Raw genomic sequence first — 56,910 nt, forward strand, 5'->3', positions numbered from 1 at the left:
CGGCGTCTACCTGCTTCCCCAAGGCTCCCGGGTGACGGACGTGGTGACAGCGGCAGGCGGGCTCAAGCACGGCGCCGCCACAGGCTCCCTCAATCTGGCCAGACGCCTGATCGACGGAGAGCAGATCGTCGTGGGCGCCCCCGCAGCCGCGGCGGCTGCCGGATCTCCCGCCGTAGACCCCGCCACAACCATCCTCGACCTCAACTCCGCCACCTCCGACCAACTGGAAGACCTTCCCGGAGTAGGAGAAGTGCTGGCCGCCCGGATCGCCGAGTTCCGCGCCACCCACGGCGGCTTCACCAGCGTCGACCAACTCCGCGAGGTGAGCGGCATCGGCCCGCGGAAGTACGAGGAGATCAAGCCGAAGGTCCGCGTCTGACATGCCCGGCCTCGACCACCCCACGACCCCGGACGACGGCGACCACAGGCGCTCCTGGCCCCTCGTCCTCCCGGCGCTGTCCGCGTGGACCAGCGCCCTGCTCCTGCTCGGCCAACCGGCCGCTGTGGGCCTGACGGCAGCCGCGACCACCGCACTCGCCACCTGCGCCCTGGCCTGGCACACCCGCACCCCCTCCAGCCGTGCTCCCGGTCGCCTCTCCCGCTCGTGGGGTGCGTGGCGCAACGCCGTGCTCGCGACGCTCATCTGCGCCACGGCGGCCTCCGCGTCGGTCGCCTTCCGCGTGCAGGCGTTGACCGGCGGGCCGGTGGCCGAACTCGCCGCCAGGAACGCGACCGTGACCGCCCAGATCGTCCTGTCCGACGACCCGAAGCGCAGACCACACAAAAGCGGTCATTTCCACCGCGACAGCTACGTCATCCCCGCCACCCTGAAGACCATCGAGTCCACCGCAAGCCAAGGTCGCACCGGGGACGACCTCTCCTCCGGCGCTCACGGGACGATGAGCCAGGCGTCCTACCCGGCGAGCCGCCAAGCGGTCGACGTACCCATCACCGTCTTCGCCAGTGGGACCGCCTGGAGCGCCCTGCTGCCCAGCCAACGCCTGGAAGTCACCGGCCGCCTGGCCAGTCCCACTCCTGGAGATCTGGTGGCGGCCATCCTCCTCGTACGCGGTGAGCCCCGGATCCTGACCCCGCCCTCGTCCATGCAGACAATGGCCGGAGCCCTGCGAACCGGTCTTCGAACAGCCGCCGACCCTCTCCCGCCCGACCAGCGCGGTCTCCTGCCGGGCCTGGTGGTCGGAGACGTCTCCCGTATCGACCCGCAGGTGGCCGCCGACCTCAAGGAAGCGGGCCTGAGCCACCTGAACGCCGTGAGCGGTGCGAACCTCGCCATCGTGGCGGGTGCGGCCCTCGCGATCTCCCGCCTGGTCGGCCTCTCCCTGCCCCTGAGGGCGGTCTTCGCGGCCGTCGCGATGCTCGCGTTCACCGTGGTGGCCCGGCCGTCCCCGAGCGTTCTCCGTGCCCTCCTGATGGGGCTGGCCGCCGCCCTCGCCCTGGGTACGGGCCGGGCGAAGGACGGCCTCGCGGCCCTCTCCGGGACGGTCCTCCTGCTGGTCCTGTTCGCTCCGGACCTGGCCCGTTCGTACGGCTTCGCCCTCTCGGTGGCGGCTACCGCCGGCATCCTCCTCCTCGCTCCGCGCTGGCGCGACAAGCTCTCGACGGCGCCAACCCCTCAGAGGCCGACGAAAGCCGACGAGCCTGACGCCCAAGCGGTGGCGGCGGTGACCGGCCGGAGACCGCCGACGGCCGACCGGCACTTCGGGGCTGTCATCGATGGGAGGGAACGTATGGCGGACGCCGATGGCCGTCTCTCATCATCGCCTCCGGGAGACGGGGACACGGACCCTACCCACGCCGCGTCCAGGTTGTGCCGGTTGCCGAGATGGCTGGCCGAGGCGCTGGCCGTCTCAGCCGCCGCGCAAGCGGCCGTGACGCCCGTCCTGGTGCTGATGTCGGGCCAGTTGACGCTGGTGGCGGTGCCCGCCAACCTGCTGGTGGCCCCCGCCGTGGCTCCGGCGACGCTGCTCGGGTTCGCCGCCGCCCTGGTGGCCCCGATCTGGCCGGACGCCGCCGGCCTGCTGGTCGTCCCGGCCGGTTACGCGGTGGGCTGGATCGTCACCGTGGCTCGTTGGGCGGTGAACGTCCCTCTCACCACCCTGCCGTGGCCGGGTGGTCTCCCCGGTCTCGGCCTCCTCGCGATCGCCGTGGCCGTCGCGATTCCGGTGCTCAGGCACCGTCCGTGGAGGGCGATGGCGTTGGTGACGGCCGGGGCCGTGCTGGTGGCCGTACTGGTGATCCGGCCGCTGACCGGGCCTTGGCCGCCCAAGGGCTGGTTGATGGTGATGTGCGACGTGGGGCAGGGGGACGGGCTGGTGGTGGCGGCCGGGCCAGGTCGCGGCGTGGTCGTCGACACCGGCCCGGACCCGGTCGTGATGGACCGGTGTCTGCGCAGGATCGGCATCGAGGAGGTTCCGCTGCTCGTCCTGACGCATCCGCACGCCGACCACGTGGACGGCCTGCCGGGTGTGCTCAGGAACAGACGTGTCGGAGCCGTGGTCGTCAGCCCGCGACCGACGGCTGAGCAGGCGAGCGCCCGGATCTCGGCCGTACTGGCCCGCCATCGTGTCCCCGAGGGGAGCGCCGTACCGGGCACGCGATGGCGGTTCGGCCCGTCCGAGCTGACCGTCGTCGCCCCCGACCTGGCCTCAGGCACTGCGAACGGCCAAGGCGAGGGCAGCGTGATCAACAACTCCAGCGTGGTCATCCACGTACGATGGCGGGCCGGTTCGGCGCTGCTCGCCGGAGACCTGGAGACCGAGGCCCAGGACGACCTGGCCCGCCACCTCACCCTGCGCGCCGACATCCTCAAGACCCCGCACCACGGCTCGAACCGCCAGTCCCCGGCCTTCCTCGCCTCGCTGGGCGCACGGGCCGCCCTGATCAGCGTCGGCGCCGGCAACGACTACGGTCACCCCGCCACCTCGACCCTCGCCCTTCTCCATCGTCTCGGCGCCGCCGTCCACCGCACCGATCGATCAGGTGACCTGGCCGTCGTCGAGCACGAGGGGAGCCTGGCCGTGGTCCCCCGTGGTCCGTGAGCACCGGTTCCCGGAAGAGCGGGACCGGAGATCAGCGAGGCACAGCGCTCGATCCCTCCCACCACCCGTCCATCCAGCCCTTGGAGACCTCGTGGAACGCCTGATCACAGCCATGACGACGCCCGGCGTCGTCATGGATCAGCGGGGTGCCGCGTCGAGTACCAGGTTGTCGGCGACGCATGGCATGCTGCCTGACATGGCAGGAACCGATCCAGCACCTGTGACCCTGGTCCTCGGCGACGAGGAGCTGCTTGCCGAGCGGGCGGTGGGCGCCGTCGTCGCGGCGGCGCGGTCCGGTGATCCATCGGCAGAGGTGCACGATCTCCTCGGCGGGAAGGTCGCCACCGGCGAGCTGACCCAGCTGACCTCGCCGTCGCTCTTCGGTGACCGTTCGGTGGTCGTGATCCGTTCGGCCCAGGATCTGGCGAAGGACGTCATCACCGAGGTGGTCTCGTACGCGAAGCAGCCGTCCGACGACACCGTGCTGGTGCTGGCGCACCCGGGTGGGGTGAAGGGGAAGGCGCTGGTCGACGGGGTGAAGAAGGCCGGCGCCAAGGTCGTGACGATCAACAAGGTCACCAAGGCGGGCGAACGGCTGGAGTTCATCAAGGGGGAGGTCAAGCGGGCCGGGCGGAACATCGCCGGGGACGCGGCCCAGGCCCTGCTCGACGCGGTGGGGAACGACCTGCGAGAGCTGGCAGCGGCGGCCAGCCAGCTCGTGTTCGACACCGAGGACAAGACGATCAGCGCGGCGGCCGTGGCGCGCTACCACAAGGGGCGCGCCGAGGTCACGGGGTTCAACGTGGCGGACTCGGCGATCGAGGGGCGGCTGGCCGAGGCTCTGGAGCAGTTGCGGTGGGCTCTGGGCACCGGGGTCGCGCCCGTGCTGCTGGTGAGCGCGATGGCGGGTGGGTTGAGGTCGCTGGCCAAGGTGGGGAGCGCGCCGCGCAACCTGCGCGGGGGGCAGCTCGCCAGCCACCTGGGGATGCCGCCGTGGAAGGTCGACCGGGTCAAGCGCCAGCTGAACGGCTGGGGGCCGGAGGGGCTGTCCCGCGCGATCCAGGCGGTGGCCAACGCGGACGAGCAGGTCAAGGGGGGCGGCGCGGACACGGGGTATGCGTTGGAACACGCCGTACAAGTGATCGTCACCAGCCGTACCGGCCGGTAGGGAACGTCTTTCGCAGGCCGTATTGGGCTGTGGCGGAAGTTCCCGCCTCGGCCCGGTCGGCGACGGGTTCCTTCGAGCCATACGTGATCGGTGAGCCCATATGGCCAGCGACGGTTCGGGACCGTGCGTGGTCAGTAACAGGTTCACATGGGTCCTCAGACGGTTGGCGACGGCTCCAAACGAGCGCAGGGCGGGTGGCGAGGGCCCGCGAGCGCCGGACGGTTGCTGGGGGCATGCGAGAGCGGCCAGTGGTCTGAGTGAGGCCGGGGAACGCACGTCCTGGGGTGCCGAGCAGGTGATGGCCTCCACCGGCGCCTTCCAGAGGCGGCGCCTTCCAGAGGCCGCTCAAGCCGCTCGGCCGTTCAGTGGGGTGCCCCTTCCTGCCCAGTGGCCCACATGAGTGGGGCTGTTTCCCTGTCTGGCAAGCGAAGGCCGGGTGGGTAAGTCGTTTTGGGCTGCTTGGAGGGTGGGGTTAGTGGGGGCGGAGAGGGTGGAAGAAGGTGGTGAGGTCGGTTGCCAGTTGGGTGGGTTCTTCCAGGGGCATGAAGTGGCCGCCTCGGGCGGGGGTGTTCCAGTGGCGGAGGTCGGTGAGGGCGCGTTCGGCGAGGCTGCGGGGGAGGCCGGCCACGGACGGCTCGTGGCTGAGGGTGACGGCGGCCGGTACGGTGATGGGCGGCCGCGGCGGGTTCAGGTGCCAGTCGTAGTACGACTTGAACGAGGTGCCGATCGAGCCGGTGGCCCAGTACAGGGTCACGATGGTGAGCAGGGTGTCGCGGTCGAAGCGTGATTCCAGGTCGCCCTGGCAGTCGCTCCAGGCGCGGAGCTTGTCCACGATCCATGCGGCCAGGCCGGCCGGTGAGTCGATCAGGGCGGCGGCGATGGTGTCGGGACGGGTGAGCATGATCTCGCTGTAGCCGCCGTCGCGCGCGTCGTAGGCCGCTTCGGCGTCCAGGAACGCCTGTTCCTCGGGGGTCGGCGGCGGGTTCTCCAGGGAAGCGGGGGCGGGCGGGTGGATCAGGTGGATTCCGAGCACCTGGTCCGGATAGAGGGCGCCCAGCCAGCCGACGGCCGCGCCGCCGATGTCGCCGCCGAAGGCTCCGTAGCGTTCGTGGCCGAGGACCTCGGTCATGAGCGGATGCAGCATGCGGGCCAGCGCGCCTCGGGTGGCGGGTTCCGGGGGCAGGTCGGAGTAGAGGAAACCGGGCATGGACGGGATCACGACGTCGAACGACTCGTCGGGGTCTCCGCCGAAGCGGGCGGGGTCGGCCAGGCGTTCCGCCAGGGGCAGCATCTCCATGAAGCTGCTCGGCCAGCCGTGGCAGAGCAGGAGAGGCATGGGGGCGCGGCCGGTGCCGGGGATGCGGATGAAGTGGAGGTTTCGTCCCTGGATGGGGGCTTGGTAGTGGTCCAGCTCGTTGAGGCGGGCTTCCTGGGCGCGGAAGTCGAACCCGTCGGCCCAGTACGTCACCAGATCCCGTAGAAAGGCCGGGTCTGTTCCGCTCTCCCAGGGACGGGGGTCGAGCGGGCCGGTGAACCTGGTGTTGCGGAGACGGCTGCGCAGGTCGTCCAGTACGTCGTCGGGAACCTCGATACGGAACCGCGTCGCGGTCATGTGGTGTCCGGTGTCTGGAGGGTCATTCCAGCATGGGTATCACCGGACGCCTGTCGGTCTCAATGTGATTGATGCGGGTTCGTCTCCGCGTGGAGCAGGAGCTGCTTGAGCAGGTTGTCCAGGATGCCCTGGTCGCCGGGGGTGAGGGCGTTCACCATGTCCGTCTCCAGTACGGCCAGGACGGCCATGGCGTCCGTCCAGAGGTCGTGGCCTTTGGGGGTGAGTTCGACGTCCACGCGCCGGCGGTCTTCGGTGCTGCGGATGCGGCGTACGAGACCTGCTTTTTCCAGCGTGTCGAGGCGGCCGGTCATGCCGGCGGGGGAGAGCAGCAGCTCGGCGGCCAGTTCGGTGGGGGTGGCGGTGCCGTCGTGGGCCACGAGCCGGTGGAGCGTCTGGAACTCGAAGTCCTGCAGCCCCGTCTGGGTCAGCGCGGCGGCCTTCGCGTGGGCCAGGTGTTTCACCAGCGACTGCATGCGGGTCACGATCGCCTCCACCCGCTCGTCGAAGGGGGCCTTGCCGCGCCAGCGGGCCAGATGACGATCGACGGAGTCCTCCACGAGACCAGATCATACGTCGGCTAGTAATTTGTTGACGAATTATTCGCTGACGAAATACCTTGGCGGTCATGTCGTATTCGTCGCTTGCCGGGGCCAAGAACCGGTTACTGGCCGGGCGCTGTGTGTCCGCGCTCGCCACCGCCATGATCCCCACCACGTTGACGCTCGCGGTGTTGCGGGCCACGGGGTCGGGGGAGGCGCTGGGGGTTGTGCTGGCCTGTGAGATGGTTCCGCTGCTGTTGTTGCTGCCGGTCGGGGGCGTGCTGGCCGACCGGGTCCGGCCCGAACGGGTCGCGCTGCTCGCCGACCTGACGCGGTGCCTGGCTCAGGGGGTAATGGCGGTCGAGTTGCTGCTCGGGGTGGATCGGGTGCTCGATCTCGCCGTGTTGTCGGCCGTCGCGGGGGCGGCGATCGCGTTCGGCAGTCCTGCCGTGCCACGGCTGGTGGTGGCGGTGGTGCCGGGGGCGGACAGGTTGCGGGTGAACGCCCGGATCGGGGTGGCGACCAGCGTGTCGGCGGTGCTCGGGCCGGCCCTCGCCGGGACGCTCACGCTGGCCGCCGGGCCCGGGTGGGCGGCCGGGCTCACGGCGATGTTGTTCGCCTGCTCGGCGCTGACCCTCGGTGGGGTCCGCACAGCCGGCGCAAGGGTGACGGTTGGTGTGAGGGCTGGGTTCTGGAGGGAGTTGGGGGAAGGGGTCGGGGAGGTCAGGGGGCGGCCGTGGTTCCTGGTCTGTGTGCTGGGGCACGGTGTGTGGCACTTCATGGCCGGGTTGTTCCTCACGCTGGGGCCGGTGGCGGCGGTTCAGCGGCTCGGAGGTGAGGCCGGCTGGATGATCATCGTGCAGAGCGGCACGGTCGGGCTGGTCATCGGGGTGCTGGCCGCGCCGAGGTTGCCGATCCGGCGGCCGCTGGTCGCCGTTCAGGTGGGGGCGGCCTGTTATCTGCTGCCCATGGTGGCGTTGCCGGCGGCGGTGGGGTTCGGGTTGCCGGTCGTGGTGGTGGCCGCCGCGTACTTCGTGGCCATGGTGGGGCTCGGGGTGCTCAGTCCGCTGTGGGAGACGGTGGTGGCGGAGGAGATCCCGGAGGGGGCGTTGGGGCGGGTGCGGTCGTTCGACCAGCTCATCTCGTTCGCGGCGCGGCCGTTCGGGCTGGCGGTCGCGGCGCCGCTGGCAGGCGCGGTCGGGATGGCGGCGCTGATGGTGACGGGTGGGGTGCTGGTCGCCGTCGCCAACCTCGCGGCGGTGGTCCGCTCGCCCAGGACCGCGCCCCCTCGGGCCGCCGGGGACCTGGACCGGGTGACGGTCCGGCGGCACGACTGAGGAAGGGGGCGGGCGGCCAAGGCGGGTGGGGGCCAGGGGTAGGGCCAAGGTGGGTGAGAGCTGAGGCGGGTGGGCGGGGGTAAGGCGGGGGGTCAGGTGAGGGCGGGTTCGCGGACGACGCCGTCGCTGATCTCCAGGACTCGGTCCGCCAGTGTGATCAGGCTCGGGTCGTGGGTGGCGACCAGCGCCGTCACCCCTTCACTCCGTACGAGCGCCCGCAGCAACTCCATGATCTGCCGCCCGGTCTGCGAGTCGAGCTGCCCCGTCGGCTCGTCGGCCACCAGCAGCCTGGGCCGGTTGGCCAGGGAACGGGCGATCGCCACCCGCTGCCGCTGCCCGCCCGACAACTCGTACGGCCGCTGGTTCACGTGCTGCTCCAGCCCAACGAGCGCGAGCAGCAGCCGTACGCGCTCCTCCCGCTCGGCGGACGGCACGCGGGCCAGCCGCATCGGCACCCCCACGTTCTCGGCCGCCGACAACACGGGGATCAGCCCGAAGGACTGGAACACGAACCCCACCACGTCCCGGCGCAGCGCCAGCAGGGCGTCCTCGGACATGGACGTGACCTCGTGCCCGTCCACGACCACCCGCCCGGCGTCGGGCCGGTCCAGCCCGCCGATCTGGTTGAGCAGCGTGGTCTTGCCCGACCCCGAACGCCCCCGTACCGCCACCAACTCCCCGGGGAACACCTCGAAGGACACCTCGTGCAGCGCGACGACCTCCTTGGGCCCGCTGCGGTAGACCTTGCGGACCCCCTCCACCACGACCAGGGGCTCATTGCTCATGGGAGGGCTCCTCTCGGGCGGGCCAAACGCCGATGTGGTCGGATTCGAGTTCGAGGCGCACCCGGCGTTCCATGTCCAGGGCGTTCATGAAGTCGCGGGGGAGCTGCAGGCGGCCCACGCGGTCCAGCACGGCGTACTCCTCGGCGACGATCTGCCCCTCGGCGCCCTCGCGCCGCAGCGTCTCGCTGCTGGTACGGCCGTCGCGGATGCCTACGGTGCGGTCCACCTGCTCCGAGACCAGCGGGTCGTGGGTCACGATGACCACGGTCACGCCGAGCTCCCGGTTCGCCTTGCGCAGGGAGTCGAACACCTGCTCCGACGTCTCGCTGTCCAGCTCGCCGGTCGGTTCGTCGGCCAGGATGAGCTGGGGCTCGTTGGCCAGGGCGACGGCGATGGCGACCCGCTGCTGCTCGCCGCCCGACATCTCGGGGGTGCGGCGGTCGGCGCAGTATCCGACGCCCAGCAGCTCCAGCAGCTCGCCGGCGCGGGCGCGGCCCGCCCGGCCGCCGCCGGCCAGTTTCATGGGCAGCTCGACGTTCTCCCTGGCGGTCAGGTACGGCAGCAGGTTGCGCGCGGTCTGCTGCCAGATGAAGCCCACGACGGAACGCCGGTAGCGCAGCCGGTCCTTGGCCGTCATCGCCAGCAGGTCCGTACCCGCGACCCTGGCCACCCCCGCGGTCGGCACGTCGAGCCCCGACAGCACGTTGAGCAGCGTGGACTTGCCCGATCCGGACGCGCCGACGATGGCGACCAGCTCGCCCTTGTCGATCACCAGGTCGAGGCCCTGAAGGGCGACGACCTCGACGCCCTCGGTCTTGTAGATCCGGACGAGGTTGTCGCAGACGATGTGCGCGTCGCCGCCGAACGCGCTCTTCTTCTCCGCGGCCTTGGCTTCCAGCTCTGACAGGGTCGGGTTCATGTGAGGTCCCCCACTCGAAGGACGGCGCCGAGGCTGCGACGACGGCTGATGGCGGTGTGCGCGTACGCGCCGAGCACGGCCACGACGGCCAGCCCGGTCGCCAGCGCGGTCGGCGTGACGAGGTCTAGGGAGTAGTCGCCGACGGGCAGGTCGCCGGCGTAGGAGGACAGGTCCACGCCCGGTCCGAGCGCCTCTGGCAGCCCGAGGCCGAGCAGGAGACCGGCCAGCGCGGTCAGCAGGATCATCGGCATGATCTCCAGGACGGTGAGCCGCTGCGCCTGCCGGTCCGACAACCCGAGCGTACGCAGGAACGACAGCGCCCTGGCCCGGTCGGCGGCTCCGACCACCAGCGAGAGGATGACGGCGACCAGCGCGTACGCGGCCAGCGCGACCGTGACCACCATCAGCGTGGTGCGGACCGTGCTGGTGAGCGGGTCGTCCTGGATGGCGGCCAGCGCCAGCGTCTGCGACTCCACCGTGCCCAGCGGGACCATCCGGCGCAGCTCGTCGACGGCGGGGTTGCCGCGGATGAGCAGCGTGTTCACGGCGGGGCGCACGAGCTGGTCCAGCGGCATGACGATGAACTTGCCCTGGCTGTAGAAGCCGGGCACGGACGTGATCACGCCGCTCTCGGGCAGCTTGAGCCGCGACTGCCAGCCGATCTCGTACGTGCCGCGCCCCTTCAGGTCGGGCGAGACGAACGCGCCGCTCCCGGTGGGCACGTCGATGGGCGCGCCTCCCAGCAGCCGCCGCCACTCCGCCAGGTTCACCGCGATGGCCTCGGCGCGCTCGGCGCCGTAGCCGACCTGGACCCGGCCGGTCTGGGCGAGTACGACCTGCTCGACGCCCGCGACCTTGCGCACCCGGTCGATCACGTCGGCCGGGATCTCGATCCGCGACGTGATCTTGACCGGCGCGCCCACCTGCTGCCAGGACGCCAGCCGCTGCGTGCTCACCAGCCCGTCGGAGATCACCGCGGCGAACACCGACACGCCCAGCGCGGGCAGCAGGATCAGCACCGGCAGCACCGAGGCCGAGCGCGCCCTGGCCGCCCTGGTCAGCCCCAGGAACGGCACGGCGCCCGGCCGCCGCGCGGCCAGCCGTACGAGCAGCCGCAGCGGGTACGGGTAGCAGCGCAGGATGACCACCGCCGCGGCCAGCGTCAACGCGATCGGCACCACCAGCAGGAACGGGTCGAACCCGGCGGAGGCGGCCAGCCCGCGGGTGCGCAGCAGGTAGGCCCCGGCCAGCGCGAGCACCACGACCAGCACCTCCAGCGTGAGCCGGCGGGCGGAGGGACGGGCGGTGGCGACGTCCTCGCGGCGCTCGTCCAGCGGGACGCGGTGCGCGAACGCCAGCCCGGCGGCGGCGAACCCGACGGCGGCCGCCATGACCAGCAGCGGCCCGATGTGCACGACCGGCAACACGGGTCCGGGTACGAACCAGGACAAGGCGTACCCGACGAGCCCGGCGGGCACGACGGCGAGCGCGGTCAGCGCCGCCCCGGTGCCCGCGACCTGCCGCAGCGACCCGCCACGCGCCCGCGTCAGCGCCAGCGTGTGGTCGAGCCGGCCGGCCAGGAGCTGCACCGCCAGCACGATCACGCCGGCCGCCACCAGCAGCAGGCCGCCGAGCACCAGATACATGACGGTCTGCGCGGTGGACTGGGCCGCCAGGAAGTCGGTCAGCAACTTGGGCAGCGCCGTCATCACCCGGTACGGGCTGAACGAGCCCGACGCCTGCAACCCGATCACGCGCTCGAACTCGCTGACCGCCGTGTTGAGGTCGCTGGTGGCCAGCGCGTCCGCCTTGTCGGGGGCGATGGGCAGCACCCAGTTGTAGGACAGGTTGCGCCCGTCGCCGCTGAGCACGGCCAGCCCGTCGTCGGACATGACCGTCGTGATGTGCTTCTCGAACTCCAGCTTGCCCGGCGGCAAGATCCGGGTGACGGAAAGGATGTCGGAGTTGTGGCTCCAGTAACGCTCGTTCGGGTTCTTGGCCCTGAACGCGCCGACCAGCCGCACCGCCACGTAATGGCTCTCGCCGAGCACCTTGACCTGGCCGAGCCGCAGATCCATCGCGGGCAGCGCGGACTCGACCAGGCCCACCTCGATCAGCGGGATCGTCTCGCCCTCGAAGCGCGTGGTGGAGGGCTTGCCCGGCGGCCGCCCCTGGACCCAGTCCACCCGCCTGTCGGCGTCGGACAGCCAGCCGAGATTCATGAACATGGTCCCGCCCGAGCCCTGCAGCGGGGTGACCACGGTCTTGGCGCTCATGTGGCTGTCGCCCGTACCGGTGGGGACCACCAGGGGCCGCAGCGCCGGGGGCAGGAGCCTTCGCCAGCGCTGGTCCCTGGACTCGAACTGGCCGCGTTCGTTGAGGTCCTCCTCCTTCGACATCGACGCGACGGTCACGGTCAGGTCGGCCTGCTCCGCGGGAGCGGTCCGCAGCGCCTCGTGCAGCGCCTGGTCGAACGACGACTGCATCGCCCTGGGCAGCCCCGCGACGAGCAGGCAGGCGCTCAGCGTCAGCACGAAGAGCACGGCCACCGCGCCCAGGTGCGTCCGGGCCAGCAGCGGGATCCTCACTGTTCCTCCCGAAGGCCGAGACCCTGCCTGCGCAGGTTGCGGGCCAGCCCGGCGACGATGGCGAGCAGCACCGCGGCCACCCCGGCGAGCATGGCGGCCGTGGCGCCCCACGGGATGTCCAGCACCACGCCCGGGGTGACCGCCGAGGCCTGCCCGGTCAGTACGATGTGCGGCACCACGAGCATGCCCACGACTACGGCGAGCCCGGTCCCGGCCGCCAGCGACAACCCGATCACGAACGTCTGCTCCATCGCCAGCATGCCGAACACCTGCCGCGAGCTCACGCCGAGCGCCCGCAGGATCGCGAACTCGTTCATCCGCTCGCGGGCCGCGACCGCCGCGTTGACCAGGAACCCGAGCGCCGCGAACACCAGCGCCGCGAAGAAGCCCAGCATCAGCGCCCCCTGCAGCCCGCTGGCCAGTGGGTCGTCCTGCAACTTGGTGGCCAGGGCGCGCTGGTCGAGCGCGGTGACGTCCCACGCGGGGCGGCCGGTGAGCGCCTGCGCCGCCCGGCCGTCGCCGGTGGCGAGCCACCATTCGGTGGCGGGCCTGGGCAGTTGCGCCGCGGCCAGATCCTGCGCCTGCATCGTCCCCCAGTCGGCCAGTACGGCATGTTGCCCCGCGGTGGTCGTCGGCATCGTCTCCACGACGGCCACGACCTTGACGTCCATGACCCTGCGGTCGATGCTGGCCCGTCCGACCTGGCCGACGCCCAGCTTGAGCGCGGTCGCCAGGTCGGCGGTGAGCACGACGGGCAGCGGCCCCTGGACGGGCGGCGACCCGAAGGCGGCCATCGCCGGCTGCCGGCCCGTCGCCTTCAGCGACATGGCCGGCACGGTCACCGGCTGCCCGTCCGCGCTGATCCCGGTCACCGTCAGGCTCGCGCTGCCCTCGGACGGCGCGCTCCCGACCAGCCCGCGCAGCGACAGCGGGTACGTGATCTTCCCGCTCCGCCCCGCCATCGCGGCCAGGTCCACGTCGATCGTGTTCTCGCCCGCCTTCAGCACGCCCAGCGACACGTCCCGCCAGACGCCCAGCGCGTCGGACAACACCAGCCGCAGCGGCAGGTCGGCGTCCGCCGTGGCCCGCAGGGTGAGCGCGGCGGGCCGTCCAGGCAGGTCCAGCTTGCCCGCCTGCGGCCCGGCCAGCGCGCGGGACATCTCGGCGACGGGCCGGTCCGACAGGTCGGGACGGAGCTGGAACAGCGTGCCGAGCTTGGCCGCGTCGATCCCGATCAGGACGGCGTTCTCGCTGCTGACCTCGGTCTGGCCGCGGAAGACCGGCGAGGCGGCGGTCACGCCGGGCAGCGCCGCGAACGCCGTGCCGCGCCCGAACGGGCCCAGCTCCGGCGCGTCCGGCGGCCCGGACAGCCGCAGGTCGGCCCCGGCCTGGTGACGGGCCTGGTCGAGCTGGGAGCCGCGCCAGGTGGAGGAGGTGGCCATGGACACGATGCCGATGGCGATGGCCATGGTGAGCAGCAGCGCGGGGCCGGCGTACTTGAGCGGGCGCCTGCTGACCTGCCACGCGCCGAGCGCGGGGGCGAGGGTGGGCCGCCTGGAGGTCACCCGTTCGGCGACCGCGGAGATGCGCGGCACCAGGCGCAGGCCGAGCATGCCGCCGGTGAGCAGGGCCAGCGCGGGCCCGGAGATGATCAGCGGGTCGATGCCGAGCCCGCCGCCCGCGGTCGCGGTGACCGGCGCGCCGTAGTGCTGGAGCTGCCAGATCGCCAGCCCGGCCACGGCCAGCAGCGCCACGTCGGCGCCCGCCCGCTCGATCAGCCCGCGCCCGCCGCCGCGCCCGCGCGCCGACTGCTCCTCCACGTACGTGCGCCGGGCGCCCGCCAGCGCGGGCAGCACCAGCAGCACCGCCGAGGCCAGCGCCACCGCGCCCGACACCAGGAACGTGCCCAGGCCGACCGTGGGGTCGAGCCGCACGCCCGACGCCCTGATCCACGGGATCCGGTTCACCAGCCCGAGCAGCGGCGGCCCGAGGAACGGCGCGACGACCGCGCACGGGATCGCCACCAGCAGCGCCTCGCCGCCGGCCAGCGCGGCCAGCCGCATCGTGCCCGCGCCGCGCGAGCGCAGCAGCGCCACCTCCATGCGCCGGTGGTCGGCCAGCAGCCGCGCGGTGAGCATCAGCGCGTACGCCGCCAGCAGCAGCAGTTGCAGCACCGGGATCAGCATGGTCGAACGGGCCACCAGGGAGGCGGTGTCGAGCTGGGTGAGCATCTCGGGCAGGCGGCTGGTGGTCACGCAACTCGCGCAGCCGGCCGCCTTCAGGTGCGGGCCCACCTCGCCGACCGCCGCGGCCAGCGGGCGAAGCTGGGCCGGCGTCAGCGCGCGCAGGTCGGGCTCGGCGGTCCAGGTGGCGTTCACGTTGGTGGCGAAGCGGCCGATGAACGTCTCGCGCGCGACCATCAGCGGTCCGTACGTGGTGAAGTCGCCGCGTTCGACGCCCCTGCTGAGCAGCTGCTCGCCGGTCCAGCGTTCGCCGAAGGGGTCGTCGAGCTGGAAGACGCCGGTGATGCGGACCTTGACGGGCTCCGGCGACAGGCGGCCCACGGTGGTCAGCTCCTGGCCGACCTTGAACCCGGCCGCCGAGGCCGCCGACAGCGAGACCGCCGCCTCCACCTGGCCGTCGGCCGCCTTGGGCCAGGCGCCGGAGACGAGCTTGGCGTGCTGGTCGAGGCCGTCGTAGCTGCCGAACCGCAGCAGCTCCGGCCGGTCCCTGTCCTCCTGGCCGGGCATGGCGTAGGAGTCGGAGTGGAAGCTCGTGGTGAGCGTGGGCGCCTTGGTGTACGCCTTGGTCAGCTCGGCGCGTACCGCCTGGTCGTAGACAGGGAACGTCTTGGCGGTGACCGGGGCGCTGATCGTCGCCGAGGTCTGGCGCAGGGAGGCGGTCTCCATCGTCCTGCGCACGCCGGCGTCGGCGATCGAGGAGGCGTACATGGTCAGCGCGACCAGCGTGGTGGTGGCGAGCAGGATCGAGCCGAACGCGGCGAGAAGCAGCAAAGGCTCGCTGAACGCCCGTTTGACGACCAACGGCCCCCGCATGTGTCCCCCTTCGTCCGTTTAGTGAACCCTCACGGAGAGGCGGACGAGGTGGCAAGGTGATCTTGTCAAGGGATGCGCAGCCGATACGCGGCAGCTATGCCCATGTGATATCGAAACTGTGACAAAACGCGCACAAAAACAAGAACGCCGCACCCCTATGAAGGAGTGCGGCGTCGGTGCTCGCCGGTGGTGTTACTTGGCGGCCAGGGCGGCGGCCTGCTTGGCGATCGCAGACTTGCGGTTGGCGGCCTGGTTCCTGTGGATGACGCCCTTGCTGACGGCCTTGTCGAGCTGGCGGGCGGCAACCCGCTGCAGCGCCGCCGCCTGCTCGACGTCGCCCTGCTCGGCGGCCTCGCGGAACTTGCGGACAGCCGTCTTCAGAGAGGACTTGACCGCCTTGTTGCGCAGGCGCGCCTTCTCGTTCTGCTTGTTGCGCTTGATCTGGGACTTGATGTTCGCCACGAAGAAGCCTCGGTGAAAGTCTAAGGATGGATGGGGCGCGCGGGCTCGAGAGAGGGCGCGCCACACGCAAGTGAACAGGGTACCAATAACCCGGGCGGCTGCTCAAATCAACGCACCGGGCCTTCCCAGTTTAGGCCAGCCAGCGGGTCATGTACTCCTTCCAGTCCTCTTCGGTGGCGGCGAAGTCGACGTACAGGGCCAGGCCGAAGCGGTCGCGGCGGCCGTGGTCCGACAGGGCCAGCTTGGCGCCCTCGGCGGCCATCGCCACGCTCTCGGCGGCGTCCAGCCAGGCCAGGCCGTGGTCGTGGTAGGCGGGGGCGCCGATGAACAGCGACTTGCCGGGCGGCACCAGCTCCAGGGCGAGCCCGGCCTGCCGGGCCACGTAGCCGCCGTAGAGGGACTGCGTGGGGGCGCCGGAGTCGTACGTCATGATCGCGACCTGGTCCACCCGGTTCACGACCTGCTGGAAGTAGCCCTGCGACCAGTACTTGTCGTGGCCGAGCGCGAGCCGGGCCGCCGGGCGCATGAGGGGATAGGGCTCGATCTGCGGGGTCGAGGTGGACAGCAGCCTCGTGTACCTGCGTGTCCCGTCCAGCAGGGCGAGGAACTCGGTGTCGCCGTCGCCGATCGGCTCGAAGTTGTAGTGGATGCCGTCGTAGCCCGCCTTCATGATGTCGGCCACGCCGGCCAGGACGTTCGCGCGGGCGCGGGGGGCGTCGAGGTCGAGACCGTTCTTGACGGACTGGCCGAGCCAGGCGGAGACGCGGACGGCTGGTAGGCGCTCATGCATCCATTTCACGAAATTTCCGGCGTTGGGGTGCTTTGCCGGGTCGAGTCGGCCGTCCCACTCGAACGGACCGGAATGTACGTACACATCCTTGATGCCGGTGGCTCGCAGGCGTACGGCCAGTCGCTCCACGTCCTGCTCCGTACGGCGGCCGTCCACCCAGGCGTGGCCGAGCCAGAGAGCGTCGTTGCCGGTGCTCTTCGCCCAGGCCGCCGGGGCACCGGTAAACTGGAGGCGGAGCGCGACGGCGAGGAGGCCGGCCAGCGCCACCACGACGGCCACGGCCAGCGCGACCAGGCGCAGGCCGCGGCGGATGACGGTCCGGAGAATCATCCGGGCATGTCACCATGAAAGACGCTTGACCTCAACCCTGTCGAAACGGACTTCGGTGCGCACTCAGCCTGGCCAGACCGACCCCGCGTTGATCCGCAACTTCTGCATCATCGCGCACATCGACCATGGCAAGTCGACCCTTGCCGACCGGATGCTGCAGATCACCGGTGTGGTCGACGAGCGCTCCATGCGCGCCCAATACCTCGACAGGATGGACATCGAGCGCGAACGCGGCATCACCATCAAGTCGCAGGCCGTGCGGCTGCCGTGGGACGGCCACGTCCTCAACATGATCGACACTCCCGGGCACGTCGACTTCACCTACGAGGTCTCCCGGTCCCTCCAGGCGTGCGAGGGCGCGATCCTGCTGGTCGACGCCGCGCAGGGCATCGAGGCGCAGACCCTGGCCAACCTCTACCTGGCCATGAACGCCGACCTGCACATCATCCCGGTCCTCAACAAGATCGACCTGCCCGCGGCGCAGCCGGAGAAGTTCGCCGAGGAGCTGGCCGGGCTGATCGGCTGCGACCCGTCCGACGTGCTCAAGGTGTCGGGAAAGACCGGCGTGGGCGTACGCGAGCTGCTCGACCACGTGGTGCAGACCGTTCCCGCGCCCGTGGGCCAGGCCGACGCCGCCGCGCGGGCGCTCATCTTCGACTCCGTCTACGACACCTACCGCGGCGTCGTGACGTACGTCCGGGTCATCGACGGCCATCTGAGCAAGCGCGAGCGCATCCTCATGATGTCCACCAACGCCACCCACGAGACGCTGGAGATCGGCGTCATCTCGCCCGAGCCCAAGCCCTCCGAGCGTGGCCTGGGCGTCGGCGAGGTGGGCTACCTGATCACCGGCGTGAAGGACGTGCGCCAGTCGCGTGTGGGTGACACCGTCACCTCCTCGGTCAAGTCGGCCAAGGACATGCTGGCCGGCTACGAGCACCCCAAGCCGATGGTGTTCTCCGGGCTCTACCCGATCGACGGCGACGAATATCCCGAGCTGCGCGAGGCGCTGGACAAGCTCCAGCTCAACGACGCCGCGCTGGTCTACGAGCCGGAGACCTCGGCCGCGCTGGGCTTCGGCTTCCGCGTCGGCTTCCTCGGCCTGCTGCACATGGAGATCGTGCGGGAGCGGCTGGAGCGCGAGTTCGGCCTGTCGCTGATCTCCACCGCGCCCAACGTGGTCTACCGCGTGGTCATGGAGGACGGCAAGGAGCTCACGGTCACCAACCCGTCGGAGTTCCCCACGGGCGGCAAGATCGCACAGGTCTTCGAGCCGGTCACCAAGTCCACCATCCTCGCGCCCGCCGAGTTCATCGGCGCGATCATGGAGATCTGCCAGGGCCGGCGCGGCCAGCTCCTCGGCATGGACTACCTGTCGGAGGACCGCGTCGAGATCCGCTACACGCTGCCGCTCGGCGAGATCATTTTCGACTTCTTCGACCAGCTCAAGTCGCGCACCCGCGGCTACGCCTCGCTCGACTACGAGCCCGCCGGCGAGCAGGAGGCCGAGCTGGTCAAGGTGGACATCCTGCTCCAGGGCGAGGCCGTCGACGCCTTCAGCGCGATCGTCCACAAGGACAAGGCCTACTCCTACGGCGTCGACATGGCCAAGAAGCTGCGCGAGCTGATCCCGCGCCAGCAGTTCGAGGTGCCGATCCAGGCCGCCATCGGCGCCCGGGTCATCGCCCGCGAGAACATCCGGGCCATCCGCAAGGACGTCCTGGCCAAGTGCTACGGCGGTGACATCTCCCGTAAGCGGAAGCTGCTGGAGAAGCAGAAGGAAGGCAAGAAGCGGATGAAGATGGTCGGCCGCGTCGAGGTGCCCCAGGAGGCATTCGTCGCCGCGCTGTCCACCGACTCCAGCGCCGCCGCCGACAAGACCAAGAAGTAACCCCGGAACGCCCGCGGACGCCTGAGCTGTCCGCGGGCGCTTCATGCTCGGCACGGCACCGGCGCGGCCGGTCCGCGGGTCCGTCAGGCCGGGTGGCGGGTTCGCGGGTCCGTCGGGCCGCCGCCACGCGCCGGGGAGGTCATGGTCGTTCCTCCAGCCAGGCGTGCGGTTTGGCGGTGAGGTGACGCAGGCCGTCCTCGCCGAGCTCCACCCAGTCACTGCGGGCCCAGCCGCCGGTGGTCTGGGGGGCGAACCCGTGCCGCCGGAACAGCGCCGACGCCTCCTGCTGGGTGAGGCCGCGACGGCCCCATTCGGCGATGACCCGAGCCGTACGCTCGGCCTCGCCCGCCTCCTCGTCCCCCAGCGCGGCGGCCAGCTCCTCCAGACCGCGCGCCATGAGCCGCAACGACGCCTGTACGCGGGCGATGTCCATCGACGCTCCTCATCGCTCATCGATCGCTGCCGATAGCCTAGCGATCGAAGAAGCTACCCTGAAGGTATGGAAGTGGTGCACACGGAACGGATGGTCCTCTCCCGGGTACGCCCGGAGGACCTCCAAGCCGTGCACGAGATCCACGCCGATCCGCGGACGAACCTCTACAACTCCGCCGGCCCCACCGTCGACCTGGAGGCCAGCCGGGCCATGCTGGACCTGTGGCTGGCCGACTGGGACGAGACCGGGATCGGCTACTGGGCCGCCCGCCTGGCGGGGCAGTCGCGGGTGCTCGGCATCGGCGGGATCCGGCACGCCGCCATCGAGGGTACGGACGCCCTCCACCTCTACTACCGATTCCGCCCCGACGCCTGGGGCCACGGGTACGCGGTCGAACTCGCCAGGGCGGCCCTGCGCGTCGGGCGCGGCCTCGGCACCGTCGTGGCGGTGATCGGCGACGCGAACGCGCCCTCCCGCCGGGTGGCCGAGAGGGCGGGGCTGCACAGGACGCGCACGATCCCGTACGGGGGCGTCCCGAGCGACCTCTACGTCGCCTGACCGCCCGAAGGCCGCGACCGCGCGTCCGGGCGTGCCCTCGCCTTGAGGCTCACCTCGCGTCCGGACGTGATCTCGCGTCCGGGCGTGACCTCAGCAGGACGCTCGCCAGCGCCGTCAGGCCCGTCAGCGCCTGCGCCGCCAGGAACGCGCCCGGCTCGGCCGGTCCGGTGGCCAGCGCGACCACCGCGGGCAGGGAGCCGATCAGCGCCAGGTCGGCGCCCGTCGCGGCCCACATCACCGGGCCGGTCGGGATCGCGCCGCCGGGGGTGTCGATGACCGGCATCGAATGGTCGACCGGGCCCCTCCTGGCCATCCGCAGCGCCCCGGCCGCGAGCGCGGGGGCGGAAAGCAGGCCGAACCACCACGTTCCCGGCGGCAGGCCGCCCGCCGCCGCCACGCCGGCCAGGGCCAGGGCCGCCCACGTACCGCCCAGCAGCGCGGGCAGCAGCGCGCGCGCCGCGAGCGCCGGACGCCGGCCCACGCCGGCGAGGCGGGCCAGGGCGGGGTTGTCGGCATCCCGGCGCGCGCCGGACGTGCCGGAGGCCGCCACGGCCAGCCCGCCGCCGAGCACGGCCAGCGCGAGCGCCACGGGAGCGCCGCCCGCCTGGGCGAACACCGCGGGCAACGCCGCACTGGCGACCGTCGCCGCCAGCCGCCAGGGCCTGCGGCCGAGCCGCACCCAGTCGGACCAGGCCAGCGCGAGCGGCGCGGCCAGGCGAGGCCGGGCCGGTGCGAGCGGCGCGGGCAGGGCCGGCCAGCGCCGTGAGCTGAGCTTCCTGGCCCGCCAGTGGTTGTCCTCGGCGATCCAGGTGAGCGCCCCCGGATCGAGGGTGACGGCCGCGTCGGCGACGTGCCCGGCGCGGGTGGAGGCGGTCAGCAGCAGGCGGGTGGGGATGGTGGCCAGCGCCTTCCAGGCGCGACGGGCCAGGACCGCGGCGAGCGCGGCCATGGCCGACGCCGTGGCGGCGAGCGCGGGCAGGGGGGCGTTCGCGGCGGCGGCGAGCACCGTACGGGCCTGGCCGCTGACGGCGACCACGGCCAGTACGAGAAGCGCGGCCAGTACGCCGGTCAGCCAGACGTGCCAGGTCTGGGACGCCTGGGAGAGCATCGCCAGCGCCATGCCCGCCACGCTCGCCGCCACGCCCAGCGCCAGCGCGCCGAGCAGCCGCCACACGAGGTCGCCGGGCGCGCCGAGCGCCGCGAGCAACCCCAGCCCGAGCAGCAGCCCCGCGACCAGGGCGACGACCATGAGCACCCGTCCCGTACGGCCCAGCAGGTGCCGCCGGTTCAGCGGCGACATCAGCAACCAGGACGCTTCCGCCGCCGGCATCATCACCGGCCCCGCCATCCGCGCGACGGCCAGGCAGCCCGCGAAGGCCAGCAGCACCAGGGCGATCCCCGCGCCCGTACGGCCCGGCGCCACCGCCCCCTCCAGCCCCGCCAGCACCGTGGACAGCGGCTGCCCCAGGACGGCGGCCAGCATGCACAGGCCGAACACCGAGACGTAGCGATCGATCAGCCCGGCGGGAGCCCGGCCCCGCGCCCGTACGAACGCCCGCACCGCCCGCACGCTCGGCACGCTCGGCACGTCCCCACCCGCTCCGGCCGCGTCGGGGTGCGTCATGCGGTCACCCCGGTGGGGGAGACCTGGCGGGCGGCCCCGGCGAGGGTCTCGTCGTGGGTGGCCATCACGACGGTGCCGCCCTCGTCGGCGTACTCCTCCAGGAGCCGCGCGAGGCGGACGCGGAAGCCGGCGTCGAGGCCGCGTTCGGGCTCGTCCAGCAGGAGCAGCGTGCTGGGCCTGAGCAGCGTGGCGGCCAGGCAGAGGCGCTGTCGCTGGCCCGTGGACAGGTTGAGTGGCGGCGCGTCGGCCCGTTCGGCCAGCGCGAACACCTCCAGCGCCGACTCGACCGTCATGCGCGCCTCGGCGTGCACCGCTCCCATGAGCTCCAGATGCTCACGCGCCGTCAGCCCCGGATACCAGGCGGGCTCGTCGCCGAGCAGCGCGACGCTGCGCCAGAAGGCCGCGTCGTCGGCGGGCTCGGCGCCGAACACCCGCACCGTCCCGGACGTGGGGGGCTGGAGCCCGGCCAGGCAGCGGAGCAGCGTGGACTTGCCCGAGCCGTTCGGCCCCACCACCGCCACGATCTCACCCTGCTCGACGGCCAGTTCCAGGTCGCGCAACACCGGATTGGCCCCGAGTTCGACCGTGAGGCCCGCGACATCGACGATCAAGCTGCTCATCGTTCGAGCGTAGCCACTCACCCGCCCACCCGCGCCGCGACGGCCACCCACCCGCGCTCGCCGCGAGGGGCCCACCCGCCGCACGCCCGCGCCGCCCGCAACGGCCGCCCCCCAACGCCCGCCCGCAACTGCCGCCCCCCACCGCCCACCCGCCGCACGCTCGCTGTTCGCCGATTCTGTCGGTGGCGATCGCTAGTTTTGCTGTTCCCGAACACCAGTGCTACTGGAGGGTGACGTGATTGCTTCTGAGCGATTCGAGCGTGCCGCTGTGCTGGGGGTGGCCGTGGCGGAGGAGACCAGGCGGTTGCTGCGGCTTCACCTGAGGCCCGCCGAGGTGGGCGGAGACGGCAAGGTGGTGGTCGACGTGCCCTATCCCGACGCGGCCGTGGTGACGGCGCTGCTCGACGTCGCGGCCGAGTGTTTCGGCGAACGCGGCGACTCGGTCGAGGAGACCAGGCAGGCGGCGCTGGAGACCCTGTTACAGCTGGCCGAGCTCGACGCCGACTCCCAGCTCAACCGGAGGTGACGGGGAACGTCGCAGACTTCTCCAGAAAGGCGGAAATATCGGTGCACTCCGCCCTTCTTTGTCGGTTACCGTCACGACATGCACATACTCTCCGTCAACGTCGGGAAGTCGGTCGACGCCGAATGGGCCGGCAAACTCGGCCGTACGGCCATCGACAAGCAGCCGGTGGCCCATCGGGTGCAGGTGCTGCGCAACGGGCTCACCGGCGACGAACGGGCCGACACCCCCAACCACGGCGCCCCCGGCCATGCCGTCTACGCCTATGCCCGCGAGGACTACGACTGGTGGCAGGGCGAGCTGGGCCGCGACCTGCGCCACGGCCGCTTCGGGGAGAACCTGACCACCGCCGGCCTCGACGTCAACGGCGCCCTCGTGGGCGAGCGGTGGCGTGTCGGCGGGGCTCTGCTGGAGGTGACCGGGCCGCGCACGCCGTGCGTGGTGTTCCGCAACTGGATGGACGAGCCGGGCTGGCTCAAGCGCTTCACCCGCGCGGCCAGGCCGGGGGCGTACCTGGCGGTGGTGGAGCTGGGTGAGCTGGGCGTGGGCGACGAGGTGGAGATCGTCTCGCGGCCGGAGACCGGGATGACCGTGGCGGACGTCTTCCGCGCCCGCCACGGCGACGACGAGGCGCTCGCCCGGATCCTCGCGGTCCCCGGGCACGACCCCGAATGGGACCGGATGGCCGAACGCACCGGCCGGGCAACCACCTAGCCCGCTCCACCCGCCTCCCGAGCAGAGCTCAGGGGCGGGCCGGAGGGTTTTCGAGCGGAGGGAGCCGACACCGCCCGCCTCCCCCCTCCCGAGGCGAGGCGAGGCGCAGGGGCGGGCCGGAGGGGGCCGGTCAGCGCAGGACGGAGTACAGCGCCGAGGTGAGGGAGGCGCGGGCGTCGTCCTGGTCGATGGACCACATCATCGACCCGCCGAGCCCCTTGAGCCGGATGTAGGCCGCCTTCTCCAGCAGCGACGCCGGGTCGTCGTAGGACCAGAACTCGTTGCCGTCGTACAGCCACATCGCCCCGGTGCGCAGGTCGCGGTAGCGTTTGCCCGGCTTGGCCGCCAGGTCCTTGTAGTCCTCGGTGCCCGGTCCCCACTTGCCCGCCGCCGGCCCGGTCGCCGGCTGGTAAAGGCCGTTGCCGCCGCCGGTCACGCCGGTCCACCCCTGACCGTACGCGGGCACGCCCACGACGATCTTGCGACCGGGCGCCCCGCGCGACAGGAAGTCGCGGACGGTCTGGTCCACGCTGTACTTCACCGGGTTCGGGTCGCGCCGGTCGGTGAACAGGTTCCCGTTGTGCCCGGTCCGCGGCTCCCACGTACCGTGCAGGTCGTATCCCTGGACGGTGGCGAAGTCGAGCGACCGGAACACGCGCCGCACCTCGAACCCGGCGTCGATCTTCGCGGCGGCGGCCGGCAGGAACGCCGTGAGCTGGGAGCCCGCGGAGAAGGCCCGGAGCTGGGCACGCAGTTCCTCGACGAACAGCGTGAAGTTGCGCCGGTCCTCGGGCCTGACCACGTTCCCGTCGTTGCCCGCCGAGCCGGGCCACTCCCAGTCCAGGTCGATGCCGTCGAACACGCCGGCGCCCGTGCCCGGCTCCAGGCCGGGCAGGTTGCCGCGCAGCCACAGGTCCACGCACGACCGCGCCAGCGTGGCGCGGGACTCGGGGGTGAGCACGGCGTCGGAGAAGTACTTGGACCCGGTCCAGCCGCCCAGCGAGATGAGCACCTTGAGCCCGGGGTGCTTGGCCTTCAGCTTGCGCAGCTGGTTGAGGTTGCCGTTGAGCGCCTGGCCCGGCTGGTCGGCGACGCCGTCCACGCTCTGCTCGGCCGGTACGGGACGCTGCCAGTCGGCCCACGGGTCGGCCGAGTAGCACGAGCCCTCGGCGTTGACGAAGCCGAAGGCGTAGTTGAGGTGGGTGAGCTTGGCGGCGGCGCCGCTGGCGTCCAGGTCCTTGACGTGGTAATTGCGGCCGTACACGCCCCACTGGATGAAATAGGCGACCCGTTTGAAGGGGGAGTGGGCCTCGGCGGGCACGGATACCGCCGTGAGCCCGAGTAAGAGCGAGAGTGCGAGGGCGATCTTCTTCACGGGCGCTCCTGGGGGGTGAACTTATAAGAAACTTTCCTATAAGTTGACGCGATCGTAGAACCGTCACCCCACCCCGTCAACGACCCGCGCGACCTCCTCGGCGCTCGACAGCAGCTCCCACGCGCGTACCGGATCGCCGAACAGCGACAGCACCAGCTCGGCCACGTCCGGCCTGGTCGAGGCGGCCACGAGCAGGGCGGTGACGTGCTCCGCCGGCGGCCGCAGGAAGGCGTTCGTCCAGGAGGTGACCGGCTCGGCCATCGCCCACATACGCCGGACCGTGGCCCGCGCGAACGCCGCGTCGTACGGCCCGCCCGCCGCGATGGCGTCGGCCGCGATCCAGGCGCAGGCCGAGCCCAGGTTCGCGCCCTGCCCGGTGATCGGGTCGTTGGCGATCCAGGCGTCGCCGATCGCCAGCGCGACGCCGCCGCCGGGCAGCTCGGCCACCGCCTCGCGCACGACCGGCGTGATGGCGCCCTGGAGCAGGTCGTCCGGCCCGAGCAGCTCGAACGCGGCGGGATCGATCAGCTCGGCCAGGCGCGGCGCGTGCTCGGGGAGCAGGGCGAGCAGCGCCTGGCAGAACCCGGCGGCGGGCACCCGCGCCATCGCTTCGAGCGGCCCGCCCGGGATCGCCTCGACCAGGATGCCGGGCACCAGGCCCGCCCGCGTCATCATCGACATGCTCAGGATCTCGCCGCAGCCGGGTGAGATGTTGAAGCCGAACGCCGGGCCCGGGTCGAACCCGTGGAACAGCCCGGCGGCCAGGATCCGCTGCGGCGCCTCGTACGGCGACCAGGCCGGATCGCGCGGGAACAACTCGCTCACCGAGCGCCGCCCGGTGGCCACCACCATCAGCTCGTGCCCGCGCGACCAGCGCTCGACCCGTTCCGCGTCCGGCGGGACGGGATCGACGACCAGCCGGCCGCCCCTGGCCGTGTAGTCGTCCATGAGCGCCGGCAGCAGCAGCCGGAAGTCGACCGCGTGGAACGGCTCCGCCACGCGGGCGGTGAACTCCAGCGGCGGATCCCCCTTGACCGAGAGCCTGCCGCTGGTCAGCAGGCAGCCGGGGTCGAGGAAGTGCAGGCTGCCCAGCTCCCGTTCATGGGCCTGCGCGCGGGCCATTCTGCCGACGGTGTTCGGCAGCCGTCCCCGGCCCAGGCCGGCCGCGTCGCCCTCGCTGTAGAGCGTGGTCGCGACGCCGAGCTGCTGCAGCCGCAGGGCCAGGGTCAGCCCCGAGATCCCCGTGCCCACGATTCCGATGCCCGTCATGTGCCGCCTCCTTCGATGGCTCGGAGCACCCCCGTGAGCAGGCACACTGGATGACGTGCCATCCACCCTGCCCGACGGAGACCCGGCGCCCGCATCCGGCGAGCTGCCCGGCAGCGCGCTGCGCGGCCTCGGCGAGCGTCCGTTCGGCTTCTACGTGCACGTGCCCTTCTGCGTGACCCGCTGCGGCTACTGCGATTTCAACACCTACACGGCCTCCGAGCTAGGCCCCGGAGCCTCCCACCGCGACTACGCCGACACGGTCGTCGAGGAGGTGCGCCTCGCGCGGCGTGTGCTCGGCGACGCCGAGCTGCCTGTGGAGACGGTGTTCTTCGGCGGGGGCACCCCCACGTTGCTGCCGCCTGAGGACCTGTCGCGCATCCTGGCCGCGATCGACGCCGAGTTCGGGCTGCGGCCGGGCGCCGAGGTCACCACCGAGGCCAACCCCGAGTCCGTCGACCCCGCCTACCTCGACAAGCTCCGCCAGGGCGGCTTCAACCGGGTGAGCTTCGGCATGCAGAGCGCGCGCGAGCACGTGCTCCGGGTGCTCGACCGGACACACACGCCGGGCCGGCCGGCGCGGGCCGTGCAGGAGGCGCGGGCGGCCGGGTTCGAGCACGTCAACCTCGACCTGATCTACAGCACGCCCGGCGAGAGCGACGACGACTGGCGGGCCTCGCTGGCCGCCGCGATCGAGGCCGGGCCCGACCACGTGTCGGCGTACTCGCTGATCGTGGAGGACGGCACCCGGCTGGCGGCCAGGATCCGGCGTGGCGAGCTGCCGATGCCCGACGACGACGTGGCCGCCGACCGTTACCTGATCGCCGAGGAGATGCTGACCGAGGCCGGTTTCTCCTGGTACGAGGTGTCCAACTGGGCGACGTCCGAGCAGGCCCGCTGCCGGCACAACCTGCTCTACTGGACCGGCGGCGACTGGTGGGCGGCCGGTCCCGGCGCCCACAGCCACGTCGGCGGCACCCGCTGGTGGAACGTCAAGCATCCCGCCGCCTACGCCCAGCGCCTGGCGGCGGGCACCTCGCCCGCCCACGCGCGCGAGGTGCTCTCCGACACCGACCGGGCCGCCGAGCGGCTGATGCTGGAGCTGCGGCTGGTCTCGGGCTACCCGCTGGCCGAGGTGGCCCCCGGGGCGCGCACGTCCGTGGCGAGCGCGCTGGCCCGCGGGCTGCTGGAGCCCGAGCCGTTCAGGGCGGGACGGATGGTGCTCACCCTCAAGGGGCGGCTGCTGGCCGACGCCCTGATCACCGAGCTCATGTGATGAGGCGGATGGCGAACGGGTAGCGGTAGTTCTCGCCCCGGTTGGTGGCGAGGGCCGCCTGGATGTGGAAGATCAGCGACACGATCCACACGAGCGGGAGCAGCAGCAGGCCGATCAGCACGACCGTCAGCACGCCCGCGATCATGTAGCCGATGAACATGGTGATCTGGAAGTTCAGGGCCTCGGCGGCCTGGTCCCTGACGTAGGGGGACTCGTCCTTCTTCATCAGGTAGATGATCAGCGGGCCGACCCACGAGACCAGCAGGCCCAGCAGGTGGGAGAGCATCGCCATCGTGGTGTCGTCGCTGCCGGGGCGCGGGCCGAACCTGCCGGGCACGTACGGCCCCGCGGCGGGGTAGCCGTAACCCGGGGGCTGGCCGTAGCCGGGCGGCGGGGGGACGTACCGGGGCGGGGGCGGCATGGAACCGGGCGGCGGGCCGTAGTCGGGCCGGGAACCCGGCTGCTGGCCGTAGCCGAGCTGGGGGCCGGAGCCCTGGCCGCCGGGTACGTCCGAGGGCGGGGGCTGGCGGGGGGAGTCGTCGTCGGCGGGCGGCGGTTGCGGATCCTGGCTCATGTTGCCTCCGTAACGAAGTCGATCAGTTCCTCGACCCGGCCGAGCAGCTCCGGCTCCAGGTCGGCGTAGGACGAGACGGAGCCCAAGATGCGCCGCCAGGCGTCCGCGGGCTCCATGCGCCAGCCCAGCGCGGCCAGCACGCCCTCCTTCCACGGCACCCCGCGCGGCACGTCGGGCCAGGCCGGGATGCGCAGCACAGACGGTTTGACCGCCTGCCAGACGTCGATGTACGGGTGGCCCACGACGAGCACGTGCGGCGAGGTGATCCGCGCCGCGATCCGGCTCTCCTTGGACCCCGGCACCAGATGGTCGACCAGCACGCCCAGCCTGCGGCCCGGCTCGGGGGCGAACTCGGCCACGATGGCGGGCAGGTCGTCGACACCCTCCAGATATTCGACCACGACCCCCTCGACGCGCAGGTCATGGCCCCAGATCTTCTCCACGAGCGCGGCGTCGTGCACACCCTCGACGTAGATCCGGCTCTCCTTGGCGACCCGGGCCCGCAGCCCCTCCACGGCGATGGACCCGGACGCGCTGCGCCGGGGCCCCGCCTGGGCCGCCGCGGGCGCCGGGCGCACCAGCGTCACGGGCCTGCCCTCCAGGAGGAACGCGGCCGGCGCCAGCGGGAACAGGCGGCGTTTGCCGAACCGGTCCTCAAGGGTGACGGCCTCCTTGTCGCAGGCCACCACGGCGCCGCAGAAGCCGCTGTCGGCGTCCTCCACGACCAGGTCGAGTTCGGCGGGCACCTTCGGGATCTTGCCCTTGCCCGGCCGCCGCCAATTGCCTGCCAGCACATCACCCTCGTACACACGGGGACCGTAGCAAATCACCCGCTGACCGCAAGGCGCTTACGCGCGCCGCTGCGCCGGACGAGGACGACGACGGTCCCCACGATGCCGATGAGCAGGCCGGCGCCGGGGATCAGGAACAGCGCGGCCACGCCGCCGAACATGCCGCCCGCGGCCGAGAGCACGTCACGGCCGACGCCGAAGCGGGCGGACGCCTGCTCCTGCGTGGCGCAGGTCAGCTGGTACTCGCCCTTCGCGGGCGCGTTGACCGCGAGGATCTCCTGCCAGGTGCTCCCGCCGGCGGTGACCGTCTGGGTGCCGTTGACCTTGACGAGCTTGGCCTGGGACGGACCGCCGGAGATCTCGCACTGGTAGTTGACGCGCGTCCCGGTGGCGATGAAGACGGCCGGGCGCTCGGCGGGGTCGAGGGACACCTTCACGCTTTCGCCGGACGCGAACGTGGCCGTCGGGGCCATGTCGGAGACGCTGCTCAGCACGCCGCCCGCGAACACGACCACGCCCACGACGCCCAGCACCACGGCGACGGCCCACACGACCGCGATCCACCACAGGCGCGGCTTGATCGCCTTGCCGTCGATCCTGGGCGGGAACTGGGGCTGTTGCCCGTACTGGCCGTACTGGTTGTACTGGGGTGGGGGGCCGTACTGGGGAGGAGGCTGCTGGTACTGGGGAGGCGGGCCGTACTGCTGGGGCTGGGCGTACTGGGGGTTCTGACCGTAGTAGGGACCCTGCCCCTGGGGCGGTCCGTACTGCGGGGGCTGGGAATTGTCGGTCATGCGGCAAGTGTGAGGCCTGTCGCTTGTAAGACGCTAGCAACAGGATGGGACCCGGTGTTATCGCACCTTGTGGGCGAGAGCCGTACACTTGGCACTCGGGAACACGGAGTGCTAGACCTGTCGTTTCCCTGTTAGGCAGAGGCAGGAGGTGAGCACGTGCTCGACGATCGGAAGCTTGCGGTGCTCCGCGCCATTGTCGAAGACTACGTGTCCACCAACGAACCGGTGGGCTCCAAGGCGCTGGCCGAGCGCCACAATCTGAAGGTCTCCCCGGCAACGGTCAGGAACGACATGGCCGCTCTGGAGGAGGACGGGTACATCACCCAGCCGCACACCAGCGCGGGCCGCGTGCCGACGGACAAGGGCTATCGCCTGTTCGTCGACCGGCTCTCGCAGGTCAAGCCCCTGTCGGGGGCCGAGCGGCGGGCGATCGAGACCTTCCTCGCCGGCGCGGTCGACCTCGACGACGTGGTCTTCCGCACCGTGCGGCTGCTCGCGCAGCTCACCAGGCAGGTCGCGGTCGTGCAGTACCCGACGCTGACCCGCTCCACGGTCAGGCACGTCGAGCTGGTCCCGCTCAACGACCGGCGCGTCATGCTCGTGCTGATCACCAACACCGGGCGCGTCGAGCAGCGCGTGATCGAGCTGCCCGAGGTGGTGGAGGACGACCGCATCGCCCACCTGCGCGCGGTCCTCAACGCCTGCCTCGACGGCTGCGGGCTGAGCAACGTGCCCGAGCTGGTCGCCGACCTTCCCGAGCGGCTTCCCGTCGAGGATCGCCCCGCCGTGGCCACGATCCTGTCGGTGTTGCTCGAAACCCTCGTCGAACGCCACGATGAGAAGATCGTGTTCGCCGGCGCGGCCAATCTCGCGGGCGCCGACTTCGCCACCGGCCTGCGCGACGTGCTGGAGGCGCTGGAGGAGCAGGTCGTGCTCATGCGGCTGCTCGGCGAGACTTCCACAGACACCCCGTCCGCGCTCACCGTGCGCATCGGTTCGGAAAACCCCTACCTTCGGGGCACGTCCATCGTCGCAACCGGATACGGTTCTGGCGACAACCAACTGGCCCGGCTCGGCGTGCTGGGTCCCACGAGGATGGACTACCCCGTGACGATGGGCGCCGTACGCGCGGTGGCACGCTACGTCAGCCAGATCCTGGCTGCATCTTAAGAGGTCGATAAGTGGCAAACAGCGACTACTACGCCACCCTCGGGGTGCGCCGTGACGCCAGTCAGGACGAGATCAAGAAGGCTTACCGCCGCCTCGCCCGCGAGCTGCACCCCGACGTGAACCCCGATCCTGAGACCCAGGAGCGGTTCAAGGAGATCACGCAGGCCTACGAGGTGCTGTCCGACCCCAACAAGCGCCAGATGTACGACCTGGGCGGCGACCCCTTCGGCGGCGGCGCCGGTGCGGGCGCGGGCGCCGGAGGCTTCGGGGCCGGTTTCCCCTTCAGCGACATCATGGACGCCTTCTTCGGCACCGCGGGCGGCACGCGCGGGCCGCGTTCGCGCGCCAGGAGGGGCCGCAACGCCACCATCCGGGTCGAGCTCGACCTGCGCGAGACGGCGTTCGGCACCACCCGCGAGCTGGTCGTGGACACCGCCGTGTTGTGCGAGGTGTGCCACGGCGCCGGCGCGGCCCCCGGCACCCACCCCGACACCTGCGACATGTGCAACGGGCGTGGCGAGATCTCCCAGGTCACCCGCTCGTTCCTGGGCCAGGTCATGACCTCGCGGCCGTGCCCCCAGTGCGGCGGTTTCGGCAGCATCATCCGCCACCCCTGCCAGGAGTGCTCGGGCGACGGCCGGGTGCGCACCCGCCGTACGATCAAGGTCCGCATCCCCGCGGGCGTCGAGGACGGCACCCACATCCAGCTCGCCGGCGAGGGCGAGGTCGGCCCCGGCGGCGGCCCCCCCGGAGACCTCTTCCTGGAGATCGTCGAGCGCGCCCACGAGATCTTCGAGCGGCGCGGCGACGACCTCCACTGCACGGTCCAGATCCCGATGACGGCCGCCGCGCTCGGCACGATCCTCGCCGTGGAGACCCTCGACGGCTCCGAGGAGATCGACGTGCGCCCCGGCACCCAGTCCGGCCAGGTCATCACCATGTACGGGCGCGGCGTGCAGCGCCTCAACGAGTCCGGCAGGGGCGACCTGCTCATCCACGTCAACGTCGAGACGCCGCTGCGGCTCGACCAGCCGCAGGAAGACCTGCTGCGCGAGCTGTCCAGGCTGCGCGGCGAGGAGCGCCCGCCGGGCAAGTTCGCGCCCGGCCAGCAGGGTTTCTTCTCCCGCCTGCGTGACGCCTTCAACGGCAGGTGACGGCCGGCCGTGACCGTCCCCGTGTTCCTCGCCGAGGACCTGAACGGCTCCGAGCTGACGCTCGACGGCCCTGAGGGCCGGCACGCCGCGTCCGTACGGCGGTTGCGCGCCGGCGAGCGGGTCGATCTGACCGACGGCGCGGGCGACGTCGCCGAGTGCGTGGTGCGCGAGGTGTTCAAGGACGCGCTCACGCTCGACGTGCTCGCCCGCTACACCGTCGAGCCGCCCGCGCGGCGGCTGGTCGTCGTGCAGGGGCTGCCCAAGGGCGACCGGGGCGAGCTGGCCGTCGAGATGATGACCGAGGCCGGGGTCGACGTGATCGTGCCCTGGGCGGCCTCGCGCAGCATCACGCAGTGGAAGGGCGACAAGGTCGCCAAGGCGCTGGGCCGGTGGCGTTCCACGGCCCGCGAGGCGGGCAAGCAGGCGCGCCGGTTCCACCTGCCCGAGGTCACCGAGCCGGCCTCCACCGCGCGGGTCGAGGGCTTGCTGGCCGACGCGGCGCTGGGGCTGGTGCTGCACGAGGAGGCCGTCGAGCCGCTGTCGCGGGTGGCACTGCCGCCGGGCGGCGACATCGTGGTCGTCGTGGGGCCCGAGGGCGGCGTGTCGGAGGACGAGCTGCGCAGGTTCGTCGCGGCCAAGGCGGTGCCCGTGCTGCTCGGGCCCACCGTGCTGCGCACCTCCACGGCGGGGGTGGCGGCGGCGGCCGTGCTGCTCGCGCGTACCGGGCGCTGGTAGGCCGCGGCCGTCAGGGCGTCGTGTGCGGCACGCCGACGAGCGGGCTGCTCAGGTCGCTCGGCCCGGTGGGCGTCTCCTCCGGCGGGCACTCGTCGACGGGGCACGTCGTCGTCGGCGTGTCCGTCACCTCCGACGGCGTCGGCGTGGGCGTCGGGGTGACCTCCGGGCAGTCCTGGTCGGTGGCGGGCTCGCCGCTCGCGCAGGGCGTCGGGGACGGCGTCGGCGACGGCGTGGGCTGCCGGGTCGATCTGGCCGACTCCGAGGGCCGGTGGGTCTCGCTGTGGCTCGGCGGCACGACCACCACGGGCGGCGGCTCGGCGCTGCGCGTGGGCGGCTTGGGCGGCGTGGACAGCCTGGTCGAGGAGTTGCCGGGGGTCGTGGTCGAGTTGTCGATCAGGTTGGCGGGGGTCTCGAAGATCTGGGAGCGCAGCCCGGGAACGACCATCACGATCGTCCCCGCAACCAGCACGGCGCTGGCGGCCGCCGCGCCCGCGCGCCACCAGAACAGGTTACGGACGCCGCGCCGCTCGATGCGGGCACGGATGATCTGCAGTCCTTCCGGCGAGGGCACGACCGCGTCCGCCTCCGCACGGAGCGCACGGCGCAGGACGTCGCCGTACTCGTCGGGGGGCTGGGTCATGACATCGTCTCCAGGACGGATCGCAACGCGGCCATGCCACGGGCGGTGTGGCTCTTGACCGCGCCCTTGCTGATTCCCATGGCATGGGCGATCTCAGCCTCGGACAGATCTCCGTAATAACGCAGAACCAGTGCTTCTCTCTGTCGGGTCGGCAGGGCGCGTAACGCCTCGATGACGGCGGAGCGTTCCAGCTCGCCGATCGCGCCGTTCTCGGCGCTCGGGGCGTCCGGCAGGCCCTTGGGGGCGTACTTCTCGACGACCGCGCGGTGACGCAGCACGGAACGGGACCGGTTGACGACAGACTGACGCAGGTAGGCGAGTGCTTTGTCGGGGTCACGCAGTCTGCGCCAGGCGCCATGAATGGCGACGAACGCGTCCTGCACGACTTCCTCCGCGGTTGCTATGTCGCGCACCAGCAACACCGCGAGACGCACCAATGACCGAAAATGAGCGCTGTACAGCGCGGTCACGGCCATGTCGGCATCCCACCCGACCGGCACCGCCCCCATCGACCTGTCGGCCAGAAGGGTTTCGGTGGTCACATCAGTGGGACGCGCGGCCTTCCCAGAGGGTTTACGCTCTTCCGGTTCTGAAGGTTTCCCCGGTTCCTTAGGGTGCATTACCCAGTCGTGTCCCTCGCCAGGTGGCGTTCGCCCGACCCTGAATCATCTTTTTTGCTCTGAAGTGTCGCATACTCACCCTAACCGCGCGGATCTTCGGGCGCACGACACCACGGATTACCGATTCGCAACGGACTGCCGAACGGTCGCTCTCGATAGAGTACTGCCGTGAGCGACTGCCTCTTCTGCAAAATCGTGGCCAAGGAAATTCCGGCCGACATCGTCTATGAGAACGCCAGGGCGCTGGCGTTCCGCGACATCAACCCGCAGGCTCCGACCCACGTGCTCGTCATCCCGCGCGCCCATCACGCCGACGCGGCGGCCCTCGCCGCGGCCGACGACGGGCTCGCCGACGACGTGCTCAAGGCCGCCCACGCCGTCGCCGTCCAGGAGGGCGTGGCCGAGGGCGGATACCGCATCGTCTTCAACACCGGCGCCGGCGCCGGCCAGACCGTTTTCCACGTGCACGCCCACGTTCTCGGCGGGCGTGGCCTGACGTGGCCGCCGGGCTGATATTGACGCGAGCGATCAGCCTGGTGGCGGCTACCATGGGCGGAGAAGAACACCGAACAGACCGGGAGGCATCAGGCCGCTGGCCTGCCCATGTCCGAACTACATGAATCCCGACGCACGGCACCTCCCTCGCGCACTCAAGCCAAGGTGCTGATTCCGGACGAATACCCGATGGTCAGCCTCCTCGGCTCCCGCGACGAACTGCTTCGCGTCATCGAGGGCGCCTTCAGGGCCGACATCCACGTACGGGGCAACGAGATCACCGTCACCGGCAGCCCCGACGAGAGCGGCGCCGTGGTGCGCCTGTTCGAGGAGCTGGTCGAGGTGCTGCGCAGCGGGGGCGAGCTCACGCCCGACGCGGTCGAGCGGAGCATCGCCATGCTGCGCATGACCTCCGACCGCCCGGCCGAGGTGCTCTCGCTCGACATCCTGTCCTCGCGCGGGCGCACGATCAGGCCGAAGACCGTCAACCAGAAGCGGTACGTCGACGCGATCGACCAGCACACGGTCGTGTTCGGCATCGGGCCCGCGGGCACCGGCAAGACGTACCTGGCGATGGCCAAGGCCGTGCGGGCGCTGCAGGAGAAGCGGGTCAACCGCATCATCCTGACCAGGCCGGCGGTCGAGGCGGGCGAGCGGCTCGGCTTCCTGCCCGGCACCCTCTACGAGAAGATCGACCCCTACCTGCGGCCGCTCTACGACGCGCTGCACGACATGGTCGACCCCGACTCGATCCCGAAGCTGATGGCCGCGGGCACGATCGAGGTCGCCCCGCTGGCGTACATGCGCGGCCGTACTCTCAACGACGCCTTCATCATCCTCGACGAGGCCCAGAACTCCTCGGCCGAGCAGATGAAGATGTTCCTGACCCGGCTGGGGTTCAACTCCAAGATCGTCGTCACGGGTGACGTCACCCAGGTCGACCTGCCCTCGGGCACGGTGAGCGGGCTGCGTGTCGTCCAGGAGATCCTGGAGGGCATCCCCGACATCCACTTCGCCCGCCTGTCCAGCGCCGACGTCGTGCGCCACAAGCTGGTGAGCGAGATCGTCGACGCCTACGGGCGCTACGACGCCACCCAGGCCGCACAGGAGCCGAAGGCCATCCACCGGGGGAAACGACGCCCGTGAGCATCGAGATCAACAACGAGTCCGGTGTCGGCGTCGACGAGGAGAACCTCGTCGCGCTGGCCACCCACGTGCTCGGCGAGATGGGCATCAACCCGCTCGCCGAGCTGTCCATCGTGGTCGTCGACGAGGACGCCATGGCCGAGCTGCACGAGAAGTGGATGGGCGAGCCCGGCCCGACCGACGTGCTGGCCTTCCCGATGGACGAGCTGCGTCCCGGCGGCGGCGCCCGCGGCGACGGCGAGAGCCCGGCCGACCCGGCGCTGCTCGGCGACGTCGTGCTCTGCCCGCAGGTGGCGGCCAGGCAGGCCCAGGAGGCCGGCCACAGCGCCCAGGACGAGCTGGAGCTGCTGTGCACCCACGGCATCCTGCACCTGCTCGGCTACGACCACGCCGAGCCCGAGGAGCACAAGGAGATGTTCGGGCTGCAGGCTCAGCTTCTTGAGTCCTGGCAGGAGGTGCGCGACTCGCGGTGAACGCCTGGTTGCTGTGGGCCATCGCCCTTGTGATCATCGGTGGCCTGATCGCCAGTGCGGAGACGGCACTGACGCGCATCTCCAGGGTGCGCGCGGAGGAGTTCGTCCGCGAGGGCAGACGCGGGGCCGAGCGCCTCCAGGCCATCGTCACCGACCCGCCGCGCTACCTCAACCTGCTCCTGCTGCTGCGCCTGAGCTGTGAGCTGGTGGCGACGGTCATCGCCACGCTGCTGTTCATCGACCTCATGCACGACCAGGGCTGGGCGTACGTGGCCGCCGCGGCGGTCATGATCGTGGTCAGCTACGTCGTCGTCGGGGTCATGCCCCGTACGCTGGGCCGCCAGCACGCCGAGCCGGTCGCGCTGGCCGGGGCGCCGATCGTCTACGGCCTGACCCGCATCTTCGGCCCGCTGCCCAAGCTGCTCATCCTGCTCGGCAACGCGCTGACCCCCGGCAAGGGCTTCCGCGACGGGCCGTTCACCTCGGAGGCCGAGCTGCGCGACCTGGTCGACCTGGCCGAGGAGCGGCGGGTGATCGAGCCGGACGAGCGCGAGATGATCCACTCGGTCTTCGAGCTGGGCGACACGCTGGTCCGCGAGGTCATGGTGCCCCGTACGGACATGGTCTACATCGAGCGGGGCAAGACGATCAGCCAGGCGCTGTCGCTCGCGCTGCGCAGCGGCTTCTCCCGCATCCCGGTCGTGGGCGAGAACGAGGACGACGTCATCGGCATCGCCTACCTCAAGGACATCGCCCGCAAGATCCACGAGTCGGGGGAGGGCGGCGGCAAGGAGACGGTCGAGTCGATCATGCGATCGGCCGCGTACGTGCCGGAGAGCAAGCCCATCGACCAGCTCATGCGCGAGATGCAGGCCCGGCAGATCCATATGGCGATCGTCATCGACGAGTACGGCGGCACCGCCGGCCTCGTCACCATCGAAGACGTCCTGGAGGAGATCGTCGGCGAGATCACCGACGAGTACGACCAGGAGGCCCCGCGCGTGGAGACCATGCCCGACGGCGGCATGCGGGTGACCGCCCGCATGCCGGTCGACGAGCTGGGCGAGCTGTTCGACACCGAGATCGACGTCGACGACGTCGAGACGGTCGGCGGCCTGCTGGCCCACGCGCTCGGCCGGGTGCCGATCGCCGGGTCGCAGTCGGAGGTGGCCGGGCTGGAGCTGACGGCCGAGAGCCTGGCCGGGCGGCGCAACCGCATCAGCACCGTCGTGGTCCGCCGGGTCACGCGGCCCGAGGAGGAGACGGATCAGGCCGCGGCCGACCGCGAGTGACCGCTTTGCGGGGAGTTGCCGCAAGTGTTCTACAAGTCTCCTGCAAGTGGGTTCCGGCAGTGTCATACCTGACACCCGGTGCGGTGGGTGTCACGAGGAAGCGTCCGAACGCCGGGTGGGGTTCGCGGCGGGAGGGCGCTCCTGGGGGGACGACGGCGTTCCGGCCAGCTAGCCGGCTTGGACGTCGATCGGCGTAAAGGGTGTTCTCGTCTGGAAAACCGGACGGGGGCACCCTTTTTGCGTTTGGTGGAGACTCCGTGGAGATTGCCGCATTCGTCACCTGGGGAGGCTGCGGTCCAGGGGGAATCATGAAACCGGGGATCATCCTGTACGGGCTGCTGGCCGCGACCCTGGCGGGCTGCGCCGGCGGCGGCGCGGACAGCGTCGTGGACGCCCACGCCATGGCCGAGCTCCGTGAGGTGCTCAACAGGCGGCCGAGCCTGCCGGACGGCTTCGCGCAACGGCCGGAGCAGGCGTGGCGGGTGCCGTTCGGCCGGCTGGACAAGGACTGCGGATCCGCGCTCGACGCGGCGGCCGGGCACGCGCCGCAGGAAGGGCTCACCGGCCAGGCCGCGGTCAGCTACCAGGGGGACGGCCTGGGGGAGCGGGCCGGCGTCGGCCTCGCGCGGTACGCCGGCGACGAGGCCGAGACCAGCTTCGACGCGCTCAGCGACGGCCTGGAGTCGTGCCGGGAGATCAGGGTGGCCGGCGGCACCGACCTGCGCGCCCGCCGGCTGGACATCGGCGACGCGGGCCGGTCCGGCGACGAGGTCGTCGGTACGCGGCTGCGCGGGCGGCTGAACGGCTACCCGTACGCGCTGGACGTCGTGTTGTCGCGGACCGGTGACACGCTGGTGTCGGTCGTGCACGCGGGAATGACCGACGTGGACCGGGACCGGACGAAGAAACTGGTCGCCGCCGTGCTGTCGATGTCCACCGCCTAACCTGGTTCCCGTGACTCTCGATCCTGAAGACAGCAAGATCATCACTCTGGCGCGGGCGGCCAGGGCACGCAACGAGGCGGCGGAGGGGGCCGCCGTGCGCGACGAGACCGGGCGCACGTACTCGGCGACCAACGTCGCGTTGTCGTCGCTGAGGTTGTCGGCCGTACAGGTCGCGGCGGCGATGGCGATCTCCAGCGGCGCGCGTTCGCTGGAGGCCGTGGCGCTGGTGACGGCGGGCGAGCCGGACCCGGCCGACGAGGCGGTCGCGGCCGAGCTGGGCGTCAAGGCCCTGCTCGTGGCCGGCCCCGACGGCACGCTGAGGTCCTGACGTGGCCATGTCGCCGTTCCTGGCCCGGCTGCGGGCCAAGATAGGCAACGACCTGATCATGTTGCCGTCGGTCAACGGATGCGTGTTCGACCAGGCGGGCCGGGTGCTGATGGCCAAGCACGGCGACGTCGGCCTGTGGGCCACGCCCGGCGGCGGCGTCGACCCCGGCGAGCGCCCCGAGGACGCCGTGGTCAGGGAGCTGCGCGAGGAGCTGGCCATCGAGGTCGAGGTACGCGGGCTGATCGGCGTCTTCGGCGGCCCGGAGTACCACACGGTCTACCCCAACGGCCACGAGGTCGCGTACGTGATCGCCATGTACGCCTGCACGCTCGCCTCCGGCACGCCGACCCCCGACGGCGAGGAGATCACCGACTACAAGTGGGTGGCCGAGCACGAGGTCGGCGGCCTCACGACGACGGCCTGGACGCCGGGCGCGCTGCCCGACGCGTTCACCTGGTGGCGTGAACACGCCGGCTGATAAGCGACAATGCACAATGTGACTTCGCCAGACAACCATCGCGCCGGATTCGCCTGCTTCGTGGGAAGGCCGAACGTCGGCAAGTCCACGTTGATGAACGCCCTGGTCGGCGCGAAGGTGGCGATCACCTCGTCCAAGCCGCAGACGACCAGGCGGGTCATCAGGGGCATCGTGCACCGCCCCGACGCCCAGATCGTCATCGTGGACACGCCGGGCCTGCACCGGCCGCGCACCCTCCTCGGCGAGCGGCTGGACAGCCTGGTGTTGTCCACGCTCACCGAGGTCGACGTGATCGGCTTCTGCGTCCCGGCCAACGAGCCGATCGGCAAGGGCGACCGTTTCATCGCCGACAAGCTGTCGGCGGTCAAGAAGACGCCCGTGGTCGCCGTCGTGACCAAGTGCGACCTGGCAAGCAGGGAACAGATCGCCCAGCAGCTCCTCGCGGTGTCGCAGGTGGCCGAGTTCGCGGCCGTCGTGCCGGTGTCGGCGCAGTCGGGGGAGCAGCTCGACGTGCTGGGCGACGTGCTGATCGAGCACCTGCCCGAGTCGCCGCCGCTCTACGAGGGCGGGCAGCTCACCGACGAGCCCGAGCAGGTGATGGTGGGCGAGCTGATCAGGGAGGCGGCCCTGGAGGGCGTACGCGACGAGCTGCCGCACTCGATCGCCGTGGTCGTCGACGAGATGATGCCCCGCGAGGGGCGCGACGACCTGCTCGACATCTACGCCCACATGTTCGTCGAGCGGCCCTCCCAGAAGGCCATCGTCATCGGGCACAAGGGCGAGCGGCTGCGCGACGTCGGCACCAAGGCCCGCAAGCAGATCGAGGCGCTGCTCGGCACGCGGGTCTACCTCGACCTGCGCATCAGCGTGGCCAAGGACTGGCAGCGCGACCCCAAGCAGCTTCGCCGCCTCGGCTTCTTCGACTGACCCGGTCGCTCAGGACGGTCAGCGTGGGCGGCGCGGCAGGGCCAGCACCGACAACACGACGATCGCGATCGAGCAGGCCAGCGCGGCGAACCAGCCGAACCTGATGACCGGCTCGACCGACAACAGCCGGCCCAGGTCGATGGAGAGCCGGTCGCCGATGCGCTGGGGGTCGGAGACGAACAGCACCAGCAACACCGTGGCCAGCGCGCCGGGGATCACGGCCAGGGCCGCGACGCGCGGCCGGCCGCCGAGCAGGCCCGTGACGCCGAACGCGAGCGCGGCCAGGCCGGCGAGGAGCGTGTAGAGGCCCGTGCTGACGTCGACGCCGCGCACGTCGTCGGAGACGCCGCCGCCGAGCAGGTCGCTGCGGGCCTCGACACCGGCCCAGGGCATGATCGCGGTGAGCACCAGGAGAGCGGCCGCGACGGCGACGGCCAGCGCGGCGCCGCGGCGGGCGGACGTCGTCCGGGCGGGCTTGAGGTCATCGGCCACACGATCACTGTAAGCCGGGGCCCCGCCCCTCACCACCCGACGCGACGGAGTCGTCACCAAGCCGGACGGCCGGCGCGGGGGTTGGCGGCGGACGGGACTTCAGGGGGTGGCGAGGAGGGCGCGGGCGTTGGCGGCGGCCTGGCGGTCGCCGGTCTCGTCGAAGACGTCCAGCGCGGTCCTGGCCAGCTCGCGGGCGCGTTCGGCCGCGCCCTCGGCCCGGTTGACGCGGGCCAGGGTCAGCAGGGCGTGCGCGTCGAGCAGGCGGTCGCCGAGCCGTACGGCGATGCTCCTGGCCCGTTCCGCGGCGGAGCGGGCGTCGGGTTTGGCGCCCTGCGCCAGGCGTACGGCGGCCAGGTCGAGCAGGGTGTCGGCCTGGCGGTGCCGGTCGCCCAGCTCGGTGAGATGGCCGACGGCCGCCAGCAGGTGGACGGCGGCCTCCTCCAGGCGGCCCGCGCGGCGCAGCACCGCGCCGAGCACACGCTCGGCGTCGGCGGCGTCACGCTGGTTGCCGGCCGCGTCCAGGCAGGTCAGCAGCGCCCGCTCGGCCTCCTCCAGCCGGTCGCGTTCCAGGTGCACGCGGCCCAGGCGGCGCCGGGTGTGGTTGACGTCGCGGTCGCGGCCCTGCCGCAGGAACATGCCGAGCGCCAGCCGCAGCTTCTCGTGGGCCAGGTCCCAATCGCGTTCGGCCAGGTGCAGGTCGCCCTGGTCGAGCAGGACGAGTGCCTCCCCCCGGTCGTCGGCGGCCCGCTGGGCGGACTCCAGCGCCCGCTCCGAGACCGCCCGCCAGTCGTCGAGGAACCGGTGCCGCTCCAGGTACGGCCCCAGCAGGTGCGCCAGCCGCCAGCACGGCTCGTCCAGCCCCGCGGCGTGCAGGTCGGCCACCAGGCTCACCAGGAACGGCCGCTCGGCGTCCAGCCACTCGACCGACTCCCTGATGTCCCTGGTCGCCACGGCCGTGCCGGGATCGCCGGACACCAGCGAGAACCGCGACGCCTGCACCCGGGCCAGCACGATCGCCGACACCTTGGCCAGCACCCCCGGCAGCGGCTGCTCGCGGGCGAACAGCCGGGTCAGGTCGTGCATCCGGTAGCGGATCTGACCGGCCGCGTCCACGCCGTGCGTCTCCAGGAGGCCCGCGTCCACCAGGGCCTCGGCGCCGCCGCCGAGCTGGTCGGTGAGCCAGTCGGCGAAGTCGGGGGCCGACAGCGCGCCGAGCCCGCGCAGCGTGAGCCTGGCCGGCTCGGGCAGCCCCTCGTAGCCGACGGTGAACACGCTGCGGACCGTCTGGTCGCCCGCGTGCAGCCTGTCGAGCCGCTTGTGCTCGTCCTCCAGGAGGCTCACGAGGTAGTCGACCGTCCAGTTCGGGCGGGCGGCCAGCCTGGACGCGGCGATGCGCAGCGCGATCGGCAGGCCGCCGCAGAAGCGGGCCAGCCGGCGCAGCGACTCGTCCGCGGGGCGTCCCGAGCCGGCCACGAGCAGGTCCAGGGCCTCCTCCTGGCCGAGCACGCCCACTGACAGCCGGGTCGCGCCGGTCAGCCCGCCCAGGGACGAACGGCTGGTCACGACCGTCGGGCAGGACGTCAGCAGCGGGCGCACCTGGGCCTCGCCGGCGGCGTTGTCCAGCAGCACCAGCAGGCGGCGGTTGGCCGTGTAGGCGCGGAACAGGCGTTCGCGCTGCTCCAGCCCGGCCGGTACGGCCTGGGCCGGGCAGCCCAGCCAGCGCAGGAAGTCCTCCAGGACGGCCGAGGGGGTCGTGGTCTCGCGCAGGTCGGCGTACAGGATGCCGTCGGGGAAGGACTCGCGGGCCAGCCAGGCGGCGTGCACGGCCAGGGCCGACTTGCCCGCGCCCGCCTGGCCGTGCACCACGACCTGGCCGCCGACGACCCGGCCGAGCAGGTCGGCGCGGCCGGTGAAGCTGGGGATGTCGGGCGGCAGCAACACCGGCGGGCCCGCCGACACGTGCAGCGACACGTCGTCGTGCAGCATGCGGTGGTAGAGGAGTTGCAGCTCGGGGTCCGGCTCGATCGCGTGGCCGCCGTCGAGCTGGTCGCGCAGCACCGCGTACGCGGCCAGCGCGTCCACCCGGCGGCCGCTGCGGTAGAGGGCCAGCATGTACTGGCCGCGGAAGCGCTGCCACATCGGGTGCTGCCTGGTCAGGTGCTTCAGCTCGGCCAGCAGCTCGCGGTGGCGGCCGGCGTCCAGGTCGGCCTGGAGGCGGCGCTCCAGCGCGAGCAGGCGCAGCTCCTCCAGTTCCTCGCGCAGGCGCCGGGTCTCCTGCCAGCGCTCGCCGTCGGGGTCCACGTCCTCCAGCGCGGGGCCGCGCCACAGCGTCAGCGCCTCCTCGTACGAGCCCCGGTCCACCAGCAGCCGGAACCGGTCCACGTCGAGCTGGTCGTCGCCGATCGTCAGCACGTACGAGCCGGACACGGTCGTGATCACGTCCTTGCCCAGGAGCTGGCGGAGCTGGCCCACGTACCCGCGGACGAGGGAGTCGGAGCGGTCGCCGCCCTCGCGCGGCCACAACAGCCGGCGCAGCCGTTCCACGGTCAGCGGGCGGCCCGCGTTGAGCAGGAACATCGCCAGCAGGTCCCGGTGCTTCGGGGTCGTGGGTGTACGATCCCGGCCGCCGTCGCGGACGTGGAGCGGCCCCATGATGCGAAATTCCACGCGGCCTTCCTTTTGGGAGGAGACGTAGATCAGAATGGCACATCTGATGGCTCCCCTCACTCCGTCCGACCCTCACCGGTTGGGACGCTACTGGCTGGCCGGTCGGCTGGGGGCCGGTGGCCAGGGCGTGGTCTACGAGGCGTACGGCGAGGCCGGGGAGCGCGTCGCGGTCAAGGTGCCCAGGTTCGACAGCGCGGAGTCGCGTACGCGGCTGGCCGGGGAGGCGGCGGCGGCCCAGCGGGTGGCCTCGTTCTGCACGGCCAAGGTGATCGAGGCGCAGGTGGACGAGGCGCCGTTGTACATCGTCAGCGAGTACGTCCCCGGGCGCAGCCTGCGTGAGGTGGCGGCCGGGACGGGGGCGTACGGGCAGGACGCGCTGCGCCGCCTGGCGATCGGGGTCGCGACCGCGCTGACGGCCATCCACCGGGCCGGGATCGTGCACCGCGACCTCAAACCGGACAACATCATCCTGGGCCCGGACGGCCCCCGCGTGATCGACTTCGGCGTGGCCAGGGAGGCCGGGCCGACCACGAGCGGGCCGATCATGGGCACGCCCGGCTACATGGCGCCCGAGGTGCTCACCGGGCGCGCCGCCACCGGGGCGGCCGACGTGTGGGCGTGGGGGATGGTGGTGCTGTTCGCGGCGCGGGGACACGACGCGGTCGAGGCGGGCGAGCCGATGGCGGTCGTGGGCCGGGTGCTGGAGTTCGAGGCGGACGTCTCAGGGTTGCCGGAGGAGCTGGCCCCACTCGTGTCGGCGGCCACCGCCCGCGACCCCGCCGACCGGCCCGCCGCCGGGGACCTGCTGCTCCGCCTGCTGGGCGAGGGCGGCCGTCCGGACGCCGCCGACCCGCTCGCCCGTGGCGGGATCGTGGCGGGGGAGCTGAAGGGGCAGGCCGGGCCCGACCTGGGGGCGATCGCCGAGGAGCTCTACGGCGAGCTGAGCGAGGCCGAGCGGGCGGTCGTGCCCGAGGTCTTCCTGCGCCTGCTCGACGGCGACGCGCTGCGGCCCGTGGAGCGCGAGGAACTGCCGGAGGCGAAGACGGTCGACTCGATGCTCGGCGTGTTCGCCTCGGCGGGCATCCTGGCGGCGAGCGGCGGCGCGTACGAGCTGGTGGCCCCCGGCCTGGTGCGGGCGTGGCCGCGGCTGCGCGACTGGCTGGCGGGCAACCGCGAGGGGCTGCCCGTGCACCGGCGCCTGGCCGAGGCCGCCGCCGAGTGGGACGACCACGGCCGCAAGCCCGCCGACCTGCTGCACGGCACCAACCTGGACCGTACGCTGCGGTGGGCCGCCACCGAGCGCAAGGACCTCACACTGGCCAGGCGCGAGCGCGAGTTCCTGGACGCCGCCGCCGGGCAGGCCCGCCGGCGCTCCAGACGGCGCGGCCTGGTCGCGGCCGTGCTGGCGGTGTTGCTGGTGGCCGCGCTGGGCGGGCTCGGGACGGCCGAGTACCTGCGCAGGGAGTCGGCCCGCCAGCGGGACGAGGCGCTGGCCAGGGAACTGGCCCTGCGCGCCGCCGGGCTGCGCGAGCTGGAGCCCGCGCTGTCCGGCCTGCTGTCCGTGGCGGCCTGGCGGCTGGCCCCGGCGCTGATCGAGACGTCGGGCGCGCTGTACGAGGCGGCGTCCCAGCACGTCACCGACGTGTTCGTGGCGCCGTACGTGAACACGGCGAGCGTGCAGGCGCTCAGCGCGGACGGCCGCGTCCTGGCCTCCGCGACGGACGGCACCGCCCGCCTCTGGGACGTCCCGACCGGGCGGAAGTTGCACGAGGTGACCGGTCTCGGCGCAGGCGTGCAGACCCTCGCCGTGAGCCTCGACGGCCGCCTCCTGGCCGCCCTGGACGGCAAGGGCGTGCGGCTGTGGGACACCGTCACCGGCAGGCCGCTCGGCGGCCGGTTCGCGGGCAAGGCGAGCGGGCTGGGGGCGCTGGAGTTCGACCGCACCGGCCGCCGGCTCTCGGTCCCGTACGGCTCCGAGGCCGAGCAGTGGTGGGACGTCGCCACCCGCACCCCCCTCACCGCCCCCGGCGGCGCGATCCTGAACGGCGTCAGCCCCGACGGCCACTACGGCTTCGTCGCCGAGGGCGAGGAGAGCGCCGAGGTGTGGGACCTCGGCCGCGGCCGGCCGCTGGACCTGCCGATGATGCCCGGCACCGGCACCGCCGTCGAGGCCAGGTTCAGCGACGACGGCCGCGACCTCGTGGTCGTCGAGGACGTCCCCCGCCACGACAAACCCAGGATCCACCTGTACGAGCTGCCCGCCCGCACCACCGTGTACGAGTTCGACGGCCAGAACGCGCAGGCCGCGGACGTGGTCTTCGGCGGCCGGTACGTGGCCATGTGGCGACCGGCGGACCTGCTCACCCTGCGGCCGCGCGACAGCCTGGTGCCCGCGCTGCGGCTCCCGCTGCCGGACGGCGTCACGCAGGTCCGCTTCGACCTGGCGGGCAAGGCCGTACGCCTGCTGGACGCGGCCGGCGGCGTCTCCACCGTCGACGTCTCCACGGTGTTCGACCCCCCGGTCGAGGGCGAGCTGCCCGACCTGCGGATGCGCCAGGACGGCCGGGTGCTGGCCGTCAAGCGCCGGAGCCGGCTCGAACTGCTCGACCCGGCGACCCACCGCCGCCTGGCCGGCCCGGTCGCCTGGAAGGGCGAGGGGTCGGCGATGGCGTTCAGCCGGGACGGCACGCGGCTGGCCTACGGCGACGGCGACCGCGTCCGCGTGCTCGACGTCGCCGACGGCCGGGAGAGGCAGACGTTCGAGCTGGCCGGGAAAGGGGCGGAGCGGGCCGACGCGCTCGCCTTCAGCCCCGACGGCCGCACCCTGGCCGTGCTGCCCTCCAGGTTCGAGCGGGGGTTGCCGCTGGAGCTGCGCGACCTCGCGGGCGGACGGACGAGGACCACGAAGGTGGCCGGCGTCGGGCCCATGAGCTTCGCGCCGGACGGCTCCCGGCTGCTCATGGGCGGCCCCGAGCTGCGGCTCTACGACCCGGCGGCCGGGGCCGTGTTGCCGGTGGGGGCCGAGGCCAGGCTGATCGGCGGCGCCTTCGCCTACAGCCCCGACGGCCGCCAGGTGGCCTTCTCCCATCCCGGCCGGCTCACGCTATGGGACCGGGACCTGCGTACGCTGCTCGGGGCGTTCCCCACCGTGCCGGGCGCGGACCGGTTCGAGCTGCCCGCCTGGTCGCCCGACGGCCGCCTGATCGCCACGTACGAGAAGGGCCCCAGGATCCGCCTGTGGGACGTGGCCTCGCGGCGGCACATCGGCGTCGTGTTCGACGGGCTGGCCGAGTCGATGGGCGACAACATCTGGCTCGGCTTCTCGGCCGACGGGACGAAGCTGCGCACCCTGGACGACGCCGGCACCTTCCGTACGCACGACCTCGACCGGCGGCACGTGGCCACGACCGTGTGCGCCCGTGCCGGGCGCGCTCTCACGGCGGCGGAGTGGCGGGCGTACCTGCCGGGGGTGGAACCGTTCGATGTGTGCCGCTAGCGCCGGATCCTCCTCGCCCGACAGCCGGCACGTCCAGGATCTCCTCCACCAGTACGCGATAGTGCGTCAGCGCATCGGAGTGCAATTTCGCCTCCCGGCGAAGAGAGAGGAAGGGCCCGGCCCACCGGAGAAGCCGGCGGCCGTCAGGAACAATCTGCTCGTCGGCCAAGGTATCGGTCTGGTGGCGGGGTCCGAGGAAAGCGGTGGTGTTCTGTGCTTGCCTGCTTACCTCGGGCCCCTTCATGGATCGAGCCGGGTCGGGTCGGGCGGTGTTCAGCAGAAGCCGGGACTGGTTTCCCGCTGGACCTCGATGGAGGGCGCCGGCCCCTCGTACGGCGGCAGTGCGGACGCGGTCGTCAGCGGCTCGCCCGCCGTGCCGTCGACGCGCTCCAGGAAGTCGCCCCACCCGGTCGGCACGGTGAGCACCGTGATCGAGTACCACTCCCCGGCCATCGCGGGGTCGTCGCCTTCGAGCGAGACGGGTACGTCCCACTGCCCCGAGGGGCGTACGGTGTCGACGCGGTAGAACCGGGTGAGCCTCGTGCGCGGGGTGCCGGTCGTCCGGCGTACCCCGACCAGCAGGGTCGTGCCTTCGGGCAGCGTCGCGGTGCCTCTCACCAGCGGGCAGGGCGGCGCGGTGGCCCCTGGCCCGGTGGCGGGCGCGGTGATGGCGAGCCGGGCCGGCTGACCCTCGCCCTGCGCCTGGCCGTACCTCACCACGACGCCGGGCAGGCCCACCAGCGTCGTGGCCATGCCGACGATGGCGGTCGCCCACTTCCTTCTGATGCTCCACATGTGTGGAGCGCGCCCGGCGCGGTTGCCGGACTTTCCGTTCTTGGCCATGGCGGTGTTTCCCCCGATCCTGGGCGAATTTCCCGTTCTCCATGGGCGTGCGCGTTGCGGATACGCGGAAACGCGACGTGTCCGTTATTCCGGATAAACGTCGTATTGGAGTCTTTTACTCAACGGTCGGCGTGCACCCGATTTCGGGTAGAGCCGTTTCCCCTGCTCATACCCTTGATCTTCCGGGTAATCCCAGGTGGAGGGCGTTTTTGAGATCATCTTGACGCTTGCTTCAGACGGCGTGAATCAGGCGTTCTCAGTCCAAATACGGGCTGACTGCACGATTTCCTCAAGGTTGTCGCTGTGCGCGCCCTGCCAATAGACCCGGCCGCAGTCGCCGCAACGGCCGTACGCGTCGTAGCTGCGCCTGGTGCCGGCCTCCAGCAGCGACTCGACCTCCTCCTTGGCCACCGGGACGAGCACGCCGTTGCAGGACGTGCAGCGTGTCCAGGGAGCCAGCGGCGGCGCGAACCGTTCGAGCACGTCGCGGAGCTGGTCGGCGGGACGGGAGCCGCGGACGTACGCGCCCAGCCACAGCGCGCGGCGGCGCAGCAGGCCGCGGTCCTGGGTGAGCAGCACCCGCCGCTCCTCGTTCGCCTGGGCGACCAGCGCCGGGTCGTCCATGTCGTTGTGGTACGCGGTGTCCACGCCGAGCAGCCGCAACCGCCGCGCCAGCGTGCCCAGGTGCACGTCGAGCAGGAACCGCGGCCCGGCGGGCAGCGGCTGCGGCCGGGGCATCGCGTGCACCTCGACCACCTCGCCCGGCGCGAGCAGGTGGGCGGGGGCCACGCCGCGCCCGGCCGCCACCATCGGGCCAACCTCGGTCAGCGGGATGCCGATCGACTCGACGTGGTGGCCGAGCGTCGAGGTGCCGTCGGTGGTCACCTGCTGCCACTCCCGCCGCCGGTTCGCGGGCAGGAACATCCTCAGCTCGTCGGCGATGCGCAGGCGTGCGTCCTGTTCGGTCACGCTGTCCATTCTGCGGGACCGGATACCGTGAAATCATGCCCATATCCCGCCGGGCCTTCCTCGGGCTCGCCGCGCTCGCGGCCGGCTGCTCCGCGGCGCGGCCCGCCGAGCTGCGGCTGGTCACCGGGCTGGCGGGCGGCCCGTACGGCGTGCTCGGCGACCGGCTGGCGGGCGAGCTGCGGCGCGACGGGCTGACCGTGCGGGTGGTGGAGACCGCCGCCAGCGTCCAGAACCTCACCATGATGGCCGGCGGCCGGGCCGACGTCGGCTTCGTGCTGGCCGACAGCGCCGACGACGCGGTCAGGGTACGCCACCAGCCGGTCTCCGCATTGGCCCGGATGTACATGAACTACGTGCACCTGGTCGTGCGCGAGGGCGCCCGGATCACCGCGGTCGCGGACCTGGCGGGGCGCGCGGTCTCGATCGGGGCCGAGGGGTCGGGCACGGCGGTGACCGCGACCCGCGTGTTGTCCGCCGCCGGGCTGCGCACCCCGCCGGAGTTGTCCAGGCTCGGGCTCGACGCCTCCATCACCGGGCTGCGCGAGGGCCGCATCGAGGCGTTCTTCTGGTCCGGGGGCGTGCCGACGCCCGCGCTGGCCGCGCTCGGCGACATCGCGCTCGTCCCCATGGAGTCGCTGGTGCCGGTGCTGCGCCGCCTCTACGGCCCGGTCTACGAACACGCCGCCGTACCGGCCGGCGCGTACGGGCCGGCCAGGCAGGTGCCGACCGTGGGCACGCCCAGTTACCTGATGTGCCGTACCACGCTGCCCGACGACGTGGCCTTCACCGTCACCGAGACGCTCTTCAGGGCCCGCGACCGCCTCCAGGCCCCGTCGGCCCCCGGCGGCCGCCTGGACAAGCGGTACGCCATCGGCACCGGCGTCGTCCCCCTCCACCCGGGCGCCGCCCGCTACTACCGTTCGGTCTACGGCTGAGCCATGGCCAGCTCGACCACCAGCCCGTGCGGTACGGCGGGCCGCAGCCGCAGGGTGGCCCCGCACGCCTTGGCCAGCTCGGCGGCGATGGCGAGCCCGAGACCGCTGCCCGGGACGTTCGCGTGCGCCCCCGACCGCCAGAACCGGCCCAGCGCCTCGGCCCGCTCCTCCTCGCCCAGCCCCGGCCCGTCGTCGGCGACGCGCAACACCCCGCCGTCGAGCGTGACGGTCACCGTGCCGCCCTCGGGGACGAACTTCTGGGCGTTGTCGAGGGCGATGTCGGCGATCCTGGCCGCCGCCTCCGGCACGACCGCGGTGTCGGGGACGTCCGCCACCAGGCACACACCCTTGGCCGCGTAGACCTCCCGCCACACCGCCAGCCGCTCGCCGAGCGCGGCCTCCTTGCCCGCCAGGCCCGCGCCCGCCTCGACCCTGGCCAGCGCCAGCAGGTCCTCCACCAGCAGCGCCAGCCGGTCGAGCTCGGACATCGCCTCGGCGTACTCGGCCGTGCCCTCCGCGCGCAGGTGCGGCTCCAGGTTCTCCAGACGCAGCCCGAGCACGGTCAGCGGGGTGCGCAGCTCGTGCGAGGCATCGGCGACGAACGCCCGCTGACGTTCCATCGCCGCCGAGACCGCGTCGGCCATCGCGTTGAAGCGTTCCTCCAGCCGCCGCAGCTCCGTCGGGCCCACCCCGGGATGCGCCCGCGCGTCGAGCTGCCCCTGCGCGATGGCCCGCGTGGTGCGGTCGAGCTCGGTCACCGGCCGCAGGATCCAGCGGGCCAGCCGCCGGGCCGCCAGCGCCGAGTAGGCCAGCGCGACCAGCGCCCCGGCCGCCAGCGCGCCCCAGACCAGCGACACGTCCAGCCGGGCCTGCCCGGTCGGCGCCTCCAGCAGCACCACGCCGGACAGCTGCGCGTCGCGTCCGGCGGGCTCGGCCAGCAGCACCGTGGCCGGGCCGAACGGGCTGACCGTGGGCAGGTCCTCGGTCGTACGGCCGGACAGCGCGAGCCTGGTCGCCTCCCGGTCGTCGGCCTCGAACCGGCCCGCCGAGACCAGGATCGAGCCGTCGCGGTCGCGGACCCGTACGGCCGCGCCGTACAGGTCGGCGTAGCGGGCCACCTCGGTGATCAGGCCCGTACGGTCGTCGTCGCGGGCCGCCGCGTCGGCCAGCTCGGCGAAGCGGGTGGCGTCCGCGCGCCGGTCGAGCAGCAGGCGGTTGGTCCGGTGGGAGGCGTAGGCCAGGCCGAGCGGCACCGCCAGCGCCGCGATGAGGAAGACGATCAGCGTGGTGAACGTGACCACCAGGCGCGCGTTCACCCCGCCGGGCCCAGCCGGTAGCCGGTGCCGCGCAACGTCTCCACCAGCCCGGGACGCCCGGTCTTGGACCGCAGCCCGGCCACGTGCACGTCGAGCGACCGGGACGCCGACAGCAGCGGGTCGCCCCAGACCTCGTCGAGGATCTCCTCCCGGCTGCGCACCACACCCGGCTCGCGGGCCAGCAGCGCCAGCACGTCGAACTCGCGCCTGGTCAGCGTCACCGGCTCACCGGCGACCGTGACCTGCCTGGCCTCCAGGTCGATGCGCACGTCACCCACGCACACCACGTGGTCGCGCACCGGCATCGGACGGGTGCCGCGCCGCATCACGGCCTCCATGCGGGCCATCAGCTCGACCGTGCGGAACGGCTTGACCAGGTAGTCGTCGGCCCCCGAACGCAGGCCGCGCAGCACCTCGCGCTCCTGCGTGCGCGCGGTGACCACGATGAGCGGCACCGCGGAGACGCGGCGCAGCCGGCGCAGCGCGTCGAGCCCGTCCATGTCGGGCAGGCCCAGGTCGAGCAGCACGAAGTCGACGCCCCCCGCCAGGCGGAGGGCGTCGACGGCGAGGCCCGCGCGGGTGACCTGATGGCCGTGCCGGGCCAGCGCCGTGGTGAGCGCGGAGGCGAGGCGGTCGTCGTCCTCGACCAGGAGAACCCGCATAGTGCCAGGTTAGACGCGGGCGGCAACCGAATCCGACGGCTGCGCGCCTTCGCTGCGGGACAGTGCCACGTCACGTGTCTCGCGCATGGTCAGGTAGACGACGAGGGACACGGCCGCGCAGGCGGAGACGTACCAGAAGTAGCCGGACTCGATGTCGTGGCGCTTGAACCACAGGGCCACGTACTCGGCGGTGCCGCCGAACAGGGCGTTCGCGATCGCGTACGGCAGCGCCACCCCCAGCGCCCGCACGTGCGTCGGGAACAGCTCGGCCTTCACCACGGCGTTGATCGAGGTGTAGCCGGTGACGATGACCAGCCCGACGAGCGACAGGACGAGCGCGCCCCCGAAGCCGCTCGCCCCGCCGAGCGCCGTCATCAGCGGCACCGTCCCCAGCATCGACCCGATCCCGAACGTGATCAGCAGCGGCCGGCGCCCGATCCGGTCCGACAGCGACCCGGCCAGCGGCTGGAGGCACATGAAGATGAACAGCGCGCAGAAGCTGACCAGCGTCGCGGTCTCCTTCGGCAGGCCCGCGCTGATCGACAGGTACTTGGTGAGGTAGGTCGTGTAGGTGTAGTACGCGACAGTGCCGCCCATCGTCAGGGCGATGACCAGCAGCGCCTCCTTCTTGTGCGCGAGGAGCTGCCTGATGGTGCCCTTGGCCCGGCCCTCCTCTTCCTCCTCGCCGTACACCTCGGTCTCCAGCAGGCTGCGGCGCAGGTAGAACACGACCGCGGCGGCCACGGCCCCGACCACGAACGGGATGCGCCAGCCGTAGGAGTTCAGGGCCTCGGTCGACATCGTGTTCTGCAGGATGATCTGCAGGCCGAGGCCGACGAGCTGGCCGGCGGTCATGGAGACGTACTGGAAGCTGGAGGCGAAGCCGCGCCGGCCGCGCGGGGTGGCCTCGGTCAGGTACGTGGCGCTGGCGGCGTACTCGCCGCCGACCGACAGGCCTTGGAGCAGGCGGGCGACCACCAGGACCAGCGCGCCGAAGTAGCCGGCCGCCGCGTACGTCGGGGCGACGGCGATCAGCAGCGCGCTGGCCGACATCAGGGTGACGGTGAGCGTGAGCGCCGCCTTGCGGCCCCGGCGGTCGGCGTAGCGGCCGAGCAGCCAGCCGCCCAGCGGGCGCATGAAGAAACCGACGGCGAAGATGGCCGCGGTGTTGAGCAGCTTGGCCGTGTCGTCCCCTTCAGGGAAGAACGAAGCGGCGAAGTACACGGCGAAGCTGCTGTAGACGAACCAGTCGTACCACTCGACCAGATTGCCGACGGAGCCGCCGATCACTGCCTTCCACGGCACGCGCGCTTTGTTCATGTGGGACCTCCTGGGGGGAGTGGATGCAGGCCAGAGCCTCTCCCCAGAAGGTTGTTCGGACAAGGTGCGGCGGGTCAGATCTAACGTGCGCTTAACATCGGGTTCTTCTCGCCGCAACGCCTTCCCGCCGCAACGCCTTCTCACCACAACGGTCTTCTCAGCGCAGCGGGGGTTCGGCGTTCTTCGCGCGTTCGAGGGCCAGCTCGGGCCACCACTCGCCGTTCGCCGGGGCCACCACGCCCCGCTCGGGGTCCTTGTCGCCGTTCGTGCCGCGCCGGCACCTGCCGCTGGAGCTGCCCGCCCGGGTGATCCACAGGTAGGCGTCCGCCAGCTCCTCGCCGGTGTCGGTCGTCGGACGCTCGCCGACGCCCCGGCCCGGCGGGTTGCACCAGGTCTGCGGGTCCGCGTACGTCTTCGTCGGGGACCACGGGCCCTTGCCGTTCCTGGCGGTGTCCACGACGAAGTGCGGCAGGCCGGCGCCCGGGTCGGCGTCCTTCGGGCAGCCCGTGCCGCCGGTCCTGCGCATGACGGCGATGCAGGCCGACAACGACTTGCCGTACTCGACGGCCTTGGTGGTGCTCTGGTGCGAGGCGGTGTTGACGAAGAAGCCGTCGGCCTCGTCGATCCCGGCCCCGATCAGGCGCTCGGCCATGATCTCGGTGCCGGGGTAGAGGTCCTGGCTGCCGTCGAGGTAGACGGCCGTACGGGCGTGGCCGGTCTTGAGCGACCGTACGGCGTCGCGCAGGTCGCGGTAGCGCTGCTCGGCCGTGCCGGCGAGCTTGCAGTCCTTGGTGCCGGGCAGGTTGACCAGGCTGGACGGCTCAAGGATGACCACCGCCTCGTGGTCGCCTATCTGGCGGGCCACGCCGTTGACCCATTCCTTGTAGGCGGCCAGGTCGCCCGGGCCCGCGGGAAGGCAGTCGCCGCCCCCGGGCATGCGGTTGATCAGGAACACGGGCACGCCGCCCGCCTCCCGCGCGGCGGTCATCGTGGCCTCGACCGTGGCCCTGACCTCGGGCTGGTTCAGGCGGATGGCGTGGGGGACGGCGGCCAACCGGTCCATCAGCGCGGCGTCCGCGGGCCGGTCCTTCTGCCAGACGGCGGCCTGGCGGGCGGCGGCCTTCTCCTTCTCGGAGTAGAAGGTGACGCCGTCGCGGCGCAGCGGGTTGGCCGGCGGTACCGAGGCGGACGTGCTCGCCCGCCCGCCGGTGGTCCCGGAGGTCCCGGAGGTCACCGGGTGGACGGTGGCGTCCTGGCGGTTCCACAGCAGCGCCGTGGTGATGCCGGCGGCCACCACGACGGCCACGCCCGCCGCCAGCAGCCTCGTACGCCGGTTGCCCGCCGTCCGCTCGCCCGTCTCCTCAGGCGGGGCCGGGGGACGGGTGGACGCGGGCCCGGGGGCGGGTGGGGGGACGGACGGAGGGCGCGGGGCGGGGAGGACGGCCGACGGGTCGGCGGTGCTGAGGTGGTCCATCAGCTCCTGGGCCGTGGGCCGTGCGGCCGGGCTCTTGGCGAGGGACGCGGTCACCAGGTCCAGCAGCGGCCCCGACAACCCCCGCAGGTCCGGAGCCTCGTTGACGACGCGTAACAGGACCGCCGGCACCGTACCCGACCCGAACGGCGACACCCCGGACGCGGCGAAGGCGACCGTGCAGCCCCACGAGAAGATGTCCGAGGCCGGCCCCACCCGCGAGCCCGACACCTGCTCGGGCGACATGTACGACGGCGTCCCCACGACCGCGCTGCTCATCTCCGACTCCGCGAGCCGCGCGATGCCGAAGTCGATCACCTTGGGCCCCACCTGGGACAACAACACGTTCGACGGCTTGAGATCGCGGTGGACCACGCCGGCCCCGTGGATGGCCCGCAACGCCATCGCCATGGCCGCCGCCAGCCCGTCGAGCGCCGAGCCCTTCAGCGGCCCCGACTCGCGTACGGCGTCCGCGAGGCTCGGCCCCTCGACGTACTCGGTGACCAGGTACGCCACCTCCGCCCCGACGTCGGCGTCGAGCACCGGGGCGGTGCAGAACCGGGCGACCCGCCGGGCCGCGGCCACCTCGCGGGCGAACCGCCGCCGGAACTCCGGATCGGCGTCCATCCTGGCGTGGATGAGCTTGACCGCCACCTGGCCGCCGCTCTGGTCCTCGCCCAGGTAGACGACGCCCATGCCGCCCTCGCCCAGCCGACCCAGGAGCGCGTAGCGCCCCACCCGCCGCGGATCCCCGTCCCTCAGCGCCTCCAAGGTCATAATCCGTCAGGTTAGCCGCAGGGGTGTCACACCGTCAGCCGCCACTCGTTCCATTCGTCGAGCAGTTCGAAGCCCATGGCCTCGTTGATGGCCAGCATGTGGGCGTTGGACGTGGCGTTCCAGGTGATGACCTGCTCCAGGTGGGGCTCGCGCTCGCGCAGCCACAGCAGGTTGGAGAGCTTGAGCAGCAGGCCGAGGCGATGGCCGCGGTGCTCGCGCAGGACGGTCGTGTCGGCCTGGTGGCCCCAGGTGTCGGAGCGGTCGGCTTCGAGGTAGACGCGCGTGTAGCCGGCCGGCGCGCCGTCGGAGTCGCGCCTGGCGATCATCGTGTAGCAGGTCTGGCCGCTGAGCGTGACGTGCTCCTCGCGGGTGCGCAGACGGTCGAGGCTGAAGGTCATGTCCTCGAGATCGGGGTCGCGCGGGGCGTCGTTCATGCCGCCCATCAGCGTGGCGAGGTCGGCCAGCAGCTCCGGCCCGGCCGGGCCGAAGAAGCCTTCGACGCTGTAGCCAGGGACGTCGGGCAACATGGCCCGCAGCGCGGGCCAGTCGGCCGTACGCAGGTCGAGCGTGCGGCGGGCCTCCTCCTGCGCGACCGTGAACCCGTGGGCGCGGGCGAAGCGGGCGCCGACGCCCGTGGCCGGGGTCTCGGTGAGCAGAAGGGTGCGGCCGTGGGTGCGCATCCGGCCCACGACGTGCTCCAGCAGCGCGCCGCCGAGGCCGCGGCCGCGCAGCTCAGGGCGGACCACGAGCGGGAAGACCCAGCCCATGTGCTCGTTGTCGTGCTGGGACAGGGCCAGGCTGTAGCCGCCGGTCACCTTGCCGCCGTCGGTCATGACCCACATCTCGGCACGGTTGCCGGGGCCGCCCTCGCGGGCGATGACGGAGAAGCGGGCCTGCGACAACATGGGGCCGAGCTCGTGCGCGTGGCCCGCCAGGTAGGCGTCGTACAGGCCCGTCAGCAGCTCGCCCGGCCGGTCGGGATCAATTGGCTGGATGCGCATCCGTTCAGCCAAGCGCATCGGCACCGGCCGGGGCCAGCGAATTTACCGCCGCCAGACCTGCGTCCCGGCCTACTGGCGGTAGTTCTCCACCTCGCCGGCCGGGCGGACGGCCGCGCTGTCGGGGTCCTCGCCCACGCCGCGCCTGGCCCGGCGCTGCCGGAGCAGGTCCCAGCACTGGTCGAGGGCCACCTCCAGCTCCTTGACACGCGCGTGCTCCTCGTCGGAGGTGACCTCGCCCGCCGACAGCCTGCCGCGCAGCTCGTGCTCTTCGGTGACCAGAGCGCTGATCCTGGTGAGAATCTCGTCGTCCCGCATGCCCAAGACTCTAACGACTGCGTGATAGAACACGCCCTATGTCTGGTATTGCGCTGGTAAGGAAGCCCGGCCCCCGGATCGCCGAGGGCATCGTCACGCACATCGAGCGCGAACCCGTGGATTACGAACGCGCAGTTCACCAGCATGACGCCTACGTCGCGGCGCTGGCCGCCGCGGGCTGGCGGCCCGTCCACGTCGAGCCCGCCGACCACCTTCCCGACGCGCCCTTCGTGGAGGACGCCGTGGTGGTGTCGGGGCGGCTGGCCGTGCTCACCCGGCCGGGCGCGCCGGAGCGGCGCCCCGAGGTGGAGTCCGTGGAGCAGTCCGTACGGGACCTCGGGCTGAAGGCGGTCAGGATCGCCCGCCCCGGCACGCTGGACGGCGGCGACGTGCTCCAGGTCGGCCAGACCGTGTACGTCGGCAGGTCGGGCCGCACCAACGACGAGGGCGTCGCCCAGCTCGCCGCCCTGCTGCCGGAACGCCGGATCGTGCCCGTGGACCTGCGCGGCGTGCTGCACCTGAAGTCGGCGGTGACCGCCCTGCCCGACGGGACGCTCATCGGCGATCCCGCTCGCGTGGACCTGCCGGACCTGCTGGAGCCGCCGGAGGAGCCGGGCGCGCACGTGGTGCCGCTGGGCGGCGACCGCGTCCTGCTGGCCGCCTCCGCGCCGCGGACCGCGGCCCTGCTGGAGCGGCGCGGACTCGTCGTGACGACGGTCGACATCTCGGAGTTCGAGCGGCTGGAGGGCTGCGTCACCTGCCTCAGCGTCCTCGTCCCGGCCTAGCGCGGCATTCCATCCGCTGGCCCGCCGGTGGCCCCGGATGGAATTTCATGGCCCCCACCTGGTGTTTCCCCATCGGTGGACCGATCGGCTCTCATGATGTGAGATCAAGGGCGGCGTATCTCGAGACGTCTGGTAGCGTGCTTGGCATGCTGCGCGGGCTGCTTCTTAGCTGCCGCGGCGAGGGCCTGTAAGGCCGGCTCCCTCGTCGCGGAGCCAGTCGTGCGCGTCGGCCGCTTTCTGACTCGACCGACGAGGAGCAGCAGACATGAACGCCCAGCAGCCCAGCCCCATGCCGGCCCATCGTTATCAGCCGTTCGAAGCGATCCGGCTGACCGATCGCACGTGGCCCGACCAGGTCATCACCAAGGCGCCCCG

Annotated in this window: 52 protein-coding genes (2 of these 52 running past the window's edge); 24 read left to right on the forward strand and 28 right to left on the reverse strand. The window is 72.2% G+C overall.

What is annotated here, in order from left to right:
- The 3 genes from IEZ27_RS33575 to holA form a co-directional block, all read left to right on the forward strand.
- Positions 1-379, forward strand: the 3' portion of a protein-coding gene (locus IEZ27_RS33575) for a ComEA family DNA-binding protein (protein ID WP_189650933.1). Its footprint begins 251 nt before the window's first position; 379 of the gene's 630 nt are visible here — the last part of the coding sequence; its start codon lies off the left edge, out of view; the stop codon is at positions 377-379.
- Between the two features lies 1 nt (position 380).
- Positions 381-3,059 carry a ComEC/Rec2 family competence protein gene (locus IEZ27_RS33580; RefSeq protein WP_189650934.1) on the forward strand — a complete coding sequence of 893 codons (2,679 nt, stop codon included), beginning with the start codon at positions 381-383 and terminating at the stop codon, positions 3,057-3,059.
- Between the two features lie 196 nt (positions 3,060-3,255).
- A complete protein-coding gene (gene holA, locus IEZ27_RS33585; RefSeq protein ID WP_229824583.1) occupies positions 3,256-4,227 on the forward strand; it encodes a DNA polymerase III subunit delta in 972 nt (323 codons plus the stop codon).
- Between the two features lie 472 nt (positions 4,228-4,699).
- On the opposite strand, the gene IEZ27_RS33590 is transcribed toward holA, so the two are convergent.
- Together IEZ27_RS33590 and IEZ27_RS33595 are read right to left on the reverse strand one after the other, a co-directional pair.
- Complete coding sequence (locus IEZ27_RS33590; RefSeq protein ID WP_189650935.1) at positions 4,700-5,839, reverse strand: epoxide hydrolase family protein; 1,140 nt, start codon at positions 5,837-5,839, stop codon at positions 4,700-4,702.
- Positions 5,840-5,898: 59 nt separating this feature from the next.
- The gene (locus tag IEZ27_RS33595; RefSeq protein WP_189650936.1) at positions 5,899-6,396 is read right to left on the reverse strand and encodes a MarR family winged helix-turn-helix transcriptional regulator; all 498 of its coding nucleotides are present in this window, start codon (positions 6,394-6,396) and stop codon (positions 5,899-5,901) included.
- 68 nt (positions 6,397-6,464) lie between these two features.
- Here IEZ27_RS33595 and IEZ27_RS33600 point away from each other — a divergent pair, with 68 nt between their 5' ends.
- Positions 6,465-7,715 carry an MFS transporter gene (locus IEZ27_RS33600; protein ID WP_189650937.1) on the forward strand — a complete coding sequence of 417 codons (1,251 nt, stop codon included), beginning with the start codon at positions 6,465-6,467 and terminating at the stop codon, positions 7,713-7,715.
- A gap of 92 nt (positions 7,716-7,807) precedes the next feature.
- On the opposite strand, the gene IEZ27_RS33605 is transcribed toward IEZ27_RS33600, so the two are convergent.
- The 6 genes from IEZ27_RS33605 to IEZ27_RS33630 form a co-directional block, all read right to left on the reverse strand.
- A complete protein-coding gene (locus tag IEZ27_RS33605) occupies positions 7,808-8,500 on the reverse strand; it encodes an ABC transporter ATP-binding protein (RefSeq protein ID WP_185844588.1) in 693 nt (230 codons plus the stop codon).
- Positions 8,490-9,419, reverse strand: coding sequence for an ABC transporter ATP-binding protein (locus tag IEZ27_RS33610; RefSeq protein WP_125633415.1), 930 nt, complete (start codon positions 9,417-9,419; stop codon positions 8,490-8,492). Before IEZ27_RS33610 ends, IEZ27_RS33605 begins: the two co-directional genes overlap by 11 nt.
- Positions 9,416-12,007, reverse strand: coding sequence for an FtsX-like permease family protein (locus IEZ27_RS33615; protein WP_189650938.1), 2,592 nt, complete (start codon positions 12,005-12,007; stop codon positions 9,416-9,418). Before IEZ27_RS33615 ends, IEZ27_RS33610 begins: the two co-directional genes overlap by 4 nt.
- A complete protein-coding gene (locus IEZ27_RS33620) occupies positions 12,004-15,063 on the reverse strand; it encodes an ABC transporter permease (RefSeq protein WP_189650939.1) in 3,060 nt (1,019 codons plus the stop codon). Before IEZ27_RS33620 ends, IEZ27_RS33615 begins: the two co-directional genes overlap by 4 nt.
- 192 nt (positions 15,064-15,255) lie before the next feature.
- A complete protein-coding gene (gene rpsT, locus IEZ27_RS33625; protein WP_125633409.1) occupies positions 15,256-15,525 on the reverse strand; it encodes a 30S ribosomal protein S20 in 270 nt (89 codons plus the stop codon).
- Between the two features lie 130 nt (positions 15,526-15,655).
- Complete coding sequence (locus IEZ27_RS33630; protein WP_189650940.1) at positions 15,656-16,645, reverse strand: glycoside hydrolase family 18 protein; 990 nt, start codon at positions 16,643-16,645, stop codon at positions 15,656-15,658.
- Positions 16,646-16,700: 55 nt separating this feature from the next.
- Between IEZ27_RS33630 and lepA the strand changes: the two genes are divergently transcribed.
- Positions 16,701-18,536: a translation elongation factor 4 gene (gene lepA, locus IEZ27_RS33635; RefSeq protein ID WP_189650941.1), complete on the forward strand. Its 1,836-nt coding sequence runs from the start codon at positions 16,701-16,703 to the stop codon at positions 18,534-18,536.
- A 139-nt stretch (positions 18,537-18,675) separates the two neighbouring features.
- Here the strand turns inward: lepA and IEZ27_RS33640 are convergent, their stop codons facing one another.
- On the reverse strand, positions 18,676-18,969 hold the full coding sequence (locus IEZ27_RS33640) for a hypothetical protein (protein WP_189650942.1): 294 nt from the start codon (positions 18,967-18,969) through the stop codon (positions 18,676-18,678).
- A 66-nt stretch (positions 18,970-19,035) separates the two neighbouring features.
- On the opposite strand from IEZ27_RS33640, the gene IEZ27_RS33645 reads away from it, so the two are divergent.
- Positions 19,036-19,527, forward strand: coding sequence for a GNAT family N-acetyltransferase (locus IEZ27_RS33645; RefSeq protein ID WP_229824584.1), 492 nt, complete (start codon positions 19,036-19,038; stop codon positions 19,525-19,527).
- 49 nt (positions 19,528-19,576) lie between these two features.
- Here IEZ27_RS33645 and IEZ27_RS33650 read toward each other — a convergent pair whose 3' ends face one another.
- Both IEZ27_RS33650 and ccmA read right to left on the reverse strand, forming a co-directional pair.
- Positions 19,577-21,151: a DUF6297 family protein gene (locus tag IEZ27_RS33650; RefSeq protein ID WP_189650943.1), complete on the reverse strand. Its 1,575-nt coding sequence runs from the start codon at positions 21,149-21,151 to the stop codon at positions 19,577-19,579.
- Complete coding sequence (ccmA, locus tag IEZ27_RS33655) at positions 21,148-21,771, reverse strand: heme ABC exporter ATP-binding protein CcmA (protein ID WP_189650944.1); 624 nt, start codon at positions 21,769-21,771, stop codon at positions 21,148-21,150. The genes IEZ27_RS33650 and ccmA overlap by 4 nt, the downstream gene beginning before the upstream one ends.
- 235 nt (positions 21,772-22,006) lie before the next feature.
- On the opposite strand from ccmA, the gene IEZ27_RS33660 reads away from it, so the two are divergent.
- Positions 22,007-22,297, forward strand: a complete 291-nt coding sequence (locus tag IEZ27_RS33660) for a hypothetical protein (protein ID WP_125633399.1) — start codon at positions 22,007-22,009, stop codon at positions 22,295-22,297.
- A gap of 78 nt (positions 22,298-22,375) precedes the next feature.
- Positions 22,376-23,008, forward strand: a complete 633-nt coding sequence (locus tag IEZ27_RS33665; protein ID WP_189650945.1) for an MOSC domain-containing protein — start codon at positions 22,376-22,378, stop codon at positions 23,006-23,008.
- Positions 23,009-23,138: 130 nt separating this feature from the next.
- On the opposite strand, the gene IEZ27_RS33670 is transcribed toward IEZ27_RS33665, so the two are convergent.
- Together IEZ27_RS33670 and IEZ27_RS33675 are read right to left on the reverse strand one after the other, a co-directional pair.
- On the reverse strand, positions 23,139-24,383 hold the full coding sequence (locus IEZ27_RS33670) for a glycoside hydrolase family 18 protein (RefSeq protein ID WP_189650946.1): 1,245 nt from the start codon (positions 24,381-24,383) through the stop codon (positions 23,139-23,141).
- A gap of 63 nt (positions 24,384-24,446) precedes the next feature.
- On the reverse strand, positions 24,447-25,652 hold the full coding sequence (locus IEZ27_RS33675; protein WP_189651006.1) for a styrene monooxygenase/indole monooxygenase family protein: 1,206 nt from the start codon (positions 25,650-25,652) through the stop codon (positions 24,447-24,449).
- A gap of 55 nt (positions 25,653-25,707) precedes the next feature.
- Between IEZ27_RS33675 and hemW the strand changes: the two genes are divergently transcribed.
- On the forward strand, positions 25,708-26,925 hold the full coding sequence (gene hemW / locus IEZ27_RS33680; RefSeq protein ID WP_189650947.1) for a radical SAM family heme chaperone HemW: 1,218 nt from the start codon (positions 25,708-25,710) through the stop codon (positions 26,923-26,925).
- Here the strand turns inward: hemW and IEZ27_RS55095 are convergent.
- From IEZ27_RS55095 to IEZ27_RS33695, 3 genes are read right to left on the reverse strand one after another with little or no spacing between them, the layout of a single operon-like run.
- The gene (locus IEZ27_RS55095) at positions 26,918-27,499 is read right to left on the reverse strand and encodes a DUF4870 domain-containing protein (protein WP_189650948.1); all 582 of its coding nucleotides are present in this window, start codon (positions 27,497-27,499) and stop codon (positions 26,918-26,920) included. The genes hemW and IEZ27_RS55095 overlap by 8 nt on opposite strands.
- Positions 27,496-28,308, reverse strand: coding sequence for a DUF3097 domain-containing protein (locus IEZ27_RS33690; protein ID WP_125633387.1), 813 nt, complete (start codon positions 28,306-28,308; stop codon positions 27,496-27,498). The genes IEZ27_RS55095 and IEZ27_RS33690 overlap by 4 nt, the downstream gene beginning before the upstream one ends.
- A 17-nt stretch (positions 28,309-28,325) precedes the next feature.
- Positions 28,326-29,084: a hypothetical protein gene (locus IEZ27_RS33695; RefSeq protein WP_229824585.1), complete on the reverse strand. Its 759-nt coding sequence runs from the start codon at positions 29,082-29,084 to the stop codon at positions 28,326-28,328.
- A gap of 156 nt (positions 29,085-29,240) precedes the next feature.
- Here IEZ27_RS33695 and hrcA point away from each other — a divergent pair, with 156 nt between their 5' ends.
- Genes hrcA through IEZ27_RS33710 form a run of 3 tightly spaced genes read left to right on the forward strand, consistent with a single transcriptional unit; the run spans position 29,241 to position 32,143 of the window.
- Entirely contained in the window at positions 29,241-30,254 is a 1,014-nt protein-coding gene (hrcA, locus tag IEZ27_RS33700) for a heat-inducible transcriptional repressor HrcA (RefSeq protein WP_189650949.1), read from the forward strand.
- Between the two features lie 11 nt (positions 30,255-30,265).
- Positions 30,266-31,408: a molecular chaperone DnaJ gene (gene dnaJ, locus IEZ27_RS33705; protein WP_189650950.1), complete on the forward strand. Its 1,143-nt coding sequence runs from the start codon at positions 30,266-30,268 to the stop codon at positions 31,406-31,408.
- Between the two features lie 9 nt (positions 31,409-31,417).
- Positions 31,418-32,143 (forward strand): 16S rRNA (uracil(1498)-N(3))-methyltransferase, encoded by a 726-nt coding sequence (locus IEZ27_RS33710; RefSeq protein WP_189650951.1) that lies wholly within the window; start codon positions 31,418-31,420, stop codon positions 32,141-32,143.
- A gap of 10 nt (positions 32,144-32,153) precedes the next feature.
- On the opposite strand, the gene IEZ27_RS33715 is transcribed toward IEZ27_RS33710, so the two are convergent.
- Positions 32,154-32,783 (reverse strand): hypothetical protein, encoded by a 630-nt coding sequence (locus IEZ27_RS33715; protein WP_189650952.1) that lies wholly within the window; start codon positions 32,781-32,783, stop codon positions 32,154-32,156.
- Positions 32,780-33,292: a SigE family RNA polymerase sigma factor gene (locus tag IEZ27_RS33720; RefSeq protein ID WP_125633878.1), complete on the reverse strand. Its 513-nt coding sequence runs from the start codon at positions 33,290-33,292 to the stop codon at positions 32,780-32,782. The genes IEZ27_RS33715 and IEZ27_RS33720 overlap by 4 nt, the downstream gene beginning before the upstream one ends.
- Positions 33,293-33,571: 279 nt before the next feature.
- On the opposite strand from IEZ27_RS33720, the gene IEZ27_RS33725 reads away from it, so the two are divergent.
- The 8 genes from IEZ27_RS33725 (at position 33,572) to era (ending at position 39,486) form a co-directional block, all read left to right on the forward strand.
- Entirely contained in the window at positions 33,572-33,916 is a 345-nt protein-coding gene (locus IEZ27_RS33725; protein ID WP_189650953.1) for a histidine triad nucleotide-binding protein, read from the forward strand.
- A 90-nt stretch (positions 33,917-34,006) separates the two neighbouring features.
- Positions 34,007-35,044 (forward strand): PhoH family protein, encoded by a 1,038-nt coding sequence (locus IEZ27_RS33730; RefSeq protein WP_125633375.1) that lies wholly within the window; start codon positions 34,007-34,009, stop codon positions 35,042-35,044.
- The gene (ybeY, locus tag IEZ27_RS33735) at positions 35,041-35,517 is read left to right on the forward strand and encodes an rRNA maturation RNase YbeY (protein WP_125633373.1); all 477 of its coding nucleotides are present in this window, start codon (positions 35,041-35,043) and stop codon (positions 35,515-35,517) included. The genes IEZ27_RS33730 and ybeY overlap by 4 nt, the downstream gene beginning before the upstream one ends.
- Entirely contained in the window at positions 35,514-36,809 is a 1,296-nt protein-coding gene (locus IEZ27_RS33740) for a hemolysin family protein (RefSeq protein ID WP_189650954.1), read from the forward strand. The genes ybeY and IEZ27_RS33740 overlap by 4 nt, the downstream gene beginning before the upstream one ends.
- Positions 36,810-37,117: 308 nt before the next feature.
- A complete protein-coding gene (locus tag IEZ27_RS33745; RefSeq protein ID WP_189650955.1) occupies positions 37,118-37,753 on the forward strand; it encodes a hypothetical protein in 636 nt (211 codons plus the stop codon).
- 10 nt (positions 37,754-37,763) lie between these two features.
- Complete coding sequence (locus IEZ27_RS33750; RefSeq protein WP_189650956.1) at positions 37,764-38,081, forward strand: cytidine/deoxycytidylate deaminase family protein; 318 nt, start codon at positions 37,764-37,766, stop codon at positions 38,079-38,081.
- Positions 38,082-38,088: 7 nt separating this feature from the next.
- Positions 38,089-38,559, forward strand: a complete 471-nt coding sequence (locus IEZ27_RS33755; protein ID WP_229824594.1) for an NUDIX domain-containing protein — start codon at positions 38,089-38,091, stop codon at positions 38,557-38,559.
- Between the two features lie 18 nt (positions 38,560-38,577).
- Entirely contained in the window at positions 38,578-39,486 is a 909-nt protein-coding gene (gene era, locus IEZ27_RS33760; protein WP_379478615.1) for a GTPase Era, read from the forward strand.
- 18 nt (positions 39,487-39,504) lie between these two features.
- Here the strand turns inward: era and IEZ27_RS33765 are convergent, their stop codons facing one another.
- Together IEZ27_RS33765 and IEZ27_RS33770 are read right to left on the reverse strand one after the other, a co-directional pair.
- Positions 39,505-39,978: a hypothetical protein gene (locus IEZ27_RS33765; RefSeq protein WP_189650959.1), complete on the reverse strand. Its 474-nt coding sequence runs from the start codon at positions 39,976-39,978 to the stop codon at positions 39,505-39,507.
- A gap of 99 nt (positions 39,979-40,077) precedes the next feature.
- Positions 40,078-42,645, reverse strand: coding sequence for an AfsR/SARP family transcriptional regulator (locus IEZ27_RS33770; protein WP_189650960.1), 2,568 nt, complete (start codon positions 42,643-42,645; stop codon positions 40,078-40,080).
- Positions 42,646-42,724: 79 nt separating this feature from the next.
- On the opposite strand from IEZ27_RS33770, the gene IEZ27_RS33775 reads away from it, so the two are divergent.
- Positions 42,725-46,141, forward strand: a complete 3,417-nt coding sequence (locus IEZ27_RS33775; protein WP_189650961.1) for a WD40 repeat domain-containing serine/threonine protein kinase — start codon at positions 42,725-42,727, stop codon at positions 46,139-46,141.
- 273 nt (positions 46,142-46,414) lie between these two features.
- Here the strand turns inward: IEZ27_RS33775 and IEZ27_RS33780 are convergent, their stop codons facing one another.
- On the reverse strand, positions 46,415-46,984 hold the full coding sequence (locus IEZ27_RS33780; protein ID WP_189650962.1) for a hypothetical protein: 570 nt from the start codon (positions 46,982-46,984) through the stop codon (positions 46,415-46,417).
- 246 nt (positions 46,985-47,230) lie between these two features.
- A complete protein-coding gene (locus tag IEZ27_RS33785) occupies positions 47,231-47,962 on the reverse strand; it encodes a Mut7-C RNAse domain-containing protein (protein WP_189650963.1) in 732 nt (243 codons plus the stop codon).
- Between the two features lie 26 nt (positions 47,963-47,988).
- On the opposite strand from IEZ27_RS33785, the gene IEZ27_RS33790 reads away from it, so the two are divergent.
- Positions 47,989-48,888 (forward strand): TAXI family TRAP transporter solute-binding subunit, encoded by a 900-nt coding sequence (locus IEZ27_RS33790; RefSeq protein ID WP_229824586.1) that lies wholly within the window; start codon positions 47,989-47,991, stop codon positions 48,886-48,888.
- Here IEZ27_RS33790 and IEZ27_RS33795 read toward each other — a convergent pair.
- The 6 genes from IEZ27_RS33795 to IEZ27_RS33820 all read right to left on the reverse strand — a co-directional run bounded on the left by IEZ27_RS33795 (position 48,879) and on the right by IEZ27_RS33820 (position 55,750).
- Positions 48,879-50,204 carry a sensor histidine kinase gene (locus tag IEZ27_RS33795; protein ID WP_189650964.1) on the reverse strand — a complete coding sequence of 442 codons (1,326 nt, stop codon included), beginning with the start codon at positions 50,202-50,204 and terminating at the stop codon, positions 48,879-48,881. The genes IEZ27_RS33790 and IEZ27_RS33795 overlap by 10 nt on opposite strands.
- On the reverse strand, positions 50,201-50,866 hold the full coding sequence (locus IEZ27_RS33800; protein ID WP_125633345.1) for a response regulator transcription factor: 666 nt from the start codon (positions 50,864-50,866) through the stop codon (positions 50,201-50,203). The genes IEZ27_RS33795 and IEZ27_RS33800 overlap by 4 nt, the downstream gene beginning before the upstream one ends.
- Before the next feature lie 9 nt (positions 50,867-50,875).
- Entirely contained in the window at positions 50,876-52,186 is a 1,311-nt protein-coding gene (locus tag IEZ27_RS33805; RefSeq protein ID WP_189650965.1) for an MFS transporter, read from the reverse strand.
- A 157-nt stretch (positions 52,187-52,343) separates the two neighbouring features.
- Positions 52,344-54,434: a protein kinase domain-containing protein gene (locus IEZ27_RS33810; protein WP_189650966.1), complete on the reverse strand. Its 2,091-nt coding sequence runs from the start codon at positions 54,432-54,434 to the stop codon at positions 52,344-52,346.
- A gap of 26 nt (positions 54,435-54,460) precedes the next feature.
- On the reverse strand, positions 54,461-55,435 hold the full coding sequence (locus IEZ27_RS33815) for a GNAT family N-acetyltransferase (protein WP_189650967.1): 975 nt from the start codon (positions 55,433-55,435) through the stop codon (positions 54,461-54,463).
- A gap of 69 nt (positions 55,436-55,504) precedes the next feature.
- Positions 55,505-55,750, reverse strand: coding sequence for a DUF2630 family protein (locus tag IEZ27_RS33820; protein ID WP_189650968.1), 246 nt, complete (start codon positions 55,748-55,750; stop codon positions 55,505-55,507).
- 38 nt (positions 55,751-55,788) lie between these two features.
- Between IEZ27_RS33820 and ddaH the strand changes: the two genes are divergently transcribed.
- Positions 55,789-56,535: a dimethylargininase gene (gene ddaH / locus IEZ27_RS33825; RefSeq protein WP_189650969.1), complete on the forward strand. Its 747-nt coding sequence runs from the start codon at positions 55,789-55,791 to the stop codon at positions 56,533-56,535.
- Between the two features lie 265 nt (positions 56,536-56,800).
- Positions 56,801-56,910: the beginning of a 2-isopropylmalate synthase gene (gene leuA / locus IEZ27_RS33830; RefSeq protein WP_189650970.1), read on the forward strand. It continues 1,597 nt past the right edge of the window; 110 of the gene's 1,707 nt are visible here — the first part of the coding sequence; the start codon lies at positions 56,801-56,803; its stop codon lies beyond the right edge, outside the window.

Source organism: Nonomuraea spiralis, assembly GCF_014648435.1.
GTDB classification, from domain to species: Bacteria; Actinomycetota; Actinomycetes; order Streptosporangiales; family Streptosporangiaceae; genus Nonomuraea; species Nonomuraea spiralis.

What these genes read in the sequence shown, in the direction of transcription:
- ddaH (WP_189650969.1), top strand. Translation starts at nt 55,789, where the DNA reads ATGTCTGGTATTGCGCTGGTAAGGAAGCCCGGCCCCCGGATCGCCGAG.
- IEZ27_RS33580 (WP_189650934.1), top strand. Translation starts at nt 381, where the DNA reads ATGCCCGGCCTCGACCACCCCACGACCCCGGACGACGGCGACCACAGG.
- IEZ27_RS33620 (WP_189650939.1), bottom strand. Translation starts at nt 15,063, where the DNA reads ATGCGGGGGCCGTTGGTCGTCAAACGGGCGTTCAGCGAGCCTTTGCTG.
- IEZ27_RS33755 (WP_229824594.1), top strand. Translation starts at nt 38,089, where the DNA reads ATGTCGCCGTTCCTGGCCCGGCTGCGGGCCAAGATAGGCAACGACCTG.
- IEZ27_RS33600 (WP_189650937.1), top strand. Translation starts at nt 6,465, where the DNA reads ATGTCGTATTCGTCGCTTGCCGGGGCCAAGAACCGGTTACTGGCCGGG.
- IEZ27_RS33745 (WP_189650955.1), top strand. Translation starts at nt 37,118, where the DNA reads ATGAAACCGGGGATCATCCTGTACGGGCTGCTGGCCGCGACCCTGGCG.
- IEZ27_RS33720 (WP_125633878.1), bottom strand. Translation starts at nt 33,292, where the DNA reads ATGGGGGCGGTGCCGGTCGGGTGGGATGCCGACATGGCCGTGACCGCG.
- IEZ27_RS33645 (WP_229824584.1), top strand. Translation starts at nt 19,036, where the DNA reads ATGGAAGTGGTGCACACGGAACGGATGGTCCTCTCCCGGGTACGCCCG.
- IEZ27_RS33820 (WP_189650968.1), bottom strand. Translation starts at nt 55,750, where the DNA reads ATGCGGGACGACGAGATTCTCACCAGGATCAGCGCTCTGGTCACCGAA.
- IEZ27_RS33785 (WP_189650963.1), bottom strand. Translation starts at nt 47,962, where the DNA reads ATGGACAGCGTGACCGAACAGGACGCACGCCTGCGCATCGCCGACGAG.
- IEZ27_RS33800 (WP_125633345.1), bottom strand. Translation starts at nt 50,866, where the DNA reads ATGCGGGTTCTCCTGGTCGAGGACGACGACCGCCTCGCCTCCGCGCTC.
- IEZ27_RS33790 (WP_229824586.1), top strand. Translation starts at nt 47,989, where the DNA reads ATGCCCATATCCCGCCGGGCCTTCCTCGGGCTCGCCGCGCTCGCGGCC.
- IEZ27_RS33780 (WP_189650962.1), bottom strand. Translation starts at nt 46,984, where the DNA reads ATGGCCAAGAACGGAAAGTCCGGCAACCGCGCCGGGCGCGCTCCACAC.
- IEZ27_RS33650 (WP_189650943.1), bottom strand. Translation starts at nt 21,151, where the DNA reads ATGACGCACCCCGACGCGGCCGGAGCGGGTGGGGACGTGCCGAGCGTG.
- IEZ27_RS33610 (WP_125633415.1), bottom strand. Translation starts at nt 9,419, where the DNA reads ATGAACCCGACCCTGTCAGAGCTGGAAGCCAAGGCCGCGGAGAAGAAG.
- ccmA (WP_189650944.1), bottom strand. Translation starts at nt 21,771, where the DNA reads ATGAGCAGCTTGATCGTCGATGTCGCGGGCCTCACGGTCGAACTCGGG.
- IEZ27_RS33640 (WP_189650942.1), bottom strand. Translation starts at nt 18,969, where the DNA reads ATGGACATCGCCCGCGTACAGGCGTCGTTGCGGCTCATGGCGCGCGGT.
- IEZ27_RS33810 (WP_189650966.1), bottom strand. Translation starts at nt 54,434, where the DNA reads ATGACCTTGGAGGCGCTGAGGGACGGGGATCCGCGGCGGGTGGGGCGC.
- IEZ27_RS33815 (WP_189650967.1), bottom strand. Translation starts at nt 55,435, where the DNA reads ATGCGCATCCAGCCAATTGATCCCGACCGGCCGGGCGAGCTGCTGACG.
- holA (WP_229824583.1), top strand. Translation starts at nt 3,256, where the DNA reads ATGGCAGGAACCGATCCAGCACCTGTGACCCTGGTCCTCGGCGACGAG.
- IEZ27_RS33730 (WP_125633375.1), top strand. Translation starts at nt 34,007, where the DNA reads ATGTCCGAACTACATGAATCCCGACGCACGGCACCTCCCTCGCGCACT.
- IEZ27_RS55095 (WP_189650948.1), bottom strand. Translation starts at nt 27,499, where the DNA reads ATGAGCCAGGATCCGCAACCGCCGCCCGCCGACGACGACTCCCCCCGC.
- IEZ27_RS33665 (WP_189650945.1), top strand. Translation starts at nt 22,376, where the DNA reads ATGCACATACTCTCCGTCAACGTCGGGAAGTCGGTCGACGCCGAATGG.
- IEZ27_RS33605 (WP_185844588.1), bottom strand. Translation starts at nt 8,500, where the DNA reads ATGAGCAATGAGCCCCTGGTCGTGGTGGAGGGGGTCCGCAAGGTCTAC.
- IEZ27_RS33695 (WP_229824585.1), bottom strand. Translation starts at nt 29,084, where the DNA reads ATGACCGACAATTCCCAGCCCCCGCAGTACGGACCGCCCCAGGGGCAG.
- IEZ27_RS33805 (WP_189650965.1), bottom strand. Translation starts at nt 52,186, where the DNA reads ATGAACAAAGCGCGCGTGCCGTGGAAGGCAGTGATCGGCGGCTCCGTC.
- IEZ27_RS33630 (WP_189650940.1), bottom strand. Translation starts at nt 16,645, where the DNA reads ATGATTCTCCGGACCGTCATCCGCCGCGGCCTGCGCCTGGTCGCGCTG.
- IEZ27_RS33715 (WP_189650952.1), bottom strand. Translation starts at nt 32,783, where the DNA reads ATGACCCAGCCCCCCGACGAGTACGGCGACGTCCTGCGCCGTGCGCTC.
- IEZ27_RS33590 (WP_189650935.1), bottom strand. Translation starts at nt 5,839, where the DNA reads ATGACCGCGACGCGGTTCCGTATCGAGGTTCCCGACGACGTACTGGAC.
- IEZ27_RS33675 (WP_189651006.1), bottom strand. Translation starts at nt 25,652, where the DNA reads ATGACGGGCATCGGAATCGTGGGCACGGGGATCTCGGGGCTGACCCTG.